The following is a 56378-nucleotide window of genomic DNA, read 5'->3' on the forward strand; positions in this document are numbered from 1 at the left end:
TCCACCTCGTGGAGCGTGAAATGCCAAAGCGCCAAAACCGTCGCCATCCCCATCCAGACGCAACTCCTCTTGCGCAAGACAGGCAACAAAATCAGCCTACCGAACTCATTATGAAAATCAATCAAAAATTCTATTTTCTACATCAATGGAATTATAATGCCATTATGTGCGCCAATCCGCAAATGCTAAACAGACAGGTAATGCCGCAGTGCGGCGTCGATTCCGGCAGATCAATCGTCGCGCCGGGAAGCAACTCTCGTTGCAAGGTCTCGAATTTCGGCAAGCAGGAGGCTCTTGTTTTCAGGACTCCATATGGCATGAAGTTCCGCTATGCATTCATTCTGAAGATCGATCGGACGGAACACGACGTTGTCGAAGCAGGCATTGCGAGTGCCACCGGGAACGATTGCCAACCCTATTCCAGCGCTTACGAGAGATAGAATTGCCTGCGAGTGGGTCATGCTTTGAATAATGCGCGGTTTGACGAGGTGACGTGCCATCAGCCCCGTCAGTTTGTCATGAAGATATCGCGCCTGATGGGAAAAAGTAATAAAAGGTTCGCCGTTCAGAGCATCAAGGGGAGGTCTGCGCACCGATGCCAAAGGGTGCCATCTTGGTATGGCAAGCATCATTGCCTCGCGATCCACGCACAGATTTTCCAGATGGTGTGGACCTGATAACGGGCGTGAGAGGCCGAGGTCGACCTCTCCGCCGTTGATCGCTTGGACCTGTTCCGACGTTTCCATTTGTATAAGCTCGAGTTCGACTTGCGGAGCGGCAGTGCGCGCAGCAGCGATGAAAGCAGGCAAGAAGCTGTAGGTCGCAGCGCCGACGAAGGCGATTTTTACTGAGCCAGCGCTCCCTCTGGCGGCTCGTCGTGTCGCTGTTACAGCGGCTTGGCTCTGTTCAATCAGTTTCTGCGCTTCTGCGAAAAACGACAAACCTGCGGGGGTCAGTACCACGCGTCGACTGGTTCTTTCGAAAAGAACGACATCCAGCTCCTGCTCCAGAAGTTTTATCTGACGGCTGAGCGGCGGCTGCGTAATATTCAGCCGCCTCGCGGCACGGCTGAAACTGAGTTCGGTGGCGACGGCAATGAACGAGCGAACATGTCCAAAATCCAGCATCTATTCATTTCCTGTATTGATATAATTAAAAATCAACTTGGACTTAAATTGATGGATGCGTTAACAGTCAAGCTTCGAGGGCGTGATTGGCCTTGGCTGAGGAGACGGTGAATGAATACGAATGTGACAACGATGACGGGTTCGCGCGTGGAAGCGGGTGATCGCATAGCGTGGATCAAGCTTTCGTCGATTTTCCTGCCACTCAAAACGCCAATCAGTGATGCTAAAGTTTTGACCGGGCGACAGAAGCCACTTACAGAGGTGGCATTTCTTTTCGCGGAAATAGAGACCACCCACGGCCAAAGCGGAATCGGTTTCAGTTATTCCAAGCGCGCGGGCGGTCCCGGGCAGTATGAGCATGCCAAGGAAATTGCGAATGTCTTGATCGGGGAGGACCCGAGCGACATCGGCAAGCTGTGGAACAAATTGTGCTGGGCTGGTGCTTCGGTCGGTCGCAGCGGGCTTGCCGTCCAGGCGATAGCGGCGTTCGACGTCGCCTTATGGGATTTGAAGGCCAAGCGTGCCGGGCTGCCGCTGGCCAAGCTTCTGGGTGCGCATCGCGACAGCGTTCAATGCTACAACACGTCCGGCGGTTTCCTGTCGTCGCCGATCGAAGAGATTCTCGATAATCTCGAACAATCGATTGCCGCGGGCATTGGGGGCATCAAGATCAAGGTCGGCCAACCCGACATGAACATCGACCTCAAGCGCGTGACTGCCATCCATGAACGGATCGGTGGACGTGCCGCCATGATGGTTGATGCTAATCAGCAGTGGGATCGACCAAGCGCTATGCGTTTCGGGCGTATGATGGAGCCCTTTAATCTCACCTGGATAGAAGAGCCGCTGGACGCTTATGATGTGGAAGGTCATGCAGCGCTTGCCGCGCATCTGGATACGCCAATCGCAACTGGTGAGATGCTGGCAAGTGTGCTGGAACATATCTCGCTGATCCAGAACAATTCGGTAGACATCATCCAGCCGGATGCCCCGCGTGTCGGCGGTATCACCCAGTTCCTGAAAATTTGCGCGCTGGCCGAAGCCAAGAAATTACAGCTGGCGCCACATTTTGCGATGGAAATCCATCTGCATTTGGCTGCCGCCTATGAGCTGGAGCCTTGGGTAGAGCATTTTGACTGGCTTGATCCGCTGTTCAACGAACGGCTGGAAATCAAGGATGGGCGTATGTTGGTTCCAACACGTCCGGGCTTGGGTATTACCCTGTCTGAGCAGGCCAAGCATTGGACTAGAGCGACTGCCGAGTTCGGAAAACGTCCCTGATAATCTAATCTCCAGTATCAGGGGTCGTTCAGACGCAAAACCGCTGGAAATGTTTCTGAGGCTGTCAAGTCGTGCCGCGGGCGACGATGTTGAAGTCGATGTTGACCATCGCTTCCACATTTTCGTCGCCTGCGATTTTCCTGAGGATTGATCGGGCCGCCTTGGTGCCGATGTCACGACGGTCGATACGAACGGTCGTTAACGGGGGATGCGTATGGGCTGCGAAGTCGAAATCTCCAAAGCCGACGATGCCGAGATCCTCTGGAATGCGGCTTCCCCGCGCGTGGGCTTCCGCAAGTGCACCATGGGCGACCACATCGGATGAGCAAAACACGCCAAGCGAGCCGCCGCCCCGGTCGAGGAGCTGCGAAAGTGCCCATCGGCCATCCTGGAATGTCGAAGGAGAGCTCGTTCCGATATCAGGAAGCTCGACCTCGGCGATACCTTTGAACCGGTTGACGAAGCCATCGCGCCGCTGGATGGCGCGTGGATCTTTCGCGCCCACTTGCGCATAGCGGTCATAGCGCTTGGACAACAAATGGTCGGCAACAAGAGCGCCGACCTCGGCGTGGGAAAAGCCGACTGCCGTATCCAAGGGGGAGGGCGTGGAGTCCCATATTTCCACGATGGGTAGTCCCGCGCCGGCCAGCATGGACCGTGTTTCCTTCAGGTGCGATATTCCCGTTAGAATGATCCCATCCGGACGCCGTGCCAGGATTGCCCTCGTCAGTTCGAGCTCACGCTTGGGTTCGTAACCGGAAAGGCCGAGTATCAATTGATAGCCTGCCGAGACGAGTTCGGCATTCAACCCCTCGATTGTTTCTGCAAAGATGGTGCTGGCGACCGATGGGACGATGGCCGCTATCAGCCTCGTCTTTCTGGAGGCGAGCCCGCCCGCAAGGAGATTGGGTACATAGCCCGTTCTTGCGATCACGCGCTCAATCGCCTCAAGTGTCGGCGGTTTGACGAGGTTCGGCGTATTGAGCGCCCGAGAGACCGTTACCGGAGACACTCCTGCGAGTTTGGCAATTTCCGCGAGCGTGACCGGATGGTTGGCGGTTCCACGTTTTGTCTTGTTCGTTTCGTTCATGCCGAACCTCCCGTATAAAATGAGTTACGCTTTCATTTTTACTTCTGGCAAGGGTTGTCACAGAAAATTTTTCATATTTTCGATAAGTAAATGATTTTAATCGATAAATATTTTAGACACTATAGTTGCTACCACAGATTTTGAAGATAATATGAAAGCGCTTTCATATTTGGCTCAGAGGGTCGGGGTATGAATCTGTAGCGCTGGCGGGAGGCCAGTTACGTGGAGGGAATTATGTACATCAAACGTTTTATCGCGTTTGCGGCTGTTGCTGCTGCAATGGGAACGGCGGGCCTTGGTCCGGTTCATGCTCAGGAGTATCCAACCAAAACCGTAACGGTCATCGTACCGTTTGCAGCTGGCGGAAACACCGACACATTTGGCCGTTTGGTTGCCGAACAACTGGATAAGAGGCTCGGTCAGCGCTTCATCGTAGAGAACAAGCCGGGCGCTGGTGGCAATATCGGCCTCGGAGATTTGGCGCGTTCACGTCCTGACGGCTACACAATCAGCATGGGAACGGTCAGCTCCAACGCCATCAATCAGACGCTTTATAAAACTCTGCCCTATGACAAGGCAAAAGGCTTCGCGCCGATCTCGTTGATCGCAAGCCTTCCAAACGTACTGGTGGTCAACCCGGACAAGATCAAGGCTAACTCTGTGCCGGAGTTGATCGAGTTCCTGAAGTCGGAACCCGGCAAGCACACCTATGCCTCTTCCGGCGTCGGCACTTCCATTCATCTTGCGGGGGAACTGCTCGCAACCAAGGCTGGCGTCAAGATCACGCATGTCCCTTACAAGGGTAGCAGCCAGGCAATTCTCGATGTGGTGGCCGGTCACGTGGACATGATGTTCGACAACATCCCGACGGCCGCGCAGCAGGTGAAGGCAGGAAAGGTCAAGGCGCTGGCAGTGACGAGCCTCGAGAAGGCTGATCTGCTGCCCGATGTGCCGACCATGGCAAGTGTCATTCCGGGCTTTGAAGCAACGTCCTGGCACGGCCTGTTTGCACCTGCGGGCACGCCTCCCGAAATCGTGGAAAAGCTGAGCAAGGAAGTTCAGGACATCATTGCTGATCCCGAGATGCAGGCGAAGCTGAAGGCCATGGGCGTTACTCCGGTCGGTAGCACTTCCGCCGAGTTCCAGGCCTTCATCGATTCTGAAACGGGGAAATGGGCAGACGTGATCAAGGCTGCAAACGTTCCGCTTCAGTGAAGCTGTTGAGGACTGCCGGCCAGCCTATCCGCTGGCCGGTCAATATTTCACAGTGAGTACCAAACCCATGCTGAAGATAAGAAACAGCCGCGACTTCGTGGGCGGCGCATCCATGATCTTTGTCAGCCTCCTGTTCATCTGGTTCGGTCGCGAACTGGAAGTCGGAAATTCGTTTCGAATGGGGCCTGGCTACTTCCCGATCATGCTAAGCCTTCTTTTGATGGCGATCGGAGCCATCGTCATGGTTCAGTCCATGGTGGTCGAGGCGGAAGACAGCGAGCCTGAGCCCGCGAACTGGAAGGCATATTTCCTCGTCATCCTGGGGCCGGTTGGGTTCGGATTGCTTCTGTCGGGGCTGGGACTTGGACCAGCAATGTTTCTTCTGATCGTCCTGACTGCAGCAGCTAGCCGATATGCGAACTGGCGCCATTCGATCCTGCTTGGCCTCTTCCTTTCGGCCTGCTCGGTATTGCTGTTCACACGGCTACTTGCGCTTCCCGTCGACGCTTTTGGAACATGGATACCCTTTTTGGGTACGCCTTAGTGCTTTTGACCAGCCGATAAGACCGGATTGGATTGAACATGGATATTTTCGCTAACCTTTGGCTTGGCGCCACGACGGCATTCATGCCCATGAATTTGCTTTACGGCTTCATTGGCTGTCTCCTGGGAACGGCAATCGGTGTCTTGCCAGGGCTTGGGCCTACGGCGACCATTGCGATGCTGTTGCCGATCACCTTCGGACTGCCGCCTGAGTCTGCTCTCATCATGCTTGCGGGGATTTTTTACGGCGCGCAGTACGGCGGCTCTACGACCGCTATTCTCATCAATCTCCCGGGAGAAAGCTCCTCGGTCGTGACCGCGATCGATGGCTACCAGATGGCGCGCAATGGGCGGGCGGGTGCCGCTCTGGCGACGGCTGCGCTGGGTTCATTCTTCGCCGGTTCCGTTGCGACTATTCTTCTGGCCGTTGCGGCACCCCCGCTTGCTGCGGTCGCGCTCAACTTCGGCCCGGCGGAGTATTTCTCGCTGATGGTTCTAGGGCTGGTGGCTTCGGTTGCGTTGGCCAGTGGATCGCTCGCGAAAGCAATGGCGATGATCGTTTTCGGCCTTATGCTCGGCACCGTTGGAACCGATGTGGAGAGTGGAACGCCGCGTTATGTATTCGATATCCCCGAGCTTTATGACGGGCTGAATTTCGTCGCTGTCAGCATGGGCATATTCGGCATATGCGAAATTTTGCGCAATCTCGAAAACGAGCAGGAGCGCTCTGTAGGCGTCAAGCGAGTGTCCGGATTGATGCTGACGAAGCAGGATTTCAAACGGATCATCGCGCCGGTTCTCCGTGGCACCGCCCTTGGATCGTTTCTTGGCGTTTTGCCGGGTGGCGGCGCAATGCTCGCTTCCTTCGCGTCCTATGCGATGGAAAAACGAATGTCTCCAAACCGGGCTGAATTCGGCAAGGGAGCAATCGAAGGGGTAGCCGCACCGGAATCCGCCAATAATGCCGGAGCCCAGACCTCGTTCATTCCGATGCTGACGCTCGGCATCCCGGGAAACCCGGTCATGGCCTTGATGGTAGGTGCGATGATCCTGCAGGGCATTACGCCTGGCCCGAACGTCATATCCGATGAGCCAACCCTGTTCTGGGGAATGATCGTATCGATGTGGTCGGGCAACCTGATGCTTGTCATCCTCAACCTGCCCCTCATCGGCCTCTGGGTGAGGATGCTGACCGTGCCTTACCATCTCCTGTTTCCGGCAATCATCGGCTTCTGCTGCATCGGTGCCTATAGCATCAACAACAGCGTTTTCGACGTCTTTGTCATGGCAGGGTTCAGCGTCGTCGGCTTCCTGCTCAGCAAACTTCGCTTCGAACCCGCACCTTTGTTGCTGGGCTTCATCCTTGGGCCTATGCTGGAGGAAAATCTACGGCGGGCGATGTTGATCAGTCAGGGCGATCCTACGATTTTCGTCCGCAGCCCACTCAGCCTCTCGCTACTGATTTTCGCTGTCCTGGTACTCGTTCTCGTTCTTTCACCAAGCATCAGCCGAAAGCGTGAAGAGGCATTTACGGAATAACGGCCCAAAAGGTCATGCATAGTGCCAGTTGGCCTAGGAGTTTGGAATGGCAGGCAGAAAAACCTATGAAGAATTGCGGTCGGCACGCTGGATGACGCCAGACGATCAGCGTTCCTTCGGGCACCGGTCGCGTACGATGCAGATGGGGTACGCCCCGGAAGACTGGCAAGGGCGTCCGATCATCGCGATCATCAACACCTGGTCGGATGCGCAGCCCTGCCACATGCATTTTCGCGAACGGGCGGAATGGGTCAGACGCGGTATTCTGCAAGCCGACGGCTTCCCGATGGAACTGCCTGCTCTGTCTCTCTCGGAAAATTTCGTAAAGCCGACAACGATGCTCTATCGTAACATGCTTGCGATGGAGACGGAGGAATTGCTGCGTTCGCATCCGGTGGATGGTGCGGTGCTGATGGGTGGCTGCGACAAGACCACCCCGGGTCTCGTCATGGGCGCGATCTCCATGGGCATCCCCTTTATTTACCTGCCTGCCGGGCCAATGTTACGCGGCAACTACGCGGGAAAAGTGCTGGGTTCCGGCACCGACGGTTTCAAGTATTGGGATGAGAGGCGCGCAGGCACGATCTCGCAGGAAGAATGGCAGGGCATCGAAGGCGGGATTGCGCGCAGCTATGGCCATTGCATGACAATGGGCACCGCCTCGACCATGACTGCCATTGCCGAAGCAATGGGACTGACGCTGCCGGGTGCATCCTCCATTCCCGCAGCCGATGCCAACCATCAGCGAATGTCTGCGGCTTGCGGACGCCGTATCATCGATATGGTCTGGGAGGATCTGACGCCGGAAAAGATTATCACGCCCGCAGCCGTTACAAATGCGGTAACGGTCGCGATGGCGACGGGTTGCTCGACGAATGCAATCATTCACCTTATCGCAATGGCGCGCCGTGCCGGTGTGCCGCTCGAACTCGATGATCTTGACCGGATCGGTCGCACGACGCCGGTCATCGCCAATATTCGACCTTCCGGCACGACATATCTGATGGAGGATTTCTTCTATGCGGGCGGTTTGCGCGGACTGATGAAGCAGTTGGGAGACAAGCTGGACCCGACCGCAATCACGGTGACGGGCAAGCCTCTCGTCGAAGGTCTGGAACAGGTCAAGATATTCAACGAGGACGTTATTCGGCCGCTTTCGAACCCCGTCTATCACGAGGGTTCGTTGGCCGTGCTGAAGGGTAACCTTTGTCCAGATGGCGCGGTTATCAAACCTGCCGCCTGCGATCCGAAATTCCATCGCCACCGCGGTCCGGCGCTGGTGGCGGACAGTTATGGGCAGTTGAAGGAAATCGTAGACGATCCTGATTATCCTCTGACGCCCGAGACCGTGCTTGTGCTGCGCAATGCAGGTCCGCAAGGCGGGCCGGGAATGCCGGAATGGGGAATGATCCCCATGCCGAAAGCCCTGTTGAAACTGGGCCTTCGGGATATGGTGCGAATTTCAGACGCACGCATGTCCGGTACGAGCTTCGGGGCTTGCGTGCTGCATGTGTCGCCTGAATCCTATGTCGGGGGACCGCTGGCGCTGTTGAAAACGGGCGACATGGTGGAGCTTGATATTCCTGCACGCAGCCTCAACATGCTGGTAACGGATGAGGAACTGGACATCAGGCGCAAGGCCTGGGTGGCACCTGAACCTCGTTATGAGCGCGGCTATGGTTTCATGTTCACCAAGCATATCGAACAGGCAGACAAGGGCTGCGACTTCGATTTCCTGAAGACAGAGTTCGGCGCGAAGGTTGCAGAACCCGCCATCAACTGAAATCAGAAATATATCGCCGCAAATTTGCGTGACATGTTTCAGCAGATACACATGGAGGAAAAATGAAACCCCAAACACGCGAAAAACTGATGGGTGTATCCGTCGCAACGCTCTGCTCTGCGCTCTACAAGCGCGGTTTGAAAAACCAGACGATCCAGGATGTTCGCCCGGTTCAGGCGAAAGGCCGCAACATGGTCGGACCGGCATTCACGCTTCGCTATATGCCTGCGCGGGAGGACCGAAATCCGATGACTGTGTTTCGTGATCCGAAACATCCCCAACGGCACGCGATTGAGACCTGCCCGGAAGGCCACGTTCTCGTTATGGACAGCCGAAAGGATCCACGCGCAGCCTCGGCAGGCGATATCCTGATCACGCGGTTGATGGTGCGCGGCGGAGCGGGTGTCGTGACGGATGGCGGTTTTCGCGATGCAAGGACGATAGGCGAACTCGACATTCCGGCCTATCACAATCGTCCTTCGAGCCCTACAAACCTGACCCTGCATGAAGCTATCGATATCAACGTGCCTATCGGCTGCGGCGATGTCGCGGTGTTTCCCGGTGACATCATGGTAGGCGACGATGATAGCGTCATCGTTATTCCTGCCGAGATTGCAGATGAGGTCGCAGATGAAGCCGTTGAAATGACGGCTTATGAGGATTTCGTGGTTGAGCGCGTCAAGGCGGGACAAACGATCATAGGGCTCTATCCTGCAACGGATGAAAGCAATCTATCGGCATTTGCCGAGTGGCGTAAAACCAAAGGGCGGTGATCGGACCTCATAGCGCCCTTAGTGCCGACCTGTCAGAAATTGGAACCGCCAGCGCAGGCTTGCCGTTTCCAATATGACTGAAATGGTCATGCCTGTATCAGGAGGTTCAGATGAGTAAGGACACCAAAGCCCGAGACGCCATTGAGGAGCGCGACGAAAAAACATCGAAGCCTGCGGATTTACCCGCTGCGGGACCGCACGCAAAGAGCCACCTGACTGATAAAAGCAAGACACCCGGTGCCGGGTCTCTCCCTGAAGGTCGCGAAGATGACGTAAGCCCTGGCTCCGGCTAAATGAAGCTTCTCGAAAGAGCAGGTCGATAGATCGGCTCTTTATTGTTGGGGACCGTCGACGTCTGACGGGCTTTGAAGACAGCAGACATCCATACCAACGGACAATGTCCCGGCACCCCCTACTTCACAATAGATGCCGAATTTACGTTGGTTTTGCCTGACGATTGTCCGGAGGATTTCGGGATTTTCATTCAAGTCCGGCTGCGCAATGAAGGTCATTCCACAGCGTTTCGTATGTTCCGCGAAGGTCAGTTGCACATCACCGATTTTGAAACGGCACGATTCCCATCCATTTTCTAGAAAACCATCATCTCCACCGGTATCGACAAAAAGTGAGGGCCGGAATCGCCGTTCATCTATTTTCTCCGCACACATTGTTTGAAGTTTGCCAATGGATGCCGAAGTCAGCAAATGTAACGGTGCGACCGCGTAGCGTCTTTCGATAATCGGCAAATCGAGATCGCTTTCGAGGGTGGGTGGGTGATGTCGTCCCACGCCCACCGCAAATCCAAAATGGGATTGCAACATTGCCCGGAGATATGGATCGGAAAGGCAATACACCGCTCCATTTGGAAGGCAGATGGTTGTGACGCCGTTTTCATCAATGGAAGATTGAAGAAACAATGCAGGGCGCCATCGGACGCTTGTTTCGGGCTGCGCAATTTCACCCGTCTCAAGGTCGATGAGGCAGAAACGTCTGTCGCCGACAATACCAGTAACACCTACCTTGACGCTGGATAGCGACTCCCCTCCAACGGAGCTGATTGGATATCTCCAGAGGCTCGATATGCTACCAACTCGCTGCAAAAACGATTTCCTTTCAGGCACTGCTCAAGCCCTTATAAGAAGTTCGTCGCGCATAGGGAGGCAGTCCTTGATGATCGCTTGCGCGACCGTTTCACCAATCTCAGCAGCGCTTGTTATGCCTTGGATAAACGGATCCTTATGCAACAGATAAGGAATTGCCGCACAATATAGGCTTGTCGGCGTTCCGTAAGCTCTAATCCTGTAAACATCGTCTACGTCTACTCCGCCAAGTCGCTCGGGCGTTTCGGATTCCTCATCGATATTCAGTGTGCTGGCCGCAGGCGTATGGGCTTTCTTTATCCCGCCATCGGCAACGAGAGACGGAAAAGGAAAATCGTCGGCAGAGAGCGCCTTTTGTCCAATCGCTTCGATAAAGCCATCGAAATGAAATACACGGCCGTCGCTCGTCAAGGCAGCGCCTCTTGCGAGTCCTCGTGTTTCGATCTCGTAATCTTCACCGAGTTTCAGAATGTCGAGCACTCCCGCATTTCTGAGGGCAAGAAGGCGCTTGATAGAGAGATGGGGAACCGTAGCATATTCATCGATGAAAATGCTCTTGAGCGATGCGTTGAAGCGCTTGAAGTCTTCCGTGTCCAGATGCGGGGCAATTTTCGCGATGATCTCGTGGGTAATCATGATGGCGTATCGCCATGGCACTGTATGCTCGTCGCGCATGTTCTTTTCTGCTTCCGCCAGATTTGCCGCTGCCCACACGAACGGGTCTGTACCCGCGCGGCGGCTGTAATATGCGTCTGCGAAACTGTCGACTGTTAGATCTGCCAAGCCGATTTCAGCGGCATAGGATGGGTCGGACGTCACAAGCTCCTGCTTGAACAGCTCGAACACCTTGTCCAACAAACCATAGGCACCTTGCGAGATGGCGTTTTGTACAGCTTCAGAGGTGCAGAATTTGGGCTCAAGATAGGGCAATGGGCAGTAAAAATCGGCTTCCGGCAACAGGCCCTTTCTGGACATGAGCGTTGCCTTGAAATTCTCATTTCCCGCCTTTCGTTCGTACCTCAGCTGGCCGTCCGGTTCGTAAATGAACGAGCCATTCGATGTGGAGACGGTCATCAACGCGTCGATCGCGCTGAGCGAGGTACCGAGAATACCGATGTGACCATGGCCTATGGTTTCCAGCCTGAAGGCGGGCCACGGGGAGGTGTAATAGCCAGGGCTGGTTTCGATTTCCGTTGGCCAGTGGTGTCCGGTTGCGATCACGACGTGATCGAACAGCGCGGGAAAGTCTTCCTCTCCCTCAACGATAACGCTTGCGCCGTGCTGGTGTTTGATAATGTCTTTGACGCGATGACTTCCCTTTGCCGAAACCTGATGTTCCTGTGACTTTGCATAGTTCACCAGAGCTTTGAACTGATCGTGGAAATAATCGCCAAGTACCAGCCTTGGATAGAATTGCCGCCCGTTGATCAGCGATCGCATGATCGCAAAGCGTGCTAGATACTCATCCGGCTGACGCTTCAACCAATCGATGAGGGTTATCGCGAGTTCAGGGATTTCGATGCTCGGAATATTCGACAGCATCACGGGGTCGTTCACGCCGGGTAGATAGGGCGTGCCTTTTCCTATTTCCTTCTCCGCTTCAAAAACGGTGATATGCAGAGGAACTGGCGATTTTGCGAGATTTTTTAGTGTGTAGATGCCCGTGGGGCCCGAACCGATGATGCAAACTCTATTACCCATTTATTCGCTCCAGCCCTGCAAAATGGGCGCAAGCGTAAAGGTGTAAGGCCGGGTTAGGTTCCGCTATTTATAATGTTCGAAATCGAACATTATTCTTTTAAAACAAATTGATCTGCCGGAAATAGGCGAACGCGCGCCTTCAAGCGCTATCTCGATTCTGTTCGCACATGGTCTGTCTCGTGACAGCCCGCCCACGTCCACGCCAAATTCTTTGGGAACGCTCAAACAGCTGTGGCCGGTACGACAGGCAATGGCCATCCGCTCATTCGTGTTTAGAGGAATAAAGGCCCGGCCATTTTTTGGCGTCTTTGTGGCGGTTTAGCTGGCAATGAAACGCGGTATCGGCTATCTATCCATCATAGCGCGTGCTGCGTGCGCTACGGGTTCCCCGAAATCGACGGAGACTTCTTGCAACTTCCAATCATGGGAGCGAAAACCTGTGTCTTCGATATCCAATAAAGGTCGTATCAACTCTACTCTTCGAAAATTTCTCGACAATGAAGCATCAAGCGGACTGGTGCTGATGGGCGTCGCTCTTCTGGCGATCATCGTTGCGAACTCTGCCCTGGCGGAAAGCTATTTTCACCTGTTGCATATTTATATCGGCCCGCTCAGCCTCCAGCACTGGATCAATGATGCTTTGATGGCACTCTTCTTCCTGATGGTCGGTCTGGAAATCAAACGCGAAATGACGGACGGACAGTTGTCGAGCTGGAGCAGGCGGATACTTCCGGGCGCGGCTGCGGCCGGTGGAATGCTGTTCCCCGCACTGTTTTACGTATTCATGAACAGCGGCGACCCTTCCGCCATGAGAGGCTGGGCGATTCCCACCGCAACGGATATCGCTTTCGCTTTGGGCGTCATTTCGTTGTTCGGATCAAGGGTTCCGGCGTCATTGAAGATATTCCTTGCAGCGCTGGCCATCATAGATGATCTCGGTGCGGTCATCGTGATCGCAATATTCTATACCGCCGATCTTAATCTTCTGGCGCTTTTGGCGGCAGCGGGTGTTCTGTTGAACCTCTTCATCTTCAACCGAATGCGGGTTCAGGCTCTTTGGCCATATCTAACACTTGGTGCCGTTCTTTGGGTGCTGGTGTTTGCCTCTGGTGTTCACGCAACGCTGGCAGGCGTCATGCTGGCTCTGACCATTCCACTGAAACTGACGCCCGGCACGCCGGAGGCACAAGGGTCGGAGTCGCCGCTCCATCGGCTGGAGCATCTATTGCACAAGCCGGTCGCCTTCATCGTCGTTCCCATATTCGGCTTCGCGAATGCAGGCGTATCCCTTTCCGGCCTGAGCATGGCTATTTTTTCAGAACCATTGACCATGGGTGTGGCAGGAGGCCTCGCTTTGGGTAAGTTGGTCGGCGTTTTAGGAACGGTGTTTCTTTTGGTTCGCCTGGGCGTGGCACAGCTTCCGGCGCAGGCCAGTTGGGGACAGGTTACAGGCACCGCCTTCCTGTGCGGTATCGGCTTCACCATGTCGCTGTTTATCGGCCTTTTGGCATTCGACGACCCGACGGTGCAGGATCACGTCAAGATCGGTATCCTTATGGGATCGATCATATCCGGGGTCGTCGGCTCACTGTTTCTCGCCTTTTTCGGTCGACGCAACTCGGCGCGCGGGACTAACCGCAACCTTGCCTCGTGAACTATTTCCTCATCGGCGCGAATGGCCAAGTGACCTCGCGCCGATCTCTGGGTAGTGCAGCTTTCAGATCATGCACGCAAACTGAAATGTTTGCGTGCATGCAACAGAGATCGGAACTTGACCGCAGTTGCCCTATCGAAACCGGGCGAGCGGGTTTTCCAGCTCTCCAATATATTGCAAGCTTTGTTCTGGATTAAGCAAATCGAGCATCTGCTGATTGTTGTTCAGCTGCAATCGGTTCAGGCAATTGCGAACGAAACGGTCCGCGAATAGGTCATGGCGGACATATTTTTCTCCCAACTCAGGATGCTCGTTGTGATATTCGCGAATGCACTCCGCGACGAGCGACCAGAACCCATCTTCATGTAATTCACCCGTTTCGTGCAACGTAGCCGAAAGATAGCGGAAAAAGCAGTCGAACACGTCGGTAAAGATGCAGTTGAGCTTCATCTTGTCATCGATCGTGTATGAAATACGCGAAATTTCCTCTGGCAATTCTATCGATCCATTCAGGATACCAATTTCCTCGCCGATATCCTTTATGATCGCCCGTACAGGGACGTGGTTCTCCAGCACGAGAATGAGGTTTTCTCCATGTGGCATGAAGGCGAGATCGTAGCGGTAGAAGCAATGCACCAAGGGGGCCAGATAGGCTTTGAGGTACGCTGCAATCCAACTCTTCGCATCCAGACCGGACAGAGCGATCAATTCTGAAATAAGCGGTTGTCCGTCACGATCCCGATGCAGCAAGGCTGCCATCGTCATCACCCTCTCGCTGGTCCGCAGGCGCGGAATGGGGCTTTCACGCCACAAGGCAGACAGCATCTTTTTATAGGGCGAGTCGAGTTTCAGTCCCTGATCGTAATATGGGAAGCGATAACCGATTGCCGCAACTTCACGCAGAATGCTGAAGCCGTTCTTGGCCAGATAGCTGTCCGCCGTGACGAGTTCACCCAGCCATTCGTTGATAGCAGGTGTTGCCACCATGTATTTTGGTGAAAGACCACGCATGAAGCCCATGTTCAACACGGAGATGCCGGTTTTGACGTAATGCTTGCGCGTATCCGTCGTATTGAAGAAGGTCCGTATGGATTGCTGCGCCCGATATGTATCGCTGCCGTAGCCAAGGCAAACGATGTGTCGTCGGGCCACGTCAGCCGCAAATGTGATTGCCAGCTTGTTGAACCACTGCCACGGGTGGGTGGGCATCAACCAGTAATCGGCAGGATCGAGGCCAAGCCTCGTCAGGCGCATTTCGAAGGTGCTCAATGTCGTCCCATCAAGTTCGGCATTGACGAGTTCTTCGTAAGAGAGCGTGCTCATTGACGTAAAAGTCGCTCTTTCCTTGCTGACCGCAAGCCAGACGATCTGAACCTCATTGCCGGCCTCTGGTGCATAGAGGCGGTAGTCGGCTGCATCGAAACCGATCCTGCCATTGTTGGCTATGAAAGTTGGGTGGCCCTCCGTCATGCCCGCTTCGATGTTCTGATAATCCGATGACGCAAGTTGACGCGAAGAGATGTGCCGCTCTTCTCGCTTGAAGGACGCGCCATAAAGTGTCGTTGACACCTCCTCCAGGTAAACGGGAAGCATCGACTCTTTGATACCCAGTGTTTCCGCAAATTCGATGATGAGCGCAAGCGCATCGAGCGGAGCAAGAGTTCCAGCCATCGTCTTTTCTATCGAAACTGGATCTATCGACCAGTGATCCAGAGCGAGACGCTGGGCCTTGAAGCGATAAACGATGTCGGATTTCGTATCTGGGCTGACCGTATAGAGACCCCATTCACCTTCGCTGGAAACCAGGGTCGGGGAGAGCAACAATTCATGAGAAAACTCTGCCAGGGATTTATGCACGAGATGACGATTTACCTCGTCCCATGCAAGCGGCCCCAGATGGGCGGAAGCCTTTTCAGGAGAAATTGAGGTGGACGGAAAATTGGAAATGTTCATGCGTTTTCTTCCTGTGCGATTGTGTGATGGAACGCATCGCGGGTGACGAAAGCCAGAGCTGCGGTTTTTTCTTCGAGCTCTATGGTTCCAGCGTAAGTGAAGCCGACTTTTCGATTGAGCCTGTGAACCTTCTCGTTCCGGACATCTGGTTCCACCACTAATCGCTTTACCGCCGGATTGCTGAAGTGGTAGGCAAGGACTGTACGGATGATGGCGAGAGTGAAGCCGGAGATCAGCTTTCGGGGAGGAGCCACCATGAAGTGCATGCCCCAGTCTCCCACCTCGACATCATAATGTTTGCCCACCTGATCATGTGCTGGGTCGTAGGATTCCATGATGAAAGCGGGCTGATCGTCGAGGTATCCGATATAGGCCTCTGCGTGACCGCTATTCTGAAGCGTCTCGTAAAATGCGATGACTTCCTGCTGGCCGAGGTGACCCATGTTCCAGAAGCGCGCATAATCCTGCACGAACCAGCCATGTAGACGCTCGCCATCATCTCTAGGGTCGAGGGCTTTCAGGGTGAATGTGCCAACGCCGTTGTGATGTTGGCTGAAGATTACGGGTCGCTGTTTTTCTTGTGAGTGATGTGCCATGTCAGTCTTCATTGTTGTTGCAAGGCGGGCTGGATGAGCGGTGAAGCCGGGGCAAGCGAGGGTTTCAAACACAGCCGATAGATGAGCAGGGTGGCGGCGACGCAGATGCTGGCGATCAGGAAAGGCATTCCCTGCCCAAAATGCTGAGTGACCGATCCACTCACCAAGGCTGCCGCCATGACGCCGCTGTTCTTGGCAATGTTCACAAGGCTGAAACCGGAGGCGTAGCGGGATGTCCGTGCGCGTTCGAAAAAGAGAACGTCCAGACCGACTGTGACTTTGTACAAGCCGACACCGTATATGATGCGGCCAATGACGACGCATACGGCGTTCGGCAGTGACTGTATTGCAAGGCCGATGGCGGTGAGCATCAGTCCAAAATCGTTGCGCTTCCATGCAGGACCGGGCTCTTTCACAGCGTGCGACCAGGCCAGAAGTGTCAATGCTACGAAGCCGGGTATCGCAAAGACGAGGCCCGCCTGTATCTGGGAGGATGCCGTTGCGATGGTTCGCCACCAGACTGCGGTAAATGGCAGCGCGATGTAGAATCCGAAATAGAAGCAGAACATGACGCACAGCAGCAGGAGGAATTGCCTGCTATCTGTCTCGACTTCACCTTTTTCGCTTTGAACAGGATCGTCTGACAAAGAAATCGCGTCATCCGATGCTTTACGCCCCAGCAGAACCAGCGCGATGCAGATGACAGCCTGTGCGATGTCCCCAGCAGCCATGGCCAGATAGGGCATCGCGTAATCGAACGTTTCTACGAGATGCCCGCCGAATGCTGCCCCGACGATCCCGCCGAAGTGAACGATGACTGCCAGTGCGCCAATCGTGCTTGCATGTTTTGCCTTGGGTTGCATGGCAATCACGTAAGGGTACATCAGCAGGTAGCTCGCCTTGACCGCGACCACGGCAAGCGACAGCAGCCAGAAGTCCACAAGGCTTGCGGTGATATAACATCCGATGCTGAAGATAGCCGCCGCGGTTTGAGTGGCGATCAACATCGGCAGGGTGCCGATCCGCTTTGCAACCGTCACCCAGGCGGGCAACGATAGCATCACCGTGAGCGAGATCGTGGCGAGATAGGCACCGACGATCACAGGCGAGACGGCGTCGAACCGGGTTTGAAAGAGCTGCGGATAATATGGGAGAAGCATCGTATCGCTGATGACGGCGATGGCCGTCATTATCAGGAGCGCTGGTCCTAGCATCAGGCCACCACCCGCGACGGTGTTGCCGGGTCGAGTTCGCGGACATCGAACGTCTGGAACGCCGTCTGTTCTTCTATGAGGTAAACCTCATGCCCGGTAATCGCACGCAATATGGTTGCATTGCGCAGGCATGCCATTCCGAGGTCGGGCGCGACGAAGCCGTGCGTATGTATGTCGAGGTTCTGGACAAATATCTCTCGGCCTTGGCGGTCGACGGCGTAGTTGGCGTCTACCGCCAGTCTGCCTCTTGCATCGCGCTTCAGGCGGTTCGATACACCTGCAAGGAAATCGGGCTCCTTGTATTCATAGCCGGTTGCAAGGATGAGCGAATCCGCCTCGCGAGTGAAGGTTTCCTCTTGTTCCTGGTGCCTGAAGCGCAAGGAGAAAAGCTTCTTGCCGGGGGAGTAGTGCATATCCACCAACTCACTGTTTGGAACCAACGCGGTTGCAACATCTCCCTTAAGACGCTTGCGATACAGGGTATCGTAAATGTCCTTGAGCAGGCTGGAGTTGATGCCCTTGAAAAGGCTGGCCTGTTCCCGCAGAACCTGATCGCGTGTTTTCTCAGGAAGGTGGTGAAAATAGCGGGCGTAATCAGGCGAGGTCATCTCCAGATTAAGCTTCGTCAGATCAAGCGGGAAGAAACGTGGTGAGCGCGTCAGCCATTCCAGCCGATATCCGTAAATATCGATATCGGACAACAGGTCGTGATAGATCTCAGCGGCGCTCTGACCGCTGCCGACAATGACGATGGATTTTCGAGACTGAAGTTTTTTCTTTTCGTTGAGATAGTTCGAGGAATGCGTGGCGTGATCCGCAAATGGTCGGCAACATGCAGGAATGGACGGCGTCGTTCCTGTTCCGATCACCAGCCTGCGAGTATCTACTGCCTTTATCTCGCCGATGCGATTGGCGACCGTCAGCTTGTAGGAGGTTGATCGCTCGTCGTAACGAAGATCCTTCACCGTGTGGCCAAAACGCAGGTTTTGAAGCTGTGACGCTGCCCATTTGCAATATTGATTATATTCGTTCCGCAGGAGGAAAAAATCCTCGCGGGTATAGAACGAATAAATTCTGCCTTGAGACTTGATGTAGTTCAGGAACGTGAAAGGGCTGGTCGGATCTGCCAGCGTCACGAGGTCTCCCATGAAGGGTGTCTGCAATGTCGCATTTTCCAACAACATGCCAGCATGCCAATCGAATTCAGGTCTTCGGTCGAAGAAAATGGAATTCAAGCTTGCCAGTGGTTGAGAGAGGCACGCCAATCCAAGGTTGAATGGACCTAATCCGACGCCAACATAATCTAAAGTTGCATTCATGTAATTTACATCTCCAGCGTTTATCTTATGGTTATTAACTTGATTATTAATGTCAAGTTTTTACGCGCTGTGAGATTTTGGGGGCTAAAAGTCAGATAACCTTGTCTGGATATTTTTCTAAATACCAGAATTAATTCTCAAAATATCGCGGAAATATCAATTTAAGCGGAATAAAATTTCATAAATTACGACTTTGCGAAATATAATGTTGCTATTTGGCAACGCGGGGATCTTGAATTTCAAATTGGTAATAACTGGATTATAAAAATCATGTTTATTTCCGTTCCATTGCAATAAGAGGAATTTTGCACGTCTAAGTCGACGCCTACGGTTGCGTGGGATGGAGAGGGAAATATGAGTTTGAATAGGAAAAATTTGGATTTTAAAGGACGAGGTCTTCCACGAGGCTTGGTGTCGGGCTCGGTGGTCATCTCGCTTTTGTCGTCCGTTTCTGCATACGCGCAGCAGTCACCGGTAACGCTGGAAAAGATCACGATCCAGGCCGCTGACGATAACGAGCAGCTACCGCAGAGCGAGGGGTACATTACCTACAAGACGAGATCCGGCTCCAAGACGGGTACATCCATCATGGATATTCCCCAGTCTGTTTCGACCGTCACGCAGAAGGAACTGACGACCCAAAATCCAAGAAGTCTTCTGGATGCGCTGGATTACTCGCCGGGAGTGCGCTCAGACACATTTGGCTTCGATCCGCGTATGGATACCTTCAACATACGTGGTTTCGATTCTTACAATAACGGCATATTCCGTGACGGCTTGCGCCAGATCAGCGGTGGCGTGGGCTTTTTCAAGAACGAGCCATACGGCATTGAGGAACTTACAATCCTGAAAGGCTCAAGCTCTTCCCTCTACGGTGGAAGCAGTGCGGGTGGTATAGTTGATATTACAACCAAGCGCCCGACGGAAGACACTCGACGCGAGGTAGAGGTGCAATACGGATCGCATGCGAGAAAAGATGTGCGCTTCGATCTTTCCGGTCCGGCTGGATCAAGTGACTCGGTGCTATATCGTGTGACAGGCCTTGCTCGCGACGCGGATACCGAACGCCTGGGAGTCAAAGACGACCGCCTTTTCATCGCTCCGGCGATTACCTGGAAGCGCGACGAAGATACATCGTTGACCGTTCTCGGCGAGTATATGAACTTCGAGACTGGCGGCTCTGCAACCTTCTGGAACTACCCGGTCAACCGCATAACCGATGTCTCCTTCGGTGATTCGTCATATAATGAGAACCACCAAATTCAAAAGCGCATTGGATACGAGTTCAAACATCGCTTCAACGACACATTTGAATTCCGGCAAAACGCGCGTTACTCTGAAATAAAGATAGCCTACGAGTATCTCGATCTCGGCCCTTACAATGACCCCACTTTGCAAACGCCACTACCACGCAGGGCGGGTTACATTGAATATGATATGAATCAGTTTGCGATCGACAACCAACTCCAGGCAGATTTCAGTACCGGACCTTTCGAACATACTTTGCTGGTGGGCGCTGAAGCGAGTTGGTTTGACTATAAAAGCGCATCTGGACTGGCTGCGGCAGGCTCAGCTCCTCCTTTAAACCCATTGAACCCTGTTTATGGTCAATTCATTGCTCGCCCTGCTCTACAGTGGTTGGTGGACCAAGATCATCGTTCACGCGGCCTATATATTCAGGATCAAATCCGCTACGACTCGTGGCTTCTGACGGTGGCTGCACGTAAGGACTGGGTTGACCTGACCTCTGACACTTCGAATTACAACACGGGTGTCAGTGTCGCCGCTTCCGATCAGTCCTCAAGTAAGACAACCTATCGTGTTGGCCTCAGTTATGAGACAGCTTTCGGGTTGACGCCGTACGTCAATCACTCAACGTCCTTCTTCCTCTCCCCCGGCACGACAGGCGCCAATGAGCCCTTCAAGCCAACGACTGCGGAAAGCTATGAAGCTGGCTTCAAGTACCTAATTCCCGGGACTGATGTATTAATCAACGCGTCCGTTTTCGACATCAATCAGAAAAATGGCGTATTCTACGAGATCGTTGGTGGTAATTCGACAGCGATGCAGCGGGGAGAGCTAAATGCTCGTGGCCTTGAACTCGAAGCGCTTGCGAACCTTGATAATGGCATTGGTCTACGCGCCGGATACCAATATCTCGATATGGAAATCAAGGAGGGTGAAGTCGGAACCGCTGGCAATCGCCAGTCGGGGGTTCCGTATTACACATTCTCCCTTTGGGGTGACTACACGATCGACAATGGCTTCGCAGAAGGGCTCGGCTTTGGTGCAGGTCTCAGGGTTGTGGGCAAAAGTGCAGGTGACAATCTCAACACCTTCGAAAATGCTTCTCGCGTATTTGTAGATGCCGCTCTCACCTATGATTTCGGCAAGAAGAACGAGGACCTGAAGGGCTTGCAGTTCCAGCTAAACGCGAAGAACATCTTCGACACTCAAAAGGCTACCTGCGCCAATAACTTCTGCAACCTCGATGGCGGTAGATATGTTGTCGGCAGTCTGAAATACAGCTTCTAAGCTTTGCGGCAGCACGTGACGCCTCATGAAAAACGACGCGCACCATCAAAAGCTGCAGTGCGGGAGATGATCAAAGTGTCGCAATCGGCTTAGTTATTTTGGGGGCTGAGTTGTACAAACTCAGCCCCCACTTTATTGCCGACAAAGCAAATGGACTGCGCTTCCTCAGATCACGAGAAATACGATTGATATCCCGAGATGTCGTTCACTTCGGGACCCAAGGTTAGCCAAGCCACGGTCAAATGCTTTTGGCCGGACCTTCTTCTTTCATGTGACGGTTGAGCATTATGATTGCGAGTGCTGCGCAGGAGGATATGGCGGCGGCGCTAAGGAACGAGAAACGATAGCCATATTCTGCGGTAATAAATGCGGTCCCAATTCCGCCAGCCATACCGACCATCGCATCAATGCACTGGAATAGTGTGAAATCAATGCCTGCCTGTCGTGGGTCGGACCACTTCATGAAACGTGAATAGAGTGCGACGAAACCTACGGACATAATGCCGGATGAACTGGCAATGGCTACCGCCATGACGATGGTTTGGGGAAATTCGCGATGAATGCTGATATAGGCCAGAAAAATCAAAAATACGATCTGCAAGCAGATTGATAGCAATATGACAGGGAACGAGCCGAATATGCGCACAAGCGCTCCTCCGAGCACGGCGCCACCAAAGCCGACGATCATGCTTCCGACCCCGTTCAACGTCCCGATGGTAACAAGGTCGAAGCCATAATCCACTAGAAAGGGCCCAAGCATCGAGAGGCCCCATTTTTGAGCCGCCACGTAAATAGCCGTGATAAGAAGACCAACTCGGACCTCGCGCCGTGCCAGTGCGGATTTGATCGAGGGTATGTGCTGACGTGTTTCGTTTCGAATATGCCGCGGCGCGGTGATGAGAAACGGGATGGCGATCAATATAACCAGTGCAGCGACTGAAAGCGTTGCAGCCTTCCAGCCGTATGTTTCCACAACTATCAGGAACAGGCCTGCGCCTATTGCCGATCCCAGATACGAGCCACCGACCTGTGCTGCATTTCCCCATCCCAGATCCTTCTCCGCCAGGGTTTCTACTGCATATCCGTCACATGCAATATCCACGGTTGCAGCCGTGAAGGCGATGAAAGACAGGATAACGATGACGGTAATGATGGGCGCCGGGCCTATAAATGCCAATACAGCCAGTCCCAAAGCGCAGACCGCTACGCCAACTCCCACGATTTGAGGTGATCGATTTTTGCCCACTTTTGGTAAACGGTAGCGCTCCACATGGGACGACCAGAGGAACTTGAGCGCCCACGGCAAGACAACAAGATATAAAAGTCCAATTTGATCAAGCGGTAAACCAAAGGATCGCAGTACTGCTGGAAGCCCTAGAAACGTCAGTCCGCCGATGATGCTCTGTCCGACATAAAGCCCACCTACCGCGATGAAAACGGTGAGCGGGGAGGGCGTGCTTGGAGTGGTCAGGTGAAAATTCATCGTAGCAACCGGGATGTGAAAAATGCGGGAAACGACTCGGTGAAACCGAACGCGTAAATATGATTTACGTATTCATGTATTTGCTTTTGTCTCTGCCATCAACGTCGCGATGGCGAGCTGAGGCGGGTCCTGCCCCTGAAAATTATTAGGCAATCTATCCGTTTGTTAGTGGAGTCTTAGATAATGCGGAGGATTATCGCCGCGCAGTTGTGAAAAACGGCGTGGAGAACGTGACGACCATTGATGGAGATGGGGCGCTCACGCGTGGAGGAAGTTAATGACGTTTTCGGTTCGGAACATACTTGTCGGCGTATTTGCCGTTTTCAGCTTCGCTGTGATGGGATTGATGGGAAATCAGCTTTTCCAGGAAATCACCGTACAGCAGAACTCAAAGCGGCTCTCCGATCTTGCCGAACTCGACAGGTCACTGTTCGATGCATTGTTGGGCATGCGCGGTGAACGAGGTGGCCTCGCTTCCGCAATCAAGCTTGAGCCCGCTGACATGGCCTCCACGCGCAAGAACATCGATGATGGCAGACGTGATTTGGACGCTGCTTTTGTTGGCGTGAAAGCCGTTGCGGAGCGCGCTGAACCTGCGGAGCTGAAAACAGCCCTGTCGCCCATTTTTGCCAAATATGAGACGTGGCTCTCCTACCGCGCACCGCTGGACGCAGCATTGACGAAAAGTGCGAAGGATCGCGATGCTGCACTTGGCAAGACCGTTCTCGGTTTGGCTGATCAGATGCTGCTCGATCTGGAAAAGGCGGCTTATCGGGTTGAAGCAGCGATTACCGCGCGCGATCCTGCCATGACGATCTTCACACAGTTGCGGTCTCTTGCCTGGACCTCGCGTACGCAACTTGGCTCTGCGAACTCCACGCTCGTTGGCGCGGTCATCTCCAAACAGCCGCTATCGCCTGAAAAGTTGGCTGAAATCGCCGTTCAGGATGCCCGCGTATTTTTGGCATGGAGCGTGATTTCGCAGATCGTCAGCAGCAGCGCTACGCCACAATCCATTCGTGACCTTCATAAAAATGCGGAGGACATCTATTTCTCCGGCGCCTACGCGCAGCAGAAGTCAGACCTGATCAAAGCTTCCCAGGAAGGTAAAGCATTCGAGATGAATGTTGATGACTGGCGAAAGCCCGCCGCCCCTGCTCAAGCTTCCGTAGCTGAAATTGCATCTGCATCGTTAAAGGAAATGACGGTCGTTACGGCGGATCGGGTTTCCGAGGCAACGCGCTTTATCGTTATCTATGGCACGGCAACATTCATTGCCCTGCTTCTGTCCGTTCTCGGTTTTTCCACGATCATCTTCCGAATTGCCAATCCAATTACTCAGCTGACTGGCTCCATGCGCAAACTTGCGAGTGGTGACCTTATGGTTGACGTTCCCGGCGCCACGCGGCGAGATGAAATTGGCGACATGGCCCGCGCCGTCGAAGTATTCCGTGAAGCGTCCATCCAAAACAGGGAGATGGAAGTCGAGGCTGCACGAGTTCGCGAAGCCGGCGAAGCCGAACGCGTGGAAATTCAGCGTCGGGTGGAAGCAGATGCCGAGCTGCGGCTTACACAGGCAACCTCCGGTCTTGCCGTCGGTCTGCGCTCTCTGGCTTCCGGCGATCTCTCCTATCAGATCGACGAGGTCTTCGCGGAGCGGTTCGAAGCTCTTCGCCATGATTTCAACAGTTCGGTTCACCAGTTGCGCAGTGCATTGGAAGGCGTGAACAAGTCAGCCTTGAGTGTAAGAACCGGCAGCGGAGAAATCTCCAGCGCATCGGACCAGCTCGCCAAGCGCACCGAACAACAGGCCGCTTCCCTCGAAGAAACCGCCGCTGCACTTGAAGAAGTAACGACCAACGTACGCCAGACATCTGACCGCGCCGCAGAAGCACGGGAAATGGTGCGCGATGCAAGCCAGAGAGCGGAAGTTTCCAGCTCGGTGGTTTCGAACGCGATCAATGCGATGGGCAAGATCGAAAACGCGTCTCAGCAAATCGGCCAGATCATCGGCGTCATCAACGACATTGCGTTCCAGACCAATCTTCTGGCTCTCAACGCCGGTGTGGAAGCAGCACGAGCGGGAGAAGCAGGCAAGGGCTTCGCTGTTGTTGCCCAGGAAGTTCGCGAGCTTGCTCAACGATCAGCCAACGCCGCTAAAGAAATCAAAACACTGATTGGAAATTCCGAGGCGGCGGTTTTGGAAGGGGTCACGCTCGTCAACAATACTGGCGATGGTCTGAAGGAAATCTCTGAACTCGTCGCGGCAATCAATCAGCATATGGATGCAATCGCAGTTTCCGCGCGGGAACAGGCCTCCGGCCTTTCGGAAATCAATACATCGGTCAACCATATGGATCAGGTGACGCAACAGAATGCAGCGATGGTCGAAGAGATGAATGCCGCGGGTGCTGGACTTGCACAGGAAAGTGAAAGATTGTCGGATCTGCTTTCACAATTCGAGGTTCAGCAAAATCCTCACACAACGAGGCGTCGCCTAGCGGCGTAACCTCTCTAAGTCTGTGTTGAACCAGACGCTTCGGTGTTAGAGAAGTACGCGACGTAGAGCGGCAGAGCTATGCCATAGTAAATGAAAGCGAAAGACGTCGGGATGGCTCGGTTTTATAGTCATCCCGCCTTTATGACGTCATAGCCGCAGCCGACGAACGTCGGCTTTATAGACTTTGCTCAGCAACGACCCACGGGTCTGCTGGACAAGTTGATAATGTCTTCGGTGGATAATTCCGGAGATAGTTCACCTTGAAGTGAAGACTGCAAGGATTGGCGGGCAACATCGATATACCAGCTGGCGGATGCCGCCCCGAGCGCTTCCGCCGCGCTTTCTGCGTAAGATAGCAAGTTGATCAGGGCAAGATACTCGTCCTGCCGCTCACTGATGTCGCTGTCCGTTTGTAAAATAGTCATCTAGATACCATCGCCCCAGGTTTCGATAGGCCTTTGTAAGCGGAAACTTTCTGGAAGGCGCGTTGCAAAACCGTTGCACACGTTCTGCTTGATATACGGTGCTCACGGCCATAGTGAACAACTTCACATGTATAATTTTCGGAACATGGGCGTGGCGTTAAACTGCCACTCCTTCGGTTGTGGTGCAGCAGCTGGCCCGTTGAATTCATTCAGAAGTTGGAGAGAATCAATTTTCTTCTGATCCGTCCAGCATTGGTCGATAACTGGTTTTACTTCTTCATAATCGAGACCTGCTTCGGTCAATACGCATTTCCAGCTTCGTTGCTTGAAGAAAATCCTACGCGCGGCATCATGGATGCGCTGACATATTTTGGCATCCAGCATCTGCTTTGCGGAAATTGTGGAAAGGGTTGCGTCCAGATTGACCAAGGGGATGGTGAGGTGTGGGTAGCCGAGCTTTTCCGGGCCATAGAGCAGAGCCACATCCGAATCATCGTCCCTACGGCCTGACATATAATCCTCGAAAATTGCCCCAACGCCCACCATGCCAAAAGCCGCGCATTCGCAGGCTCGCAGAGCGCCCATGCTGGCAGCGCCCAAAACGGTTATGTCGCGCGACAAGGCGAAAAGTATCTCCTTGTGCCAGACGGGAGCCGCGTAATTAAACTGGCCGTCGATGAGGCCGATACGGCTTGCTCCATCGGCCACGGCGCGCATGATGTCACCTTGGCAGGCAGGCGGTCGAATTTCGATGTCGTTAGCAACGATACGATGCGCTCCCGGGAGACTGGGGCCGACGAACAAGACTTTCATTAAAACGCCTTGGATAGTGCCCGACTGCCGTAACGCCGCTGTCGCTCTCCGTCGGGATTTTCGAGTTGTGGGGCGATTACTTTGGTCACCGATACCGGCAGCCAGTCGGGCGTCATGTCGACTGCATAAATCTGGTCTATCCCTGCCATCTCCATCCTGCCTAGTACATGGTCAATTGCGCTGCGTGTGGATTGGGCCGGTATTGATGGAAGGGCGGTCAAGGATGATGTCGAAACTGCGTCCAATGCGGCAAGCGTACCCATGTCGGCCTTATGATCGAATATGTCAGGCCGTAAATCATCTCTCGCGCCTGCAATGAACGTCATTCTGGATTGGACAGCCTCCGTCACAGCACGCATGGCGGCGATGGAGGGCAGGGTCGATGCTCCGGCACCGAGCGTCACGTCGACATATCGGATATTTTCTTTTCCTGAGCGTTTGGCTGGGCCGAGCAAGGCTACGACACAGGGCACCTGAATATCGCTGGTGATGTCGAACAGGGCAATATCGAGGCCTGCGTGGTCGATCCTGCCGAGGGCGTCCCTTAAGGAAGCATCAGAAATCCCGTCTGTGTCGATGCGGCGTGCATAACGGCGATCAGCTGGCGTCATCTGCCAAAGCGTCAACGCGTCGCGCTCGATCCGCTCCAGCAAGCCATGTAGTAAAGCTTCATCCAGCGTATTGCCTGAGGCCAATCCATCTGACGAAATCCAGTATCTGGGTGAAGTCCTTGTTCTGTCGAGATGGATGGCGTCGAAAGGCAACCAGACCTGATCATCTGTTCTTAGATCCCGGGCCAGCGCCCACGTAACCGGCTCCGCCGGTTCGACAGGTTTCGCTCCAAGAGCCAGAAGGCTGTCCAGTCTATCGAACCTTTGCCCTTGATCCGCCAGTGCAAGTGCCGTGCTCGTCAAAAGTTTGCATCGGGGGTTGGTGGCGACAGCTCGCTCGATTGCTTCCATTGCCGCAGAGGCTTTGGCCGCCTCGTCATCAAGGCCTTTTCCCTGGGCAATAACAATGGATTTGGCATTGGGTGTAAACGCACACCAGACCGGGATGCCGATTTCATCAAGACCTGTCTGTCTCGCTAGGCGGGTGATCCCAAGCTGTTTGAAAAATGGCGAAACCCGTTTTAGGGTTTCGCTTGGAGAGCAGATGCGTTCCATTCTATTTCAAGCGAAACAATCAGCCTTCGTGAAGGCTGGCGGCGACGCCGGCAGCAGAGGTAATGGCGACTGCGAAGTCCACACCCTTAATGGTCGAAACGCCGCGTGCGCGCAACGCATCGGCTTTTGCCAGATCGTCCGACAAGGGCTCCACCACGCGGGTCAGTGTTCCGGCTTCGATATCCGCAAGCCACAAACCTTCTTCGCCTTCGATCCCCAAAATTACGACTTTAGACAAGACTTACCCCTTTACCAAAACCAGCCCTAACAAGGCCTTCCCTGTATAGTTGCGTTTGCCACGCTTCTTTATGTGGTATGAGTTGCAGCCAGCGGTCAAGATCGAAGTCGGGATTATCTTCCATAACCTTCATCCGATAGGAGCGCGCCTTGTCCTGATCTCCGAGCATGGCCCAGCTCGCGGCCGCCAGACGAGAGGCGGGACGTTTATCCTTCATCCTGTCAATATAACCGGTGGCCTGTTCGTATTCTTGTAGAAAGTAACTCGCCCCGGCAGCAGTCCAGTAATATGTGTCCGGTGAGATTGGATTAAGATCGATGGCATGCCTGATTTTCGACAGTGCGTTCTGGGGATTGCTCCCATGGATCAAGCTATCGGCATGGCTGCAAAGAACATCAGCATATTGCGGGCTAAGCTCCTCTGCTTGCCCCAGTGCGTCAAGGCTTTCATCTATTTTACCCATGTAGAGACGGCTGACACCAAGTTCCTTATAGCCGGTGGAGAAACTCTGATCTTCGTCAATGGCCCGTTCAGCGAATTGTTCTGCTTTCGCCAAAAGATCGGCATCGCCGCGCGCGGTCAGTATCCATTCCATGGTGAGAGTCCGGGAGATGCCCGCCAAAGCAGCGGAAAAATCCTTACCGTGGTCCAGCGCCTCCCTGAAATGCTTGCGGGCGCGCCGTAGCGAGGGCAGGCTGATCGTGGAGAGATTTTGTGAGCCTTTCAGATAAAGAAAATAGGCTTCCGGCCTGCGCACGAAATCGCCGACCGCTCTTTGATGAGCGCCGATCCGCGCGGTCAGGACGTCCTGAATGACCTGTACGATCTCGATCCTTTGTGCTGCGACTGCGGCTGGCGCCAACTGAAACCTCGCAGCCCATATGATTTCGTCTGTCGGCATAAAGATAAGCTGGACGAAGAGTTGATCGTCATACCGTCTGCTATCAAGCGCATAGACCACCCGATGCTTTTCGAGCATCAGCGCCTTGTCCTTGGATGCCTGAATGCGCTCCGAAGTATAAGGCGCGACGATGGAGACCAGCTTGTTGGAACACAGGCTGATCGTCAGATCCTCGATCAACGCGTTAGCAACGGAGCCTCCAGATTTCGCATCCTTCAATGTATCGGGCGGCAGCAGAGCCAGACGTGGGAGCACTAAGTCGGATTGAGTGGTGTGTTCAAACTTCGGCATACCGGTGGCAGTCGCCTCGGCGTAGACGAGGCTTGCGCCGGCACCGTTTGGATGCGCAGGACGGGATACGCTTTTTCTTATCTCGTCGTCGTGCGGGTTGGCTTCCAGCAAAATCACCGCTGCACGCTTCAACGGCGTTGCGCCCCGTTCACGCAGTTCAGGATCGGAATCGACTTCCATCACGTATGATCGAAGGCTACTGAGCAGCCGGACCCGGACATCTCTCACCCAGATGTCGACCGCGGTCTTGCCTTCGCCCATGGAGGGGAGAAATTGCCTTGCAACTGCGTCGGTCGCTGCTTCCAGCCGCAGCATCGCATCGCTGATCGACCTGAAGGCAAGATCGCATTCTACAGCTTCTGTGTTCAAGCGAACGATGTTGCCTTCCTGCAGAAGCAAGGGCTGGCCGAGATGCTCCGTCGCCTTTGCAAGGCGGCGTAGGGTGGAACGAAGATTCGTGGCGGCAGCTTCCTGATTGCCTGGCCAGAAAAGGCTGGCTAGGTCGCGACGGGCAACCGAGGTTCCAATATCGTAAAGATATGCTGCAATCAAAAGCGAAGCTGTAGGGGCTCCTAGAACCTGGCCGTCGCGTTGTTCAAGAACGCAACGTCCGAGAGTGGCCAGCCTGTAAACCATGGCAATCAGTGCGCCGAGGACGCGTTTTCATGGCTTTCTACGGTTTGCACAGATGCTTTCTCTTCGCTACCGAGAGACTGGATTAGATCCAGAACTCGGCGACGGACCTGCTTGTCTTCTATAGAGGTATACGCCTTTACCAGCGAAATTCCCTCTCTGGAGTTCATGAATTGTGCAATCGTGCTCGGCACGGCAAGAGGCTTCGTTTCCAGTGGACCCGGGCCACCTTCAAAGAAATAGGAAACGTGAACGTCGAGCAGTTCAGATATGTGCTGAAGGCGGCTGGCACCTACCCTGTTTGTGCCTTTTTCGTACTTCTGTACCTGCTGGAAGGTTATTCCCAACCCGTCACCAAGTTTCTCCTGGCTTATGCCGAGCATTACTCGGCGTAGACGGATGCGTGATCCGACGTGAATATCAATGGAATTCGGTGACTTTTTCATCACTAGGCCCCTAAACTGGAAATTGTGCCTATGATCGCTCTAAATTATCTTTCGTGCAATATCGATTATGTTCTCGGTTCTCGTTTATACAGCCTGCTTTGAACCGTTCGATATGTGCTGCTGATTTTGGTGTCGCGGCAATCAAGGCGTTGCCCTTCGAGGCCACGATTACGCTGGGTTCTACGTCATCAGCACAAATCGCCGTGCAAAAGGTTGAAGTCGCCTGTGCCAATGCACGGTGATGCGACGCTAGGGACACCAAATTTTCGGTGATGCCGCCGGCCGCCTTCCGCTCATTAAAAACTGTTCAATGCGCTAAACTTGGGTGGATATTTTGCGTTCTTTAGAATGATTCTAACTGCTTGCATTTCTTGACGAGATTGATAGATTAGAACAATTCTAAAAAGGGTCGCAAGATGTTCCGTAGGTTATTTTTCTCTTCACGTCGCCCATTTTCATCCCTGAATGAGCAGGAAATTCTGGCGCTTGCGATCTCTTCCGAGGAGGACGACTCCAGGATTTATCGTTCCTACGCCCAGCATCTTCGCATCCAATATCCACAGACTGCTAAGGTCTTCGAGGATATGGCCGAGGTAGAGCAGACCCACCGGAATCTCCTCATCGAGAGACATCGTGAAGCGTTCGGCGAGGTCATTCCGCTGATCCGGCGTGAGCATGTCCGAGGCTTTTACGAGCGTGCTCCGGATTGGTTGGTGCAGAACCAGTCACTTGAGAAAATGCGTGAGCAGGCGGAACTCATGGAAGCGCAGGCGATCCGTTTTTATGACCAGGCACAGATGCGGGTGACCGACGCTTCGACTCGAAAGCTGTTGGGCGATCTGGCCGATGCTGAACGGGGACACGAAGATATTGCCAGTATGCTTAGCGACAAACACCTGCCCGAAGACGCCAAGGCCGAAGAGGACGAGACAGCGAAGCGTCGATTTTTGCTGACCTATGTGCAGCCGGGTCTGGCGGGCCTCATGGATGGATCGGTTTCAACGCTGGCGCCGATTTTTGCGGCGGCCTTCGCGACGCAAGACACCTGGCAGACCTTTCTAATCGGTCTGTCGGCCTCGGTCGGTGCTGGTATATCCATGGGCTTTACCGAAGCCGCCCATGACGATGGGAAGCTTTCCGGTCGTGGTTCGCCACTGAAACGCGGTATGGCTTCCGGCATCATGACCGCCGTCGGCGGTTTGGGCCACGCGCTACCTTATCTTATTCCGCATTTTTGGACCGCGACCGCAATCGCGGCTATCGTCGTTTTCGTCGAGTTGTGGGCCATCGCATTCATCCAGAACCGTTTCATGGAAACGCCATTTCTACGCGCCGCCTTTCAGGTGGTGCTGGGTGGTTCGCTGGTGCTGGCTGCGGGTATCATCATCGGCAATGGATGATGAGATAATGGGCTCGCGACAATCGCGAACCCATTCACCCTTGCAGTTAAACCGTCTGCGGTAGACGCGCGATGACCTTGATCTCGAAGTCAAAGCCCGCAAGCCAGGTTACGCCGACTGCGGTCCAGTTCGGATACGGCTTAGTCGAGAAGGCTTTTTCCTTGACCTTCATAATGGTTTCGAACTGGTTTTGGGGATCGGTGTGAAAAGTTGTCACATCGATGATATCATCGAAGGTCGCACCCGCCGCGGCGAGTACGGCCTTGAGATTGTCGAAAGCACGCTGCACCTGATCAGCAAAATCCGGTTCCGGGGAGCCATCTTCACGACTGCCGACCTGGCCGGAGACGAACAGCAAATCTCCTGATTTGATGGCGGCAGAATATCCATGGGCCTCGTAAAGTGCATGGCGATTTGGTGGAAAAACAACTTCGCGTTTTGTCATTGTCTGAACTCCTTAATTTGGGACAGCGTCATCCGGTCCGCGCCAACGATGGTTGAGCGCAAGCGTCTGGCCAATGCTGTTTCAATGGCGAAGCCAATCTGATATACGCTCCGTATGTCTAATATGGAGCATACGTCGCGTATGTCAATAAGGATACGCGACGTATGTTAGATTAAGGGTGCATTGGAATGGCAAGAACGCGGGCAGAGATGGTCCAGGAGACACGCGCAAAACTGATCGCCGCAGCACGAAAAGCGTTTGCGTCCAAGGGCTACGCCGGATCTTCCATGGATGATTTGACCGCCGAGGCCGAGTTGACGCGTGGTGCGCTCTACCATAACTTCGGTGACAAGAAGGGCCTGCTACAAGCCGTCATCGATCAAATCGATGCGGAAATGCTGGCGCGCATGCGTGTGGTTCAAGAGCAGGCGGAGACGCCGTGGCTTGGGCTGCTTGCCGAAAGCACGGCCTATATCGAGATGGCGCTCGAGCCAGAAATACAGCGTATCATGCTGCTGGATGGTCCCGCAGTATTGGGTGATCCTGCCAAATGGCCCAATCAGACCGCTTGCCTGCGCAGGATTGAAAAAGTCGTACAATCGCTGATTGATGACGGCACGTTGAAAAAGCTGGATGCCCGTGCTGCGACATGGCTGCTGAATGGCGCCGTACTGAACGCTGCTTTGTGGATAGCAGCCTCGGAAGATCCGAAAACTGCCTTCTCACAGGCTATAGAGGCGTTCCGCCACATGGCATCTGGTCTGCTTGCGGAACACTAATCTCTCAGGGATACCCGCTCTGGCGGATGAGTTGCGCCAGAGTGATGGCGCTTATCGCAATGCACCGACCAGAACGTCGCGTCCGTCTTCAATGGAGACCCAGCGGCCAGTGTTGAACGACGCCTGACGCTTGAGAAAGGTATAGTTGGTCTCGGTCCAGAGCTTAACTTCGTTCGACAGGTTGTCGAGAATGAAGTCGCCATCCGTGGTGCGCAGGGTCAGCACCGCATGACCTTCGCCATCCGGCTTGCGGACAACGGCTATGAGCAGGTCAGAAACGGCAAAGCCCTTCTCCACCAGTTTCTTGCGCTTCAGGAGAACGAAATCTTCGCAGTCGCCCGCAGTCTTCGGATATTCCCAGACCTCATCCTTGCCGTAGACTTCCTGATCGGTCATGGCAACGATGGTGGTGTTTACTTCCGTATTGATGTCCCGGACGACCTTCCAGCCGTATTCCGTAACGCGCGGTGGCGGGGTCAGTTTGCTGCGAATATCGCACTCGGATGCGTATTTCTGGCAAAACTCGTAATGGCCGATAGGCTGGGAGGTAATGCCTCCAGTTACCATGGCTGGGCTACCCTTGTTTTCTGCCTGCACGGAAGCCGCAGAAAGTAGTCCGGCCGCAACTGCTACAAGCAGAGCACGCGCCCGCGGTGCGTTCATCATGAAACCCGTCCCTTAAAGTCTTAACGAAGTGTTAAGAGAAATAGGGGGCGGGTGTCAATCGGAACTCGGATCTGATGAATGCAAGATGAATAATATGGTTAAGACCGTTGCCGATTTGCCTAGGAAATAAGGCCTCTGACGGCAGATAGCATGCGATCTATGTCCTGCGGACGAGACAGGCGGTGGTCGCCGTCGCGGATGAGGCTGAGTACGACATCGTCAGCGGGCAGGTGTTCCATGAGTCTCAGCGCGTGATGATATGGAACGTCCTCGTCACGCATTCCCTGCAAAATGTGAACCGGGCAGCCAGTCTCGATTACGCCCTTGAGTACGAGGTTCTGACGCCCGTCCTCCAGAAGATCGCGCGTGAAGATGTTGGGCTCGGGGCTATATTCGGACGGCTCTTCGAAATAACCGCGTTCAGCCAGAGACGCTTTTTCAGCTTCTGAGAGATTTGGCTCGATCAGTTCGGCGGTGAAATCCGGTGCAGGCGCAATCAGTACGAGACCAGCGACGGATGGACCGTTTTCATGCGCACGCAGTTCCTCGATAAGCCGCAGCGCTATCCAGCCCCCCATCGATGAGCCGATCAGGACGACACGTTTCGGTGCTTTGTGTTTCAGCACTGCAACCGATTCTTCCAGCCAGCGGGAAATCGTGCCCTTGGCGAAATCGCCTTTCGACGCTCCATGGCCGGAATAATCCAGCCGAATGCAGGAGAGACCAGCTTCGTCGGCAAAACGGTCGAGTTCGACAGCCTTCGTTCCGGTCATGTCGGAACGGTAGCCTCCGAGCCAGACCAGTGCAGGTCGCTCATCTTCGGTCCTTGCAGGGCGTGACAGGATGGCGATCTCGCGGGCGGCTTCGCTGTTACCGACAACTATATACTCTATGTTTTGCTCGGCATTTGTCATGTCATCCTCCTGATTTTTTCCTCTCTGTAGAACAGATTCGTAAAAACCACGACAGGAGGTGATTTTTTTGCTGGGACGTGCTATTGACTTCGCGGCGGCATTCACGACATTTCCGCCATTTGCACCGACAAGCTGTTTTTGCCGACGCGATCCCGAAACAGATCAGGAGAATACGACCATTCGCAGACCGTTCAAAGCCGATGCCCCCGTTAAGGAAGGCCCGCGCTCAAACAGGGAAATTCGAATTCCCAAAGTTCAGCTGATTGATGAAGAAGGCCAGAACCTCGGCGTGATGCCGACGGATCAGGCGCTAAAGATGGCGGAAGAGGCCGGTCTTGATCTTGTCGAGATTTCGCCGAACGCAGAACCGCCTGTTTGCAAGATTCTCGATCTCGGTAAGCTGAAATACTCGACCCAGAAAAAAGCGGCCGAAGCGCGTAAGAAGCAGAAGATCGTTGAAGTCAAAGAAATCAAGATGCGCCCGAACATCGACACCCATGACTATGAGGTGAAGATGAAGGCGATGAACCGTTTCTTCGATGAAGGCGACAAGGTAAAGGTGACGCTGAAGTTCCGTGGCCGTGAAATGGCCCACCAGGAACTCGGAATGAAGCTTCTTCTGCAGGTTAAGGAAGATACCCTGGCCATTGCTAAGGTTGAAGCCGAGCCCAAGCTCGAAGGCCGCCAGATGATGATGGTGCTTGCACCCAAGGCGTAAGCGGGACGCGCAGTTGCGCGTTTCCAGCTGGGTTTCCCATTCTCGCAGGGGAAGTTTTTCTTCCCCGTTGCGCTTTTTATCAACTGCGGTTATAAGCGCGCGTCCGAACGGTCCGGCAGGGCATGCCGAGTCCGTTCCTGAATAGCTTGAAGCAGGCTTCGTCTGCCTGTTTCGATACAAAATAATGGAGTAGCAAAATGCCCAAGATGAAGACGAAATCCGCTGCAAAGAAGCGGTTCAAGATCACTGGCACCGGCAAGGTTCTCGCAGCCGCCGCCGGTAAGCGCCACGGCATGATCAAGCGTTCCAACAAGTTCATTCGCGACGCGCGCGGAACCATGGTTCTGGCCGAAGCTGACGGCAAAAAGGTCGTCAAGAACTACCTGCCGAACGGTCTCTAAGACTTTTCCGCATTTTTGGACACTTTAAGGAGATCATGACATGGCACGCGTAAAACGTGGCGTAACTTCCCGCGCCAAGCACACCAAGACACTCAAGGCAGCCAAGGGCTTCTACGGCCGTCGCAAGAACACCATCCGCGCAGCTAAGGCAGCGGTGGATCGTTCCAAGCAGTACGCTTACCGCGACCGCAAGGTCAACAAGCGCAACTTCCGCGCTCTGTGGATCCAGCGTATCAACGCTGCTGTTCGCGAATTCGGCCTGACCTATGGCCGCTTCATCGACGGCCTGAACAAGGCTGGCATCGAAGTCGACCGTAAGGTTCTGTCCGACATGGCTATCCATGAGCCGGCAGCTTTCGGCGCTCTCGTAGACGCCGCGAAGAAGGCTCTTGAGTACCTCAAGGATGCAGGTACGGCCAACGAGTTTGAATCCGCTGTAAAGTAATTACGGCGCGGACAAATTGTTGTTCATTGAGACCCGCGCCGGGCAACCGGTGCGGGTTTCGCTTTGATAGCGTTACAGCGCTGTGCGTCCTTTGGGACGCGTAATGCGTTATCCGACAGGAAGAGAATGCTGCAGTCCGCCGATCCGACAGAGAGGGAGAGAGGCTTCCACGTCCATCTTGAGGACGCGGATATTGCCGCGCTCATGCAAACTCTTCTGACGAGCGACCGGCGCATTCAACAGTTGCAGCTTTCCGTCGGCTCGGTCTGGATCAAGCGGCAGGGAACGGAAAAGGCGCCGCTTTGGGTGAAGCTGCAGGCACTGTTCGCCTCTCTGCTCCCCTATAAATTTCTCAAACCGTCCCCCATTCTCAAGCCAAGCGAAATGATGGCGCGCGAAAAGCGCAGAATGATCGAATTCGATAGAGCAGGTTTCGCCGTTCCCGAGATCATTTACGCTTCGGAAACCGCAATCGTGCTTTCTGACGTGGGTGACACTGTTCAGCGGACTTTGAAGGTGCTGCGGGGACAGGGCAGTGACGCCCATGATCCGCTTCTGGTCGATGCGGCTGCCGCCATTGGTGATCTCCACGCCGCAGGTTTATGCCATGGAAGGCCGCATGTCCGAGACTTCTTTCTGCGTGATGGCCAAATCGGCTTCATGGATTTCGAGGAAGAGCCGCAGGCCGTGATGCCGCTGTCCACCGCGCAGGCAAGGGATCTCTGGCTACTGTTTCTACCGCTGACAACGCTTGCCAGGGACGCCGAAAAGACACTTCCTGCGGCTTACAATGCCTGGGCATCCCGCGCTCCGGCAGGAGCAATCGCGGAATTGCGTCGATTGGTGCATGTCCTTAGCCGATTTTTGCCGCTCGCCCGGTTGATTGGGCGCGTGCAGATGGGTAGTGATCTGCAACGCTTTATCTTGGCGACCGACTTTCTTAAAGATGCTGTGAAAACCGAAGCCGCTGGCAACAAACCCGGCGAGGCAGGAAAAGATGACTGAACTGGACACTTTGAAATCGCAACTGATGTCGGACATCGCCGCAGCCGGAGATGAGGCCGCTATCGAGGCCGTGCGCGTTTCGGCGCTGGGCAAGAAGGGCTCCGTTTCAGAACTTCTGAAGACGTTGGGCGCCATGACGCCCGAAGAGCGCCAGACGCGCGGAGCCGCGATCAACCAGTTGAAGAACGAGGTGACGGACGTCATCACGGCGCGCAAGAGCGAACTTAAGGATGCCGCTATCGACGAGCGCTTGAAGGCCGAGACGCTTGATGTCAGCCTGCCGGTTCGCCAGTCTCCGGCAGAACGCGGTCGCATCCACCCGATCAGCCAGATCGTCGATGAGATCACCGCGATCTTCGCAGATATGGGCTTCTCCATCGCTGAAGGCCCGGATATCGAAACCGATTACTATAACTTTACAGCACTGAATTTCCCGGAGGGCCATCCGGCGCGCGAAATGCATGACACCTTCTTCTTCCAGCCGGATGAAAAGGGTGAGCGCAAGGTACTGCGCACGCATACTTCTCCGGTGCAGGTCCGCACCATGGAGAGCCAGAAGCCGCCGATCCGCATCGTCATTCCCGGCAAGACCTATCGTCAGGACTCGGATGCGACCCATTCGCCGATGTTCCATCAGGTCGAAGGCCTCGTCATCGACAAAAAGGCGCATGTCGGCAATCTGCGCTGGATTCTGGAAGAATTCTGCAAGACCTTCTTTGAGGTCGACAGCGTCGTCATGCGCTTCCGCCCGTCCTTCTTCCCCTTTACGGAGCCAAGCTTCGAAGTGGATATCCAGTGCGACCGCTCCGGCCCGATCGTGAAGTTCGGCGAAGGCAAGGACTGGATGGAAATCCTCGGCTGCGGCATGGTGCATCCCAACGTGCTGCGCGCCGGCGGGCTGGATCCGGATGAATATCAGGGCTTTGCCTGGGGCATGGGCCTCGACCGTATCGCCATGCTGAAATACGGCATGCCGGACCTGCGCGATTTCTTCAACGCCGATGTTCGCTGGATGAACCATTACGGCTTCCGCCCCCTCGACATGCCGACTTTGTTCGGCGGTCTGAGCGTCTGATCGGTCAAGTCGAGGAGTAAACTATTATGAAATTCACACTCTCCTGGCTGAAAGAGCATCTCGATACGGATGCGTCGCTGGACCAGATTTGCGAGCGCCTGACCGCGATTGGTCTCGAGGTCGAGGATGTCGATGACAAGGCGGCCTATAAGCCGTTCGTCATCGCCAAGGTTCTGTCGGCTGAAAAGCATCCAGAGGCTGACCGTCTGAAGGTTCTGTCGGTTGATGCGGGTGACGGCAAGCCGGTGCAGATCGTCTGCGGTGCGCCGAATGCCCGCGCTGGTCTCGTCGGTGCGCTTGCGCGTCCGGGCACCTATGTTCCGGGCATCGATGTCACGCTGTCGGTCGGCAAAATCCGCGGCGTCGAAAGCCACGGCATGATGTGCTCCGAGAAAGAGCTGCACATTTCTGATAGCCATGACGGCATCATCGACCTGCCGGAAGATGCGCCCGTCGGTACGTCCTTCGCGTCCTACGCCGGGCTGGACGATCCTGTCATCGAGATCAATCTGACGCCAAACCGTCCTGACTGCACCTCGATCTACGGCATCGCGCGCGATCTCGCTGCCTCCGGTCTCGGCAAGCTGAAGACCAAGGCAGCACCAAGCTTCAAGGTCGAAGGCGCAACGCCCGTCGATGTGAAGCTGGAACTGGACGACCCCGCGCTCTGCCCCGGCTTTTCGCTGCGCATCGTGCGCGGCGTGAAGAATGGCCCGAGCCCGAAGTGGATGCAGCAGCGCCTGATGGCCATCGGCCTTCGCCCTATCAATGCGCTGGTGGACATCACCAACTATATGACCTTCGATCAGGGTCGCCCGATGCACGTCTTCGACGCGGCAAAGGTCAAGGGCGATCTCACGGTGCGCCGCGCGCAGGACGGTGAAACCGTTCTGGCGCTCGATCAGCGGGAGTACAAGCTCGGCCCGAACAACGTTGTCATTTCCGACGACAACGGCGTCGAATCCATCGGCGGCGTCATGGGCGGCGAGCATTCCGGCTGCGATGAAAACACGGTTGATGTGCTGATCGAATCCGCTTTGTGGGACCCGATCAACATCGCCAAGACGGGCCGTTCGCTCGGCATCATTACCGATGCCCGCTATCGCTTCGAGCGTGGCGTCGATCCAGACTATATGGTGCCGGGTCTCGAGCGCACAACGGAACTGGTGCTGGAACTTTGCGGCGGCGTTGCCGGTGAGGCCAAAGTCGTTGGTTACAAGGGTTTTGAGCCGAAATGGATCGATTTCCCGCTGTCCGAAGTGAAGCGCCTGACGGGTCTTGAGGTTTCCGCAGAGGAAAGTCTCTCGATCCTAAAGGGGCTCGGATTTGGCGTGGAGGGTTCGGGCGAGCGCGTTTCCGTGTGCGCGCCGTCATGGCGTCCAGATGTAGATGGCAAGGCCGATCTGGTGGAAGAGGTCATGCGCATCCATGGCGTCGATAATATCAAGCCGGAACCGCTGGAAAGCTTCGGTGCCGTCAATGGCCGCATTCTGACGACGTTGCAAATCCGCACGCGCATTGCGCGCCGCGCGCTGGCAAGCCGTGGCATGCTGGAAGCGGTGACGTGGTCCTTCATCCCGGAAGCGCAGGCAAAGCTCTTCGGCGGTGGTTCTTCTGCGCTGAAGCTCGCCAATCCGATTGCGGCCGACATGTCCGATATGCGGCCTTCGCTGCTGCCCGGCCTTTTGACGGCAGCTCAGCGCAATGCCGACAAGGGTTACGGCGATGTCGCGATTTTCGAAGTCTCCGGCACTTATGAAAGTGACACGCCGGAAGGCCAGCGTCGTGTGGCTGGCGGCGTGCGTCGTGGAACGGCATCGCTTGCCGGTTCTGGTCGCATGTGGTCCAACGCTACAAAGGGCGGCGGCAAGGCTATCGATGTCTACGATGCCAAGGCCGATGCTCTGGCCGTGATCGAAGCCTGCGGGCTGCCGATGTCGAATGTGCAGATCGAAGCCGGTGCGCCTGGCTGGTACCATCCGGGCCGTTCTGGCACCATCAAGATGGGACCGAAAGTCATCCTGGGTTATTTCGGCGAATTTCATCCGAAGACGTTGGGTGAACTCGACGTTTCGGGTGCTTACTGCGGTTTCGAAATCTTTCTCGACGCCATGGCGGAGCCGAAGAAGAAAGCGACCCGCACCAAGCCAGCGCTTGAGCTTTCGCCTTTCCAGGCCGTCAAACGCGATTTCGCTTTTGTGGTGGACAGGTCGGTTGAAGCGGGCGCGATCATCAAGGCTGCAACAAGCGCCGATCGTAAGCTGGTCACCGGCGTCAACGTCTTCGACGTTTTCGAAGGTGCATCGGTTGGCGAAAACAAAAAATCCATCGCCATAGAAGTGCAGATTCAGCCGGTCGACAAGACCCTTACGGATGAGGACTTCGAAGCCCTCACCGCAAAAATCGTCGGTAACGTCGAGAAATCCACAGGTGGAGTTCTTAGAGGTTAACTTAAAAGTAAAGCCATCTTTCAAGCTTTTATGGCTTTTCTTAGCTAAGCTATTGATTTTTTTTGATTTTACACCCAAAATGGCAATATCGCGATTTTAGGTGTAAAAATGTTTGAAATCAATATGTTGAATGGAGATGATATTCGGACGTTTGTCGATGTTAGACAACGCTACGAAGCTTTGTTGCAACTTCAGCAGCACCATTGGCACAGTTTTCGCGGCACGATGCGCTATGGGGAGCGGTCCGGCAAGCAGTACTTGCTCCGCAGAATCGACAAGTCGGATCGTTCTCTGGGCGTTCGAACTGAGCAAACCGATAAATTGTTAGAAAAATTTCAGACTGAAAAGGCAGTCATCGATTCGCGGATTGCAGGCCTCAAAGCGGAAATCGAAGCGCGGGCGCCGTTGATGGTCGCGCGAGGTGTCGGCCGTCTACCATCTGTTCCGGCACGGATCATCCGTCGTCTGGATGCTGCCCGGTGGCTTGGCGAAGGTGTTGTCGTGGTCGGAACGAATGCCTTGTTTGCATATGAGGCTCTGGCCGGAGTGCGCATCGCCTCAGATGCGCTAGCAACAGAAGATGTCGATCTATTGCGAGATGCTCGCCGAAAGATCAGCTTGACTGCTAATGGCGTCAGTGAACGCGGATTGGTCGGACTGTTGCAAGATGTCGATTCGAGTTTCGCAGCAGTGCGCCAAGGAAGCTTTCGTGCCATCAACCGTAGCGGCTTTATGGTGGATTTGATCGAGCCACTTTCGAAATCGCCCTTTCAGCAAGCTATATCTGGCGTTTCCAACCATGAAGATGACCTCGTCAGCGTGGCGATTGAAGGAATGTCTTGGTTGGTCAGCGCGCCAAAAACGGAAGCGATACTTTTGGATGAAACGGGGTTGCCGTTGCGTATGGTGACGATAGATCCGAGGGTCTATGCACTTCACAAACTATGGCTTTCGGAAAAGGAAGACCGTGATCCGATTAAAAGACATCGTGATGAGCAGCAAAGTTCAATCGTGGCGCAAATTGCTCAAAACCATCTGGGTTTGAGCTTTGATGCAGATGATTTGAGCGCTCTTCCGGCTTCGCTGCGAGAGCTGAAAAACCGGCTGGAAATGTCACCAACCGCACGCTTGCAGTGGTGACATTTCCTGCTGTTGCCTACCGGCCCGCCATTTTCGCCATTTGCTCCGGGTACCGCCCGCCCGCTACCTTCGCTGGAGCCAGCAACTCACCGAGTTTCCTTGATTCTTCCGAACTGAGAGACACGTCCGCTGCTGCGACATTCTTTTCCAGGTTCGTTATCTTCGTGGTACCGGGAATAGGCACGATGAAGTCGCCTTGTGACATTACCCAGGCAAGTGCCAGTTGGCCAGCGGTCACACCCTTTTCCTCCGCCATCTGCTCGAGAAGACTGACAAGAGCTAGGTTTGCGTCGAAATTCTCAGCCTGAAAACGCGGCAGGGAGCGGCGAAAGTCTGTGTCGGATAGACCATCGAGATTTTTCAATGCACCGGTTAGAGCACCGCGGCCCAAGGGGCTGAATGGAACGAAGCCTATGCCGAGTTCCCGGCAGGTTTCCAGAACCCCGTTTTCTTCCGGGTCGCGGGTCCACAGTGAATATTCGCTCTGGATGGCAGCGATGGGATGCACTGAATGAGCTTTGCGAAGGGTTTCCGCGCTTGCCTCTGATAAGCCAAGATATCTGACTTTGCCCTGCTGAACCAGCTCTGCCATAGCGCCGACTGTCTCTTCGATGGGGACATCCGGGTCGACGCGATGCTGATAGAAGAGGTCGATGACATCAATACCAAGGCGGCGTAGCGAGGCTTCTGCAACGGCGTGGACGTTTTCAGGCCTGCCATCCGTTCCGACCATCATCTGCCCCGATGGTTTGGTGGCATCAATCTTGAAGCCGAATTTGGTGGCGATGGTTACCTTGTCCCGAAAGGGTTTCAGCCCCTTCCCCACAAGCATCTCATTCGTATAGGGACCATAAACCTCCGCTGTATCGAAAAAGGTTAGGCCGAGCTCTACGGCACGGTGAAGCGTTGCTATCGAGTTCGCTTCGTCTGAAGAGGGGCTGTAGGCGTGGCTCATGCCCATGCAGCCCAGACCAAGCGCTGAGACTGAAAGTTCGCTTCCAAGGGTTCGGTTGTCCATCATTCTCTCCATCCGTGGATTTATAAAGGTGATGCAGCCCACAATAATGCGGTTATCCGACGAAAATAATCACTGCAAATGTGAGCGGCTTGTTCTAAATCTTAGAACAATGAACCGTGTGCAGCTCTCCCAACTTGCCGTTCTGGCAGCCGTTTCCGAATGTCGCAGCTTTCGAAAGGCTGCGGCAGAATTGGGCATTGCCCCTTCAGCGGTTAGCCACGCTGTTTCCGCGCTTGAGGCAAGCCTCGGCCTGCGGCTGCTTCATCGCACAACGCGCAGTGTATCTCCGACGGAAGAGGGTAGCCAGCTTCTGCAGACGCTTGGCCCCGCTCTTTCTGATATCGATGCCGTTATTCAGACACTGGCAGAGACCACCGGAAAACCAGCGGGACCGTTGCGAGTTGCAATGCCGAGACTTGCTGCTGAAGATCTCATCGTACCAAGGCTGGGGGAGTTTCTAGCACTCTATCCCGATATTTCCTTGGAGGTCTCCACAGATGACCGGTTCGAAGACATCGTGGCCAAGGGCTTCGACGCCGGTTTGAGATTGGGAGAGCATCTCGATTCCGACATGATCGCGGTGCGGGCGAGCGGTTGGTGGCGCAGCAGGATCGTCGGATCGCCGGCATATTTCGAGCGCTATCCCAAGCCGCAGCACCCGCGCGACTTGATGCTGCACCGATGCATCAGACGCCGCTTCTCGAGCGGCAGCATCTATCGCTGGGAACTGGAGAAGGATGGCAAGCCTCTCGTCGTTGATGTGCAGGGTCCGCTGATTTTGACGGATCAAAGTTTGATCCGGCGCGCAGCGTTGGACGGTGCCGGACTAGCTTTTGTTTTCGAGCAGCGGATCAGCGAGGACGTGACTGAGGGTCGTCTCATTTCAGTTTTGGACGAATGGTGCGCGCCGTTCGATGGCTTTTACATTTACTACCCCTCGCGCCGACAGATGCGTCCGGCGCTGAGGGCTTTCGTGGATTTCTTTCGGTTCAAAGCCTGATGCGATAGCGGATATGGCCGTCACTTTCAGCGTAGCTGTCATATAGTTTGCGGGCCTGTACGTTGTCCTCGTTGGTATGCCAATAAAGACGGGACCAGCCTTTCTCATTGCAGATGGCGATGAGGTCATCGATCAGCGCGCGACCTATGCCCTTTCCGTGAACGTTGGCATCGATGAACAGGTCTTCCAGATAGCAATCCGGTGTCTTTACCCAAGTGGAATCATGGAAGTGATGAATGGCGAAGCCAGCCGTCTTTTCATCTAGAACCGCAGTTCGCATGGAAACACGGGATGCAGGATCGATGATCCTACCCCAGGTATGTTCGGTCACGTCTGGCGGCAAGTCGACTTCGTAAAAGGCAAGATAATCGTTCCACAGTTTCAACCAATCTTCCCGGTCTTCCGGGCGGGCGTAACGTATCGTCAGGCCCATTCATGCACCTGCCTTATCGAGAAGCGCGACCATCTCTTCGGTGAGTTTGAGGTCGACCGCACGTTTGAAGCTTTCAAGCTGGGAAAGGCTGGTGGCGCTGGCAATCGGGGCGGTGACTGTATTTTTCTGCAAAAGCCAGGCAAGCGCAATGTCGGCAAGCTTTGCGCCGGTTTCAGCGGCAATCGTGTCCATCGCGCCAAGAATGGCCAAGCCTTTGGCATCCAGATAGTCTGCGACACGGTAGGAGCGCGCAACCCCTTCTGTATCTGCCTTGCTACGATATTTGCCGGTTAGGAAGCCTGCGGCAAGCCCGTAATAATTGATGACACCGATCTCTTGATTGAGGCAAAGCTCAGCGAGCGCACCTTCAAATTTCTCGCGAGTATAAAGATTATACTCCGGCTGGATCACGTCATAGCGCGGCAAACCATTCTTCGCGGCGACATCCAGCGACGCTTGGAGTTGCGCGGCATCGTAGTTTGAGCAGCCGATCGCACGCACCTTGCCATCACGCCTTAATTTGTCGAATGCGCCAAGTGTCTCTTCCAACGGCACTTCCGCGTCCGGTTTATGGGCCAGGTAAAGATCGATATAGTCTGTCTGGAGGCGGCGCAGGGAATCTTCGACTGCCTGTGCGATCCATTTCGCACTGAGCCCGGTCTTGCGCTCATTGTTGTCGAAGCCGACCTTGGTTACGATGACTGCATCCTCGCGCTTCACGCTGCTCTGCTTCAGCCATTTGCCGATAATGGTTTCGGACTCGCCTCCCTGATGACCGTCCACCCATGCGGAATAGACATCTGCCGTGTCGATGGCATTGAAGCCTGCATCGAAGAAGGCATCCAGAAGCTGAAAAGAGGTCTTCTCATCCGCAGTCCAGCCGAAGACGTTGCCGCCGAATACAATCGGGGCAATGGAAAGACCGGTGCGGCCAAGTGCGCGTTTCTCCACGGGGGAACTCCTTCATTCTTTTTCTGATGTGTCTCGACGTTATCAACGGAAGTTAGGCATAACCATTCAATTTCCTTGATGGTATCGCCGAACGTATTGATGCAAACCCGGCGAGTCCGGAAAAGGTTCAGGAGGAGGGCGCGCGGTAAGAACCTGGAGGTTGCGGGTGGTGCTGCTGCCAGACGCGGCGAAGGTGCCGGGCAGACGAAAACCCCGCCCGTTCGGCCACGGTTTCCATATCCATACGGGAGTTTATCAAAATATCGCGCGCGAGATTGACCCGTATAAGATTGATATAGTCCACAACGCTCAAGCCAGAATGTTCGCGAAACAGTCGGGAAAGATGGCGTTCGCTGGTGTTGACGAGACGGGCCAATTGCCCAAGCGACCAGTCACGTGCCGGGTCCGCTACGATGGCATCCTGCGCCCTGTGTACGGCAGCATGGATGTGACTTCTGCCCGTAAACCACGGTGAGATTTGTGGATCTCTTGTTGTGCGGCGCAGATACACCACCATCGTCTGAGCAATCCGCGCGGCTATCACTGGACTGGTCAGGGAAGAAACGATGTGAAGCAGAAGATCGATTCCGGTCGAAATGCCGGCGCTGGAAAATCGTTTCCCATCTTCCACGAACAGCCGGTTGTCCAGCACTTGCGCCAATGGTGCCAGCCTGCGTAACTCATCCAGGCAATCGCTATGCGTCGTGCATTGTCGATAGTCGAAAACACCCGCTTCCGCCGCAATCAGGGCACCGGAACATATGGAAACGATAGTCGTATCCACTCTAGTCACTTTGCGTAACCAGTCGGAGAGCTGCCTCCGCTCCCCTGTTGATTCTGCGGCTGATGAACTTCCGGAAATCATTACCATCGCATTTTCAGGCAGCTTTTCTGGAAAAGGTTCCAGGCCGGAAAGAGTAAGCCCGATCGTCGTGGTCTGGGTTTCGCCAATGGCTATGTAGTGGCAGTCGAAACGAACTTGGCTCTGTTCCTGATTGGCATAACGCAGCACTTCCAGCGGTCCCGCAACATCAAGCAGCAGCGTTTGCGGTGGGAGAAGCACGAAAACCGGAATGACTTCGATGTCCGATCTGCCTCGTTCTCCCATCACGACACCCTTTTGTTGGCTCGAAGCACCTCTTCCACCGTGACGATGCGGGCAAACCGGCCAGCAAGAACAAGCTCGGTGCGGGTTGCGATCTGCTCTGGGGTAAAGGCTTCGCCGGTTGAGTGCGTCATTGTAAAAGTCAAAGTCGCTTCGGTTACGTAATCCACTTTGTAGCCCATATCGGCAGCATGCCGAGTCGTGGTTTCGCAGCATTGTTCAGTACGGATGCCGGAAACAATCAGACGGTTGATGCCTTTTTCCGTCAGCCAGATATCAAGCCCGGTTCCTACGAAGGCGGAATGTCGGTTCTTGTGAAAAGTGACGTCAGGTGAAATGTGGATGCCCTCAAGGGCGCACACAAAGCCGTTTTCCTGCGAAAACGCGTGGTCGTCATCCACATGGAATATTTGGATGACGGGAATGTCAGCCGCCTGCGCGCCGTCGATCAGCTTTTGCTGCCGTTCGATGTAAGCAGCCAAGCCACTGTCTTCGAAGTAAGGCGTGTGGCGAAAAGACTCTTGCACATCGATAACGAGCAGCGCTGTGTTGTGGTGGGACATTTTCTGCGTCTCCGATTTCTAGGATGCCGCAGCTTCGCTGCTATATCGCAAAGGTTAAATACAGGATAGCGCCGAAGAGAGGACATATCCAGCCACTGCTATTTTTTCCGCTCGGTCATTTCAATGAGGCGTTTTCATTTTGTGTCGCGGCCTCTAAATTAGGTCGCAGAGTAAGGGAGATCAGCATGTTACGTTTCGGAATTCTGTCGACGGCGAAGATTGGTCGAGATCTCGTAATCCCTGCCATTCAGGATGCGGAAAACGCCGTGGTAACGGCAATCGCCAGCCGCGATGTCCACAAGGCGCGCGCACTTGCGGATCGTTTTTCCGTCACGCATGCCTTCGGTTCTTACGAGGAGATGCTGGCATCCGATGTCATCGATGCTGTCTACATTCCGCTTCCCACGGCCCATCATGTCGAATGGTCGGAAAAGGCAGCAGATGCTGGCAAGCATGTGCTGTGTGAAAAACCGATAGCGCTTAAAGCAGAACAGATCGACAGGTTGATTGCCGCGCGTGACAGAAACGGGGTGATGATTTCTGAAGCCTATATGGTTACCTACGCCCCTGTTTGGCGAAAGGTGCGGGAGTTGCTGGCATCGAACGCCATTGGTACTCTTAAATATGTGCAGGGCGCCTTCAGCTATTTTAATCGTGATCCTGCAAACATGCGCAACATTCCGGAACTCGGCGGTGGGGCCTTGCCGGATATCGGCGTTTATCCAACAATCGCTACGCGCTTTGCTACAGGCAAGGAGCCGAAGCGGGTCTTTGCTACCGTGGAACGCGACCCAACCTTCGGTACGGATATTTACGCCAGCGTGAAAGCGGATTTCGGTGATTTCGAACTAAACTTCTATGTCGCCACTCAACTTGCCGCCCGACAGGTCATGGTTTTCCATGGCACTGAGGGTTACATCGAAGTGAAATCCCCTTTCAACGCAGATCGTTGGGGTGCAGAAGAAGTAGAGCTGACCAACCAGAATCACGCCCAGTCGCAAATCTTCCGCTTTCAGGACAGCAGGCAGTATCGTCGTCAGATCGAAGCTTTTGCCGTCTGTGCGGAAAGAGGGGATGCAGAAATTGTTTCACTGGAAAGCTCGAAGAGCAGCCAGCTCTTCATCGACGCGATATATCGGGCGGCGGAAAAGGGTGGTTGGGAAACGGTCTAAGGCGCCTTATCGATCTTCCTCAACCCACGGCGGTATCCAAAGCCGCCGAGGAAGAGCGCCGCAATCGATGTTACTAGAAACACAGCTGGCCATTGTAGCATTGGGTTACGCAGTAGGATGAGGAAGAAAAGCCCGTAATTCAAAAGAACGACTGTTCTGCTTATGCTTGCGGCAAGAAGGCCGAACCCCTTCGATACCAGCAATTTTCGCGAAATCTGTATTACCATAAGGGCTAAAGCCACGCCCACCAGACCGGCGACCGGAATACGAACGCTCTCTCCTAGGCCGACGGTAAAGGTGGTCAGTCCGCAGATCACTAGCAGCACAATATTGTAACTGAGGAATATGAGCGGCGACAAATGATACTCCACGACCCTGATAAATGAGGCGGAGCATAGCTGGGGCCGGGTTCAGAAATGGTTAGACGTTGCCACTCTTAATGCGGAACGTTCATCGAAACCCTGAATTTTTGAACTGTCATCATCGCGACAAAACCAGCGAATATACCGACATTGTAGCCACCGAGTGCAAACAACAACGGAGCGACATGCAGCACACCCAATAGGGCCGTTGCCAAGCCAAATGCGGCGACAATTGCCAAGCCAACCCCTGCAATAATAGCGGGGGAGCGAAGCGTGAGCGCGGTTACGCCGAGCGAAATTCCAAGAATGAAGATCATGATGCCGCTCCTCCTCTGCGGGCTTGAGGCATGGCATCGTCGCCTCTAAAAACCCGTATTCTCCTCCATGCATGCACTTCCTAACGCCAAATATAGCAGCTTGTTGCACAACTGTTAAATTTAATCTCGTCAAGATTGCCAAAATAATGCGCAATCACGGCGATTTGCGAATCGCCGGATAATGGGTAAAATCGTGTGATGAGCGATATTTTCAGTCAGCCTGCACTCAGCAATCTCACCGAGTTTTCCGTTTCGGAGCTTTCCGGTTCCATCAAACGGACCGTCGAGAATGCTTTCGACCAGGTGCGGGTGAGGGGGGAGATTTCCGGATATCGCGGCCCCCACTCGTCCGGTCATGCCTATTTCTCACTGAAGGACGACCGTGCCCGTATCGATGCGGTCATCTGGAAGGGCAGCTTTTCCAAGCTGAAATTCCGGCCCGAAGAGGGTATGGAAGTCATCGCTACCGGCAAGATCACCACCTTCCCTGGCTCATCGAAATACCAGATCGTTATCGAAAGCCTGGAACCTGCGGGTGCGGGCGCGCTGATGGCGCTTTTGGAAGAACGCCGTCGCAAGCTGGCGGCGGAAGGTCTTTTCGATCAGGCGCGCAAGCGGCGTCTGCCTTTCATGCCGAAAGTCATCGGCGTCGTCACTTCGCCAACCGGTGCCGTCATCCGCGATATTCTGCACCGCATTTCGGATCGCTTCCCGGTGCATGTGTTGGTTTGGCCTGTCAAAGTGCAGGGCGAAGGCTCTGGCGAAGAGGTCGCAAACGCCATAAGAGGCTTCAACTCGCTCAAAACCGGCGGGGATATTCCGCGCCCGGACGTGCTGATCGTGGGGCGTGGCGGCGGTAGCCTCGAAGATCTTTGGAGCTTCAACGACGAAATCGTCGTCCGCGCTGCCGCAGAGAGCGAAATTCCGCTGATTTCCGCTGTCGGGCATGAAACCGATACGACGCTGATCGACCATGCAGCGGATGTGCGTGCCCCGACGCCAACGGGCGCTGCGGAGATGGCCGTGCCGGTGCGGGTCGATCTGCAAGCCCAGCTTTCCGGCCTGTCTGCACGCCTTTCCGGCTCCATGATGCGGCAAATGGACAATCGCAGCCAGAATTTGCGGGCGCTCGTGCGCGCCCTGCCGTCGCTGGACCAGTTGCTGGCCTTGCCCCGTCGCCGTTTCGATGAAGCGGCTAGCGGCCTGGGGCGGGGGCTGGAGTTGAACACGCTCAACAAACGCCGCAGCTTCGAGCGAACGGCTGCGCATTTACGCCCGGATGTTCTGACTCACGGCCTGAAACAGCATCGCCAGCGCATCGCAGAGCGTATGCAGCGCGCCGAAGGGCTGGTGGAGCGCCGACTGTTACAGGCGCAGGCACGTGTGTCGTCGTCTGATTCCTCCTTACGCTCGCTGCCTGCTCGTCTGATCGGACAGATCGAGCGACAGGGGGAGCGCATCTCCAGCGCTGCTCGCCGGGCGGATACGGCCGTTCTCAATCGCATGGCGCACCACCGCTCTGGCCTCGCCGCGCACGACCGTATTCTGCAATCTTTATCCTACAAAAACGTGCTGAAGCGCGGTTATGCCGTTATACGCGACGATGAGAACCGCCCGCTGACACGCGCCGCTGCCATTTCATCAGGCGCGGTCGTGTCTATGGAATTCGCCGATGGGGTCGTTTCGGCCATCGCAACCGCGGAAGGTGCGCCGCCAGCAGACACCGCATCTGCGGCACCTAAAAAGAAATCGGCAAAAACGCCATCGTCAGGTCCGATCGATCAGGGCAGCCTTTTTTAGAGCATTTCCGGGTTTCGGAGGTTATTCCTCGAATGCAGCGAGGAATTTTTTAAGCAGCCGGTCCAGTTCTTCTCTGTCCTTCGCATCAAGACTGGCGACCAGTCCATGCTGATTTTCCACGTGGGCGGTGACGGCCTGTTCTATCACGTCGAACCCCTTGTCGGTCAGCGCGATCAGCACGCTGCGCCGATCTTGGGGGTTGTTGACACGCTCTACAAAGCCTGCCTTTTCCAACTGGTCGATACGGTTTGTCATCGTGCCGGAACTGACCATCGTCATCTCAAGCAATTCCCCCGGTGACAACCGGTAAGGCGCACCCGCGCGCCGTAAGGTCGCCAGCACATCGAAGGCGGAAGTCGGTAGGTCGTGTTGCTGGAGAACCGTTTCGATTTCCCGGCTGAGGTGATTTCTCAAGCGGGTTAGACGCCCCAGAAGGCCCATGGGTGCGACATCGAGTTCCGGTCGTTCCCTGCGCCATTGTGCCAGAACTCTGTCGACATGATCGGTCGTCTTCTTTTCACTCATGGATCATGGATAACATGAAGTCTCTTGACGTCAAGACAAATGTCGCTATTTTGAATTTATCTTGATCTAGAGAATATTGATATGAAGAGAAATACGTATTACGCCGCCGATGTAGCGCTGACCGCGCTTGCGCCTGCCATTTGGGGCAGCACGTACATCATCACAACGTCATTCCTGCCACTTGGATATCCCATGCACGTGGCCATGCTCCGCGCCTTGCCCGCAGGCCTGCTTCTGCTGCTTTTCGTGCGCAAGCTTCCCTTCGGCATCTGGTGGAGCCGGGCTTTCATTCTAGGTGCGCTGAACTTTTCCTTTTTCTGGGCCATGCTGTTCGTATCGGCCTATCGCCTGCCGGGCGGCGTCGCCGCGACGGTGGGTGCCGTACAGCCTTTGATCGTCATCGCATTGTCGCGATTCATTCTCGGCAGGTCTATCCACCCGCTTGCCATTGTCGCCGGTGTTATCGGCATGACGGGGGTGGCTTTTCTCGTTTTGACGCCAAATGCGACGCTTGATCCGATCGGCATCGCCGCAGCTTTTGCGGGAGCGGTCTCCATGGCTTTCGGAACAGTTATGACGCGGCGCTGGCAGCCGCCGGTGTCGAGCCTGACATTCACCGCATGGCAATTGACCGCTGGCGGCCTGTTGCTGGTGCCAGTCGCGTTGTTTCTGGAGCCGGCCCTGCCTTCACTCACAACGCAAAACGTGCTCGGCCTTGCCTATCTCGGCATCATCGGCGCTGCATTGACCTATCTTTTGTGGTTTCGCGGTCTTTCCCGCATCGAGCCATCGGCAGCGGCGTCGCTCGGCTTTTTAAGCCCGCTCACCGCCACGCTGCTCGGCTGGTTGGCGCTCGGCCAAAGCCTCTCGCCAATCCAGATTGTTGGTTTTCTGATGGTGCTGTTCAGCGTCTGGCTTAGCCAGAAAGCACAGGCACCGAGATAGACATCAGGCCCACTCGCCCTTGCGCATCACCGGCATCTTCGAACCATCGGCTCTGACGCCATCGATATCAACCTTGTCGGAGCCGATCATCCAGTCGATATGGATCAGGCTGGAGTTTCCGCCCTGAGCCTTGATTTGATCCTGGCTGAGCGAAGCGCCATCGAGGAAGCATTTTGAATAGCACTGACCAAGCGCGATATGGCAGGAGGCATTCTCATCGAACAGCGTGTTGAAGAACAGGATGCCGCTTGCTGAAATCGGAGATGAATGCGGCACCAGTGCCACTTCTCCCAGACGTCGCGCACCTTCGTCGGTATCAAGCACCTTGTTCAGCACTGCCTCGCCCCTGGACGCCCTTGCCTCTACAATGCGACCGCCTTCGAACTTCACCTGAATATCGTCGATCAAGGTGCCCTGATGCGACAGCGGCTTGGTGCTGGAGACATAGCCATCCACCCGTAGCGCATGTGGTGTGGTGAAGACTTCTTCGGTCGGGATATTCGGATTGCAGGTCACGCCGTTCTTGGCCGTGGAAGCGCCGCCATGCCATTCATGCCCGTCAGCCAGCCCGATGGTTACATCCGTGCCGGGGCCGGTGAAGTGCAGCGAGGAGAAACGCTCGTCGTTCAGCCATTTGGAGCGCTTGGCCAGATTGGCATTATGCTGCTGCCAGGCCGCTACCGGATCGGCCACGTCGACGCGTGAGGCGGCGAAAATTGCGTCCGCAAGTTTCCGAACCGCTTCGTCTTCCGGCAGACCTGGGAATACCTGTTTCGCCCATGAGGGGTTGGGGTAGGAGATGATGTTCCAGTTGATGTCGAAGTTGGAAATCTTCTCCAGCGCCGGTTTGTAGGCCATGGAGTTCGCTTTGTTGGCGCGGGCCACTTTCGTCGCATCTTCGTTGGCCAGCAGCATCGGGTTGTCGCCGGAAATAGCCAGACGCGCAGCGCCGTTAGCGTAAGCCTTGGCCATGCCGTCATAAAGCCAGCCGGATGCGCGATCAAAATTCGCATCGCTTGCATGGCGATAACGGGCAAGTGTGGTTTCCTCGTCGGAATAGAAGGTGGTGACCAGACCGCTGCCCGCCAGATAAGCGTGCTTCGTCAAAAACCGCACTAGCGGCAGCGCTGCCAGCGGCGCGGTAATGACCAGATCCTGATCCTTCTGGAGCTGCAGGCCGACTTTGACCGCGACTTCGGCCAATTTTTGAAGCTTGACGGGATCGACCGATGGGGTGCCATTTGGGGAAGCTGTCATGGTGTGCCTTCATATGTACTTGTCATGAGCCGCGAAACATAGCCCATTCGCCGTGAAAGCCAACCGTGTTTCGATGCTACTCTGCCACCAGCGGCACGATGACCGCCTTTAATACGGCTTGCGCGTCCTCGGGAGAAAGCCGCAGTTGAAGGCCGCGCTGCCCACCATTGATGTAGACATATTCATGCGCCAAAGATCGGGCTTCCATGGCGGTTGGTACCAGCTTCTTCTGCCCGAACGGACTGATGCCGCCGACATGATATCCCGTCGCCCGCTCTGCATCGGCAGGCTTCATCATATTCGCCGACTTACCACTGAATGCCGCTGCCAGCTTCTTCATGCTGACTTCGCAGTCCGATGGCACGACAACGCACACCGCCTTGCCATCCACCTCTGCCATCAGCGTTTTCAGCACCAGATGCGGCGCAGCACCTATTGCTTCCGCCGCCTGAAGACCGATGCGATCCGCGTTCGGGTCGTATTCATAGGTCACGGTGCTGAAAGCAACGCTTGCCTTCGTCAACATCTGGGTGGCACGAGTGGTTTTCGACATGGGCTTACTCGAATAACCCGGCATAAGTCTCAGGCTTGAAACCCACAGTGATCTTGCCTTTAGCTTCCAGGACGGGACGCTTGATCATAGAGGGTTGCTCAAGCATCAGGCCAATCGCCTTCTCACGGGTCAGATCGGTTTTCTGCGTGTCGTCCAGCTTTTTGAATGTGGTGCCAGCCCGGTTTAAAACTGCTTCCCATCCGGCCGCGTCGCACCACCTATTGAGATGCGCTTCGTCGATCCCGGCACTCTTGTAATCATGGAATGCATAATCGACGCCCTGCGCCTCGAGCCACGTCCGCGCTTTCTTCATTGTATCGCAGTTCTTGATGCCGTAAATCGTGATCGTCATGGCTCAGCTTCTCCCTTTCCTTTTTCGCAATAGCAAAAAAGCTCGTCTAGTCAAACAGCAAGCAGCTATGCAGATTTTTCACGGCTGACACCCGAAAGAGTTGCAGCTCCGGCGCATGGCTCCCCCGCTGCATCATGCGTTGTGCAAATTCATATGAATGCTCATATTCTGGGCATCACAAAGGAGAGAATGACATGCGCACAGTTGCTAAGACCCGTAAGTTCTTCGGTGAAACTTTTGCTGTTTTCGGCGCTGCCGTCGCTGTTTCGGCTGCCGTCCGTTCGCACCGCAAGCCTGCTGGTGCTGACCTCGACGCACTCGGCATCGACCGCAAGGCTTTCGACAAGGTTCAGCTCTAAGATTTCATAGTCTGTCTGGCGAGGCGCCATTGCCTCGCCTTGGGTTGGAAGGGGAACTTAAGCCGAGACCCATGGCGATTGAGATCGCCACTGTAAGCTTTCAAATAATCGGAATAGTACTTCGCCCTGAATTTCATTGAAATTCGAAGAGGCGATATTTGCGTTTATGGTGCAGTTTTCATCTTGATGATGGAACGCAATTGTCGTTGCACCACATGCAAAAAGGACCGAAACAGCTTGTCGCCATCCCGGTCCCTTGATCACTCAGATCATTCCCACTCTAATATTTTTTCTGCCCTAAGCGTCTGATATACTTACGAAAAATAAAATCCTCGGGTGGGTATACCGCTGAAGATACCGTCAAAAACTTAACTTTTTGATTTTGCTTAGGTTTTTTCGGAATTTCAGGACGGTAAAATTCTGTGAACTATCGGTATCTATCGACCGTTTCGCGGTGAGGCGTAGACCTCAGACTTCGAATCTTTTGCTACCGATAAAGTACCCGCCAAAGTCGGCGAAATCAATACACCCATCTCTATCCTGGATCGCCGGGATGGTGGGCTTGGATCAAGCGCGACAGAGGTTGAGAGGGTGAAGACAGTTTCCCGGGAAGAGCTTCACGTATAGCAAACGTTCCCCAAAAACACCGTCACAACAAATCGTAGAGGCGAAGCACGAGCGTAGACGCCCCGCTGTAACGGCCCTCCTCCTATCCAATAGGAGGACAAATATCCTGACGAAAGCCATTCGCATAGGTGACAAACTCTCACTCAGATTGTTTGATCAGGAAGAGGGCAGCCGCTGCACTCGCTAAGAGACAGGGCGTCAAGACCAGAGACGACCGCGCAATGCTCAGCCCACGATCAAGCGGGCAAGCCGGTTAACCTCGACCATGTCCAGGCCCGATCCCGCCGTTTCCATGGTCTCGATCAGGACATCTCCCCCTGCCTGTTCATCGATCGGCCGGATGCCTGCTGCCAGGTACGCCATGCGCTTGATCTGCCATCGTGCCGCGTATTGCGGGTCCGACAGCATGCCCAGATGCTCCCAATAATAGGTGACCCCCGAGTCCTCATCGACGATCGTGAAATCAGGCCAGCGCGTCTTCCCATCGAGTTGCAGGGGCTGTTCGTAGACGTAGCCGATGCCCATCCCGTTCAATTTCTCTGCGATGGCCAATTCCGATTTGGACCGCACGAACTCGCCGCGGCTCGTCCGATGCAGAAGATGCTTGTCGAGAAAGCGTGGGCCCGAGACGGTTTTCACTTCAACGGGCCCGGGCGCCTCGAAGAGGTCCGTCATTCGCCGCGCGATCTCCGAGGCAGACGGGTCTGAGTATCGCCGCAGGGCGCCGATGTCATCTTCGTGGAGAAGAATGAGTTCTTGCTGATGTCGCGTGATCGCGGTGTAGAGCAGTTCTCGCGACAAGGGCCGACAATTGCGCGGCAGCACAATAAACGTTCGCTCGAACTGACTTCCCTGGGTCTTGTGGACCGTTAGGGCATACGCCAGTTCGAGCTCCGGCGTGCCCTCTTCGCCAGAGAACTCGCCCGCATAGTAGGTAAATTTCACGCCGGGCTGACTCGCGAATTCGACTTCGAGGTCTCGCGGGCGAAACTTCATCTTCCCGGTCTTGTAGCCGCCGACGACTATGCCGATGTCGCCGTTCGCGACGTAGGATCGTTCCTGGCGCGGATAGGTGCGACGTCGGCCGTTGTTGCGGAGATTGATCACCTTGTCGCCCCACAAAACGCCTTGAGGCCCGGCAGGCTTCGGGTATTTCGCATATGGGGTCAGCGCGCGATCTCGCACCTTGTCCCGAAACCGGCGCTGGATCGCGAGGTTGATCGCTTCCACACCGGGGGGGCCCGATCGCACAGGCGACAAGATTTGCCAGTCGTGAGCTGCC

Annotated in this window: 54 protein-coding genes (1 of these 54 running past the window's edge); 24 read left to right on the plus strand and 30 right to left on the minus strand. The window is 54.8% G+C overall.

Annotation, left to right across the window (positions count from 1 at the left end; translation table 11 throughout):
- Positions 1 to 230: 230 nt before the first annotated feature.
- Positions 231 to 1127, minus strand: a complete 897-nt coding sequence (locus tag G6L28_RS16455) for a LysR family transcriptional regulator (RefSeq protein WP_174064909.1) — start codon at positions 1125 to 1127, stop codon at positions 231 to 233.
- A 132-nt stretch (positions 1128 to 1259) separates the two neighbouring features.
- On the opposite strand from G6L28_RS16455, the gene G6L28_RS16460 reads away from it, so the two are divergent.
- Positions 1260 to 2408, plus strand: a complete 1149-nt coding sequence (locus G6L28_RS16460) for an L-talarate/galactarate dehydratase (RefSeq protein WP_202033702.1) — start codon at positions 1260 to 1262, stop codon at positions 2406 to 2408.
- A 64-nt stretch (positions 2409 to 2472) separates the two neighbouring features.
- Here G6L28_RS16460 and G6L28_RS16465 read toward each other — a convergent pair whose 3' ends face one another.
- Complete coding sequence (locus tag G6L28_RS16465; protein WP_174064911.1) at positions 2473 to 3498, minus strand: LacI family DNA-binding transcriptional regulator; 1026 nt, start codon at positions 3496 to 3498, stop codon at positions 2473 to 2475.
- A gap of 234 nt (positions 3499 to 3732) precedes the next feature.
- Between G6L28_RS16465 and G6L28_RS16470 the strand changes: the two genes are divergently transcribed.
- The 6 genes from G6L28_RS16470 (at position 3733) to G6L28_RS16495 (ending at position 9644) form a co-directional block, all read left to right on the plus strand.
- Positions 3733 to 4713, plus strand: a complete 981-nt coding sequence (locus G6L28_RS16470) for a Bug family tripartite tricarboxylate transporter substrate binding protein (RefSeq protein WP_174064912.1) — start codon at positions 3733 to 3735, stop codon at positions 4711 to 4713.
- A 67-nt stretch (positions 4714 to 4780) separates the two neighbouring features.
- Positions 4781 to 5257 (plus strand): tripartite tricarboxylate transporter TctB family protein, encoded by a 477-nt coding sequence (locus tag G6L28_RS16475; protein WP_174064913.1) that lies wholly within the window; start codon positions 4781 to 4783, stop codon positions 5255 to 5257.
- Between the two features lie 38 nt (positions 5258 to 5295).
- Entirely contained in the window at positions 5296 to 6795 is a 1500-nt protein-coding gene (locus G6L28_RS16480) for a tripartite tricarboxylate transporter permease (RefSeq protein ID WP_174064914.1), read from the plus strand.
- 46 nt (positions 6796 to 6841) lie between these two features.
- Positions 6842 to 8578, plus strand: a complete 1737-nt coding sequence (gene araD, locus G6L28_RS16485) for an L-arabinonate dehydratase (protein ID WP_174064915.1) — start codon at positions 6842 to 6844, stop codon at positions 8576 to 8578.
- Between the two features lie 62 nt (positions 8579 to 8640).
- Complete coding sequence (locus G6L28_RS16490; protein WP_174064916.1) at positions 8641 to 9351, plus strand: ribonuclease activity regulator RraA; 711 nt, start codon at positions 8641 to 8643, stop codon at positions 9349 to 9351.
- Between the two features lie 110 nt (positions 9352 to 9461).
- Positions 9462 to 9644, plus strand: a complete 183-nt coding sequence (locus G6L28_RS16495; RefSeq protein WP_174064917.1) for a hypothetical protein — start codon at positions 9462 to 9464, stop codon at positions 9642 to 9644.
- Between the two features lie 39 nt (positions 9645 to 9683).
- Here the strand turns inward: G6L28_RS16495 and G6L28_RS16500 are convergent, their stop codons facing one another.
- Both G6L28_RS16500 and G6L28_RS16505 read right to left on the minus strand, forming a co-directional pair.
- Positions 9684 to 10451, minus strand: a complete 768-nt coding sequence (locus tag G6L28_RS16500) for an MOSC domain-containing protein (RefSeq protein WP_174064918.1) — start codon at positions 10449 to 10451, stop codon at positions 9684 to 9686.
- A gap of 24 nt (positions 10452 to 10475) precedes the next feature.
- Positions 10476 to 12152, minus strand: coding sequence for an FAD/NAD(P)-binding protein (locus G6L28_RS16505; RefSeq protein WP_174064919.1), 1677 nt, complete (start codon positions 12150 to 12152; stop codon positions 10476 to 10478).
- A 439-nt stretch (positions 12153 to 12591) separates the two neighbouring features.
- On the opposite strand from G6L28_RS16505, the gene nhaA reads away from it, so the two are divergent.
- Positions 12592 to 13806 (plus strand): Na+/H+ antiporter NhaA, encoded by a 1215-nt coding sequence (nhaA, locus tag G6L28_RS16510; RefSeq protein ID WP_337795774.1) that lies wholly within the window; start codon positions 12592 to 12594, stop codon positions 13804 to 13806.
- Between the two features lie 132 nt (positions 13807 to 13938).
- Here nhaA and G6L28_RS16515 read toward each other — a convergent pair whose 3' ends face one another.
- Genes G6L28_RS16515 through G6L28_RS16530 form a run of 4 tightly spaced genes read right to left on the minus strand, consistent with a single transcriptional unit; the run spans position 13939 to position 18888 of the window.
- Positions 13939 to 15759 (minus strand): IucA/IucC family protein, encoded by a 1821-nt coding sequence (locus G6L28_RS16515; protein WP_202033685.1) that lies wholly within the window; start codon positions 15757 to 15759, stop codon positions 13939 to 13941.
- Positions 15756 to 16355: a GNAT family N-acetyltransferase gene (locus G6L28_RS16520; RefSeq protein WP_174064921.1), complete on the minus strand. Its 600-nt coding sequence runs from the start codon at positions 16353 to 16355 to the stop codon at positions 15756 to 15758. The genes G6L28_RS16515 and G6L28_RS16520 overlap by 4 nt, the downstream gene beginning before the upstream one ends.
- Positions 16356 to 16363: 8 nt before the next feature.
- The gene (locus G6L28_RS16525; RefSeq protein ID WP_174064922.1) at positions 16364 to 17569 is read right to left on the minus strand and encodes an MFS transporter; all 1206 of its coding nucleotides are present in this window, start codon (positions 17567 to 17569) and stop codon (positions 16364 to 16366) included.
- Complete coding sequence (locus tag G6L28_RS16530; protein WP_174064923.1) at positions 17569 to 18888, minus strand: lysine N(6)-hydroxylase/L-ornithine N(5)-oxygenase family protein; 1320 nt, start codon at positions 18886 to 18888, stop codon at positions 17569 to 17571. The genes G6L28_RS16525 and G6L28_RS16530 overlap by 1 nt, the downstream gene beginning before the upstream one ends.
- A 354-nt stretch (positions 18889 to 19242) precedes the next feature.
- Here G6L28_RS16530 and G6L28_RS16535 point away from each other — a divergent pair, with 354 nt between their 5' ends.
- Positions 19243 to 21423: a TonB-dependent siderophore receptor gene (locus tag G6L28_RS16535; protein WP_174064924.1), complete on the plus strand. Its 2181-nt coding sequence runs from the start codon at positions 19243 to 19245 to the stop codon at positions 21421 to 21423.
- A gap of 238 nt (positions 21424 to 21661) precedes the next feature.
- On the opposite strand, the gene G6L28_RS16540 is transcribed toward G6L28_RS16535, so the two are convergent.
- On the minus strand, positions 21662 to 22906 hold the full coding sequence (locus G6L28_RS16540; RefSeq protein ID WP_174064925.1) for an MFS transporter: 1245 nt from the start codon (positions 22904 to 22906) through the stop codon (positions 21662 to 21664).
- Between the two features lie 277 nt (positions 22907 to 23183).
- Here G6L28_RS16540 and G6L28_RS16545 point away from each other — a divergent pair, with 277 nt between their 5' ends.
- The gene (locus G6L28_RS16545; RefSeq protein WP_174064926.1) at positions 23184 to 25415 is read left to right on the plus strand and encodes a methyl-accepting chemotaxis protein; all 2232 of its coding nucleotides are present in this window, start codon (positions 23184 to 23186) and stop codon (positions 25413 to 25415) included.
- Positions 25416 to 25594: 179 nt separating this feature from the next.
- Here the strand turns inward: G6L28_RS16545 and G6L28_RS16550 are convergent, their stop codons facing one another.
- From G6L28_RS16550 to G6L28_RS16575, 6 genes are all read right to left on the minus strand, one after another.
- Positions 25595 to 25831 (minus strand): hypothetical protein, encoded by a 237-nt coding sequence (locus G6L28_RS16550; RefSeq protein ID WP_174064927.1) that lies wholly within the window; start codon positions 25829 to 25831, stop codon positions 25595 to 25597.
- A 123-nt stretch (positions 25832 to 25954) separates the two neighbouring features.
- The gene (locus G6L28_RS16555) at positions 25955 to 26644 is read right to left on the minus strand and encodes a TfuA-like protein (protein ID WP_174064928.1); all 690 of its coding nucleotides are present in this window, start codon (positions 26642 to 26644) and stop codon (positions 25955 to 25957) included.
- Positions 26644 to 27810, minus strand: a complete 1167-nt coding sequence (locus G6L28_RS16560) for a YcaO-like family protein (protein ID WP_174064929.1) — start codon at positions 27808 to 27810, stop codon at positions 26644 to 26646. The genes G6L28_RS16555 and G6L28_RS16560 overlap by 1 nt, the downstream gene beginning before the upstream one ends.
- Before the next feature lie 19 nt (positions 27811 to 27829).
- Complete coding sequence (locus G6L28_RS16565; RefSeq protein ID WP_174064930.1) at positions 27830 to 28048, minus strand: hypothetical protein; 219 nt, start codon at positions 28046 to 28048, stop codon at positions 27830 to 27832.
- The gene (locus G6L28_RS16570) at positions 28041 to 29876 is read right to left on the minus strand and encodes a hypothetical protein (RefSeq protein ID WP_174064931.1); all 1836 of its coding nucleotides are present in this window, start codon (positions 29874 to 29876) and stop codon (positions 28041 to 28043) included. Before G6L28_RS16570 ends, G6L28_RS16565 begins: the two co-directional genes overlap by 8 nt.
- Before the next feature lie 5 nt (positions 29877 to 29881).
- The gene (locus tag G6L28_RS16575; protein WP_174064932.1) at positions 29882 to 30319 is read right to left on the minus strand and encodes a helix-turn-helix domain-containing protein; all 438 of its coding nucleotides are present in this window, start codon (positions 30317 to 30319) and stop codon (positions 29882 to 29884) included.
- A gap of 416 nt (positions 30320 to 30735) precedes the next feature.
- On the opposite strand from G6L28_RS16575, the gene mbfA reads away from it, so the two are divergent.
- Positions 30736 to 31719, plus strand: coding sequence for an iron exporter MbfA (mbfA, locus tag G6L28_RS16580; RefSeq protein ID WP_174064933.1), 984 nt, complete (start codon positions 30736 to 30738; stop codon positions 31717 to 31719).
- A 46-nt stretch (positions 31720 to 31765) separates the two neighbouring features.
- On the opposite strand, the gene G6L28_RS16585 is transcribed toward mbfA, so the two are convergent.
- Entirely contained in the window at positions 31766 to 32164 is a 399-nt protein-coding gene (locus G6L28_RS16585; protein WP_174064934.1) for a RidA family protein, read from the minus strand.
- Positions 32165 to 32352: 188 nt separating this feature from the next.
- Between G6L28_RS16585 and G6L28_RS16590 the strand changes: the two genes are divergently transcribed.
- Complete coding sequence (locus G6L28_RS16590) at positions 32353 to 32943, plus strand: TetR/AcrR family transcriptional regulator (RefSeq protein WP_174064935.1); 591 nt, start codon at positions 32353 to 32355, stop codon at positions 32941 to 32943.
- A gap of 51 nt (positions 32944 to 32994) precedes the next feature.
- On the opposite strand, the gene G6L28_RS16595 is transcribed toward G6L28_RS16590, so the two are convergent.
- Positions 32995 to 33609 (minus strand): transglutaminase-like cysteine peptidase, encoded by a 615-nt coding sequence (locus tag G6L28_RS16595; RefSeq protein WP_174064936.1) that lies wholly within the window; start codon positions 33607 to 33609, stop codon positions 32995 to 32997.
- Positions 33610 to 33728: 119 nt separating this feature from the next.
- Positions 33729 to 34523, minus strand: coding sequence for an alpha/beta hydrolase (locus G6L28_RS16600; RefSeq protein WP_174064937.1), 795 nt, complete (start codon positions 34521 to 34523; stop codon positions 33729 to 33731).
- 178 nt (positions 34524 to 34701) lie between these two features.
- Between G6L28_RS16600 and infC the strand changes: the two genes are divergently transcribed.
- The 7 genes from infC to G6L28_RS16635 all read left to right on the plus strand — a co-directional run bounded on the left by infC (position 34702) and on the right by G6L28_RS16635 (position 41757).
- Positions 34702 to 35241, plus strand: a complete 540-nt coding sequence (infC, locus tag G6L28_RS16605; protein WP_027674721.1) for a translation initiation factor IF-3 — start codon at positions 34702 to 34704, stop codon at positions 35239 to 35241.
- A gap of 197 nt (positions 35242 to 35438) precedes the next feature.
- Positions 35439 to 35642, plus strand: coding sequence for a 50S ribosomal protein L35 (gene rpmI / locus G6L28_RS16610; RefSeq protein WP_027674722.1), 204 nt, complete (start codon positions 35439 to 35441; stop codon positions 35640 to 35642).
- Between the two features lie 40 nt (positions 35643 to 35682).
- On the plus strand, positions 35683 to 36087 hold the full coding sequence (gene rplT, locus G6L28_RS16615; protein ID WP_027674723.1) for a 50S ribosomal protein L20: 405 nt from the start codon (positions 35683 to 35685) through the stop codon (positions 36085 to 36087).
- 126 nt (positions 36088 to 36213) lie between these two features.
- Positions 36214 to 37092 (plus strand): lipopolysaccharide kinase InaA family protein, encoded by an 879-nt coding sequence (locus G6L28_RS16620; RefSeq protein WP_174064938.1) that lies wholly within the window; start codon positions 36214 to 36216, stop codon positions 37090 to 37092.
- Complete coding sequence (gene pheS, locus G6L28_RS16625; RefSeq protein ID WP_174064939.1) at positions 37085 to 38167, plus strand: phenylalanine--tRNA ligase subunit alpha; 1083 nt, start codon at positions 37085 to 37087, stop codon at positions 38165 to 38167. Before G6L28_RS16620 ends, pheS begins: the two co-directional genes overlap by 8 nt.
- A gap of 26 nt (positions 38168 to 38193) precedes the next feature.
- Positions 38194 to 40617 carry a phenylalanine--tRNA ligase subunit beta gene (pheT, locus tag G6L28_RS16630; RefSeq protein ID WP_174064940.1) on the plus strand — a complete coding sequence of 808 codons (2424 nt, stop codon included), beginning with the start codon at positions 38194 to 38196 and terminating at the stop codon, positions 40615 to 40617.
- A gap of 108 nt (positions 40618 to 40725) precedes the next feature.
- Positions 40726 to 41757 (plus strand): GSU2403 family nucleotidyltransferase fold protein, encoded by a 1032-nt coding sequence (locus G6L28_RS16635; RefSeq protein ID WP_174064941.1) that lies wholly within the window; start codon positions 40726 to 40728, stop codon positions 41755 to 41757.
- Between the two features lie 16 nt (positions 41758 to 41773).
- Here the strand turns inward: G6L28_RS16635 and G6L28_RS16640 are convergent, their stop codons facing one another.
- On the minus strand, positions 41774 to 42775 hold the full coding sequence (locus G6L28_RS16640) for an aldo/keto reductase (RefSeq protein WP_174064942.1): 1002 nt from the start codon (positions 42773 to 42775) through the stop codon (positions 41774 to 41776).
- A 109-nt stretch (positions 42776 to 42884) separates the two neighbouring features.
- Between G6L28_RS16640 and G6L28_RS16645 the strand changes: the two genes are divergently transcribed.
- Positions 42885 to 43775, plus strand: coding sequence for a LysR family transcriptional regulator (locus G6L28_RS16645; protein WP_174064943.1), 891 nt, complete (start codon positions 42885 to 42887; stop codon positions 43773 to 43775).
- Here G6L28_RS16645 and G6L28_RS16650 read toward each other — a convergent pair.
- The 4 genes from G6L28_RS16650 to G6L28_RS16665 form a co-directional block, all read right to left on the minus strand.
- Positions 43765 to 44208 carry a GNAT family N-acetyltransferase gene (locus G6L28_RS16650; protein ID WP_174064944.1) on the minus strand — a complete coding sequence of 148 codons (444 nt, stop codon included), beginning with the start codon at positions 44206 to 44208 and terminating at the stop codon, positions 43765 to 43767. The two genes, G6L28_RS16645 and G6L28_RS16650, sit on opposite strands and share 11 nt — an antisense overlap.
- The gene (locus G6L28_RS16655; RefSeq protein ID WP_174064945.1) at positions 44209 to 45159 is read right to left on the minus strand and encodes an aldo/keto reductase; all 951 of its coding nucleotides are present in this window, start codon (positions 45157 to 45159) and stop codon (positions 44209 to 44211) included. It lies immediately after the preceding gene.
- Positions 45160 to 45286: 127 nt separating this feature from the next.
- Complete coding sequence (locus tag G6L28_RS16660) at positions 45287 to 46267, minus strand: GlxA family transcriptional regulator (RefSeq protein ID WP_174064946.1); 981 nt, start codon at positions 46265 to 46267, stop codon at positions 45287 to 45289.
- Positions 46267 to 46827 carry a cysteine hydrolase family protein gene (locus tag G6L28_RS16665; RefSeq protein ID WP_174064947.1) on the minus strand — a complete coding sequence of 187 codons (561 nt, stop codon included), beginning with the start codon at positions 46825 to 46827 and terminating at the stop codon, positions 46267 to 46269. Before G6L28_RS16665 ends, G6L28_RS16660 begins: the two co-directional genes overlap by 1 nt.
- Positions 46828 to 47012: 185 nt before the next feature.
- On the opposite strand from G6L28_RS16665, the gene G6L28_RS16670 reads away from it, so the two are divergent.
- The gene (locus tag G6L28_RS16670; protein ID WP_174064948.1) at positions 47013 to 47999 is read left to right on the plus strand and encodes a Gfo/Idh/MocA family protein; all 987 of its coding nucleotides are present in this window, start codon (positions 47013 to 47015) and stop codon (positions 47997 to 47999) included.
- On the opposite strand, the gene G6L28_RS16675 is transcribed toward G6L28_RS16670, so the two are convergent.
- Together G6L28_RS16675 and G6L28_RS16680 are read right to left on the minus strand one after the other, a co-directional pair.
- The gene (locus tag G6L28_RS16675) at positions 47996 to 48358 is read right to left on the minus strand and encodes a hypothetical protein (protein WP_174064949.1); all 363 of its coding nucleotides are present in this window, start codon (positions 48356 to 48358) and stop codon (positions 47996 to 47998) included. The genes G6L28_RS16670 and G6L28_RS16675 overlap by 4 nt on opposite strands.
- A gap of 77 nt (positions 48359 to 48435) precedes the next feature.
- Positions 48436 to 48678, minus strand: coding sequence for a hypothetical protein (locus tag G6L28_RS16680; protein ID WP_174064950.1), 243 nt, complete (start codon positions 48676 to 48678; stop codon positions 48436 to 48438).
- 198 nt (positions 48679 to 48876) lie between these two features.
- On the opposite strand from G6L28_RS16680, the gene xseA reads away from it, so the two are divergent.
- A complete protein-coding gene (gene xseA, locus G6L28_RS16685; RefSeq protein ID WP_174064951.1) occupies positions 48877 to 50478 on the plus strand; it encodes an exodeoxyribonuclease VII large subunit in 1602 nt (533 codons plus the stop codon).
- Between the two features lie 21 nt (positions 50479 to 50499).
- Here xseA and G6L28_RS16690 read toward each other — a convergent pair whose 3' ends face one another.
- Positions 50500 to 51003, minus strand: coding sequence for a MarR family winged helix-turn-helix transcriptional regulator (locus G6L28_RS16690; protein WP_174064952.1), 504 nt, complete (start codon positions 51001 to 51003; stop codon positions 50500 to 50502).
- A gap of 81 nt (positions 51004 to 51084) precedes the next feature.
- Between G6L28_RS16690 and G6L28_RS16695 the strand changes: the two genes are divergently transcribed.
- Positions 51085 to 51948 carry an EamA family transporter gene (locus G6L28_RS16695; protein WP_174064953.1) on the plus strand — a complete coding sequence of 288 codons (864 nt, stop codon included), beginning with the start codon at positions 51085 to 51087 and terminating at the stop codon, positions 51946 to 51948.
- 3 nt (positions 51949 to 51951) lie between these two features.
- On the opposite strand, the gene G6L28_RS16700 is transcribed toward G6L28_RS16695, so the two are convergent.
- The 3 genes from G6L28_RS16700 to G6L28_RS16710 all read right to left on the minus strand — a co-directional run bounded on the left by G6L28_RS16700 (position 51952) and on the right by G6L28_RS16710 (position 54110).
- Positions 51952 to 53205: an aminopeptidase gene (locus tag G6L28_RS16700; RefSeq protein WP_174064954.1), complete on the minus strand. Its 1254-nt coding sequence runs from the start codon at positions 53203 to 53205 to the stop codon at positions 51952 to 51954.
- 76 nt (positions 53206 to 53281) lie between these two features.
- On the minus strand, positions 53282 to 53758 hold the full coding sequence (gene ybaK / locus G6L28_RS16705; RefSeq protein WP_174064955.1) for a Cys-tRNA(Pro) deacylase: 477 nt from the start codon (positions 53756 to 53758) through the stop codon (positions 53282 to 53284).
- 4 nt (positions 53759 to 53762) lie between these two features.
- Positions 53763 to 54110, minus strand: a complete 348-nt coding sequence (locus G6L28_RS16710; RefSeq protein ID WP_174064956.1) for an ArsC family reductase — start codon at positions 54108 to 54110, stop codon at positions 53763 to 53765.
- 194 nt (positions 54111 to 54304) lie between these two features.
- Between G6L28_RS16710 and G6L28_RS16715 the strand changes: the two genes are divergently transcribed.
- The gene (locus tag G6L28_RS16715) at positions 54305 to 54469 is read left to right on the plus strand and encodes a hypothetical protein (protein ID WP_174064957.1); all 165 of its coding nucleotides are present in this window, start codon (positions 54305 to 54307) and stop codon (positions 54467 to 54469) included.
- Between the two features lie 852 nt (positions 54470 to 55321).
- On the opposite strand, the gene G6L28_RS16720 is transcribed toward G6L28_RS16715, so the two are convergent.
- Positions 55322 to 56378, minus strand: the end of a protein-coding gene (locus tag G6L28_RS16720; RefSeq protein WP_174064958.1) for an ATP-dependent DNA helicase. It continues 2705 nt past the right edge of the window; 1057 of the gene's 3762 nt are visible here — the last part of the coding sequence; its start codon lies off the right edge, out of view; the stop codon is at positions 55322 to 55324.

Origin of the sequence: Agrobacterium larrymoorei (genome assembly GCF_013322225.1) — a bacterium.
Classification (GTDB): domain Bacteria; phylum Pseudomonadota; class Alphaproteobacteria; order Rhizobiales; family Rhizobiaceae; genus Agrobacterium; species Agrobacterium larrymoorei_A.

What these genes read in the sequence shown, in the direction of transcription:
- G6L28_RS16650 (WP_174064944.1), bottom strand. Translation starts at nt 44,208, where the DNA reads ATGGGCCTGACGATACGTTACGCCCGCCCGGAAGACCGGGAAGATTGG.
- G6L28_RS16560 (WP_174064929.1), bottom strand. Translation starts at nt 27,810, where the DNA reads ATGGAACGCATCTGCTCTCCAAGCGAAACCCTAAAACGGGTTTCGCCA.
- G6L28_RS16570 (WP_174064931.1), bottom strand. Translation starts at nt 29,876, where the DNA reads ATGGTTTACAGGCTGGCCACTCTCGGACGTTGCGTTCTTGAACAACGC.
- G6L28_RS16550 (WP_174064927.1), bottom strand. Translation starts at nt 25,831, where the DNA reads ATGACTATTTTACAAACGGACAGCGACATCAGTGAGCGGCAGGACGAG.
- G6L28_RS16460 (WP_202033702.1), top strand. Translation starts at nt 1,260, where the DNA reads ATGACGGGTTCGCGCGTGGAAGCGGGTGATCGCATAGCGTGGATCAAG.
- G6L28_RS16575 (WP_174064932.1), bottom strand. Translation starts at nt 30,319, where the DNA reads ATGAAAAAGTCACCGAATTCCATTGATATTCACGTCGGATCACGCATC.
- G6L28_RS16660 (WP_174064946.1), bottom strand. Translation starts at nt 46,267, where the DNA reads ATGGGAGAACGAGGCAGATCGGACATCGAAGTCATTCCGGTTTTCGTG.
- rplT (WP_027674723.1), top strand. Translation starts at nt 35,683, where the DNA reads ATGGCACGCGTAAAACGTGGCGTAACTTCCCGCGCCAAGCACACCAAG.
- G6L28_RS16475 (WP_174064913.1), top strand. Translation starts at nt 4,781, where the DNA reads ATGCTGAAGATAAGAAACAGCCGCGACTTCGTGGGCGGCGCATCCATG.
- mbfA (WP_174064933.1), top strand. Translation starts at nt 30,736, where the DNA reads ATGTTCCGTAGGTTATTTTTCTCTTCACGTCGCCCATTTTCATCCCTG.
- G6L28_RS16665 (WP_174064947.1), bottom strand. Translation starts at nt 46,827, where the DNA reads ATGTCCCACCACAACACAGCGCTGCTCGTTATCGATGTGCAAGAGTCT.
- G6L28_RS16645 (WP_174064943.1), top strand. Translation starts at nt 42,885, where the DNA reads ATGAACCGTGTGCAGCTCTCCCAACTTGCCGTTCTGGCAGCCGTTTCC.
- G6L28_RS16600 (WP_174064937.1), bottom strand. Translation starts at nt 34,523, where the DNA reads ATGACAAATGCCGAGCAAAACATAGAGTATATAGTTGTCGGTAACAGC.
- G6L28_RS16495 (WP_174064917.1), top strand. Translation starts at nt 9,462, where the DNA reads ATGAGTAAGGACACCAAAGCCCGAGACGCCATTGAGGAGCGCGACGAA.
- G6L28_RS16555 (WP_174064928.1), bottom strand. Translation starts at nt 26,644, where the DNA reads ATGAAAGTCTTGTTCGTCGGCCCCAGTCTCCCGGGAGCGCATCGTATC.
- ybaK (WP_174064955.1), bottom strand. Translation starts at nt 53,758, where the DNA reads ATGTCGAAAACCACTCGTGCCACCCAGATGTTGACGAAGGCAAGCGTT.
- G6L28_RS16480 (WP_174064914.1), top strand. Translation starts at nt 5,296, where the DNA reads ATGGATATTTTCGCTAACCTTTGGCTTGGCGCCACGACGGCATTCATG.
- G6L28_RS16535 (WP_174064924.1), top strand. Translation starts at nt 19,243, where the DNA reads ATGAGTTTGAATAGGAAAAATTTGGATTTTAAAGGACGAGGTCTTCCA.
- G6L28_RS16470 (WP_174064912.1), top strand. Translation starts at nt 3,733, where the DNA reads ATGTACATCAAACGTTTTATCGCGTTTGCGGCTGTTGCTGCTGCAATG.
- xseA (WP_174064951.1), top strand. Translation starts at nt 48,877, where the DNA reads ATGAGCGATATTTTCAGTCAGCCTGCACTCAGCAATCTCACCGAGTTT.
- G6L28_RS16545 (WP_174064926.1), top strand. Translation starts at nt 23,184, where the DNA reads ATGACGTTTTCGGTTCGGAACATACTTGTCGGCGTATTTGCCGTTTTC.
- pheS (WP_174064939.1), top strand. Translation starts at nt 37,085, where the DNA reads ATGACTGAACTGGACACTTTGAAATCGCAACTGATGTCGGACATCGCC.
- G6L28_RS16700 (WP_174064954.1), bottom strand. Translation starts at nt 53,205, where the DNA reads ATGACAGCTTCCCCAAATGGCACCCCATCGGTCGATCCCGTCAAGCTT.
- araD (WP_174064915.1), top strand. Translation starts at nt 6,842, where the DNA reads ATGGCAGGCAGAAAAACCTATGAAGAATTGCGGTCGGCACGCTGGATG.
- G6L28_RS16710 (WP_174064956.1), bottom strand. Translation starts at nt 54,110, where the DNA reads ATGACGATCACGATTTACGGCATCAAGAACTGCGATACAATGAAGAAA.
- G6L28_RS16520 (WP_174064921.1), bottom strand. Translation starts at nt 16,355, where the DNA reads ATGGCACATCACTCACAAGAAAAACAGCGACCCGTAATCTTCAGCCAA.
- G6L28_RS16525 (WP_174064922.1), bottom strand. Translation starts at nt 17,569, where the DNA reads ATGCTAGGACCAGCGCTCCTGATAATGACGGCCATCGCCGTCATCAGC.
- G6L28_RS16695 (WP_174064953.1), top strand. Translation starts at nt 51,085, where the DNA reads ATGAAGAGAAATACGTATTACGCCGCCGATGTAGCGCTGACCGCGCTT.
- G6L28_RS16590 (WP_174064935.1), top strand. Translation starts at nt 32,353, where the DNA reads ATGGCAAGAACGCGGGCAGAGATGGTCCAGGAGACACGCGCAAAACTG.
- G6L28_RS16530 (WP_174064923.1), bottom strand. Translation starts at nt 18,888, where the DNA reads ATGAATGCAACTTTAGATTATGTTGGCGTCGGATTAGGTCCATTCAAC.
- G6L28_RS16465 (WP_174064911.1), bottom strand. Translation starts at nt 3,498, where the DNA reads ATGAACGAAACGAACAAGACAAAACGTGGAACCGCCAACCATCCGGTC.
- G6L28_RS16620 (WP_174064938.1), top strand. Translation starts at nt 36,214, where the DNA reads ATGCTGCAGTCCGCCGATCCGACAGAGAGGGAGAGAGGCTTCCACGTC.
- G6L28_RS16490 (WP_174064916.1), top strand. Translation starts at nt 8,641, where the DNA reads ATGAAACCCCAAACACGCGAAAAACTGATGGGTGTATCCGTCGCAACG.
- G6L28_RS16670 (WP_174064948.1), top strand. Translation starts at nt 47,013, where the DNA reads ATGTTACGTTTCGGAATTCTGTCGACGGCGAAGATTGGTCGAGATCTC.
- G6L28_RS16640 (WP_174064942.1), bottom strand. Translation starts at nt 42,775, where the DNA reads ATGGACAACCGAACCCTTGGAAGCGAACTTTCAGTCTCAGCGCTTGGT.
- pheT (WP_174064940.1), top strand. Translation starts at nt 38,194, where the DNA reads ATGAAATTCACACTCTCCTGGCTGAAAGAGCATCTCGATACGGATGCG.
- rpmI (WP_027674722.1), top strand. Translation starts at nt 35,439, where the DNA reads ATGCCCAAGATGAAGACGAAATCCGCTGCAAAGAAGCGGTTCAAGATC.
- G6L28_RS16635 (WP_174064941.1), top strand. Translation starts at nt 40,726, where the DNA reads ATGTTTGAAATCAATATGTTGAATGGAGATGATATTCGGACGTTTGTC.
- G6L28_RS16715 (WP_174064957.1), top strand. Translation starts at nt 54,305, where the DNA reads ATGCGCACAGTTGCTAAGACCCGTAAGTTCTTCGGTGAAACTTTTGCT.
- G6L28_RS16540 (WP_174064925.1), bottom strand. Translation starts at nt 22,906, where the DNA reads ATGAATTTTCACCTGACCACTCCAAGCACGCCCTCCCCGCTCACCGTT.
- G6L28_RS16505 (WP_174064919.1), bottom strand. Translation starts at nt 12,152, where the DNA reads ATGGGTAATAGAGTTTGCATCATCGGTTCGGGCCCCACGGGCATCTAC.
- G6L28_RS16585 (WP_174064934.1), bottom strand. Translation starts at nt 32,164, where the DNA reads ATGACAAAACGCGAAGTTGTTTTTCCACCAAATCGCCATGCACTTTAC.
- G6L28_RS16595 (WP_174064936.1), bottom strand. Translation starts at nt 33,609, where the DNA reads ATGATGAACGCACCGCGGGCGCGTGCTCTGCTTGTAGCAGTTGCGGCC.
- G6L28_RS16515 (WP_202033685.1), bottom strand. Translation starts at nt 15,759, where the DNA reads ATGAACATTTCCAATTTTCCGTCCACCTCAATTTCTCCTGAAAAGGCT.
- G6L28_RS16690 (WP_174064952.1), bottom strand. Translation starts at nt 51,003, where the DNA reads ATGAGTGAAAAGAAGACGACCGATCATGTCGACAGAGTTCTGGCACAA.
- G6L28_RS16680 (WP_174064950.1), bottom strand. Translation starts at nt 48,678, where the DNA reads ATGATCTTCATTCTTGGAATTTCGCTCGGCGTAACCGCGCTCACGCTT.
- G6L28_RS16455 (WP_174064909.1), bottom strand. Translation starts at nt 1,127, where the DNA reads ATGCTGGATTTTGGACATGTTCGCTCGTTCATTGCCGTCGCCACCGAA.